The organism is Massilia sp. AB1 (assembly GCF_018119385.1).
GTDB lineage: Bacteria > Pseudomonadota > Gammaproteobacteria > Burkholderiales > Burkholderiaceae_D > Telluria.
On record NZ_JAGKSG010000011.1, the window covers coordinates 1 to 55,373 of the forward strand.

Consider the following 55,373-nt stretch of genomic DNA (forward strand, 5'->3'; position numbering starts at 1 on the left):
CGCCGCCGCCCTGGGGCAGGTCGGGAATCAGGGGAATATCGAGATCGGCCATCTGCGGCGCGCCTTCGCTGCCGAACAGGCCGCGCAGCTGCTGCGCCACCGAAGCGTCGCGGCGCGCGCGCTCGGCCTTGCGGGCGGCGCTGTCGTCGGTCTTGGCGAAGCGCTCGCCGCCGCGTCCGCGCGCGGGCTTGAGGCGCTCGTTCAGGGCTTCGTACATCGGCCCCAGGTCGAACACGAGGCCGGGGCGCAGCAGCGGCACGATCAGCGCATGCGCTTCCTGGTCCGGCTCGAACTCGCGCCAGGCCTGTTCCAGCGCCACCAGCAGGACTTCGGGACGGAAGGGATTGACGGCGGCGCGCACCAGATCGCGGCCGAGCAGCACGCCGAGCCGCACGCCCAGGCTGGCGAGCTGTTCGGAATGCTGGATGTCGAAGGGCCGGCTGACCACGCCGAAGGCGAGTTTCTGGTCCATCTCTTCCAGCGGCACCAGGCTGAGGGCGACCTGCGCGGCCGGGCGCGGCTGGGGCGAGAGCTGGCCGAGTTCCTTGCGCAGGGCCAGTTCGATGCCCGTGCAGGCCAGGTGGAAATAGGCGTAGGCGTTTTCCTTGAGGAGGTTGCCGGACTTGATGCGGCGCGCGGCCAGCTTGGGATCGGGACCTGCGCTGGTCATGTCGAGCAGCGCGGCGACCATGCGGTGGCACATCTCCATTAGCTGGCCATTCGCATGGCGGCTGGCGATACCGACGAGCTCATCCAACGTCGCCTGCCGGTCGGCGGCGGCCTTGCGGGCGGCGGGCGTCTGTGCGGATGGGGTGGCCATGGACGTGGGGAGAAGATCGATCCCTCCATTCTGCCATATTATTTCCAGAAAGCAATAGGCCTTAATGCATATGTCGTAAGAAATACGACACGCCGAAGCATGTGATCGAGCGTTTCATCAGGAAATAGATGCTTTCAGATTGTAGGAGCACCTCCTACAACGCATCAAGGGGTGTTCCGATAGCGATTCATCAACACGATAAGCATGATTGATTCACCGGAAATGCCTCGAATCCATTCGGACACGGCCGGTCGGTAAAGCCGAGCAGGATCTTTTCCCACTATGAAAGGAAGCACCATGGCCTCGAAGCAAGGTAGCAAGCGCAACCAAAGCGGCTCTCAGCAAAGCAGCAAGAGCGAAGGCAACAAACAGTCGGGCTCGGCAGGTTCGGGCTCGCGCTCGGGCGGCGGCACCCGCGGCGGTACTCCGGAACAACACGCCGAAGCTGGCCGTCAGAGCCACAAGAACGACAAACGCTGATCCTGTTTTCTCCGGCCCCGCCGGAAGCAGGCATCACTTGTCCAGCCCGCCGCGCATCGAGCCGGCGGGCTTTTCTATGTGTCGGACAAAGCGCCACGGCTTCCTTGCCTTATCCATAGGCCTGACGAATAAACGGGCCGCGGCCATCGGCCAAGCCGATGTATCGGGCTACCGAGCCTGTTGGGCCGACTCAAATATTGCGCAGGATCGCACCCTTGGGCGGCGCGAAATCGCGGATGTCGTTGACCAGGCCGGCGGCCTTGGCGTCGCGCGAGTTCAGATGCAGGTCCGAATACTGGTGGATGCTCCACTGCTCCGGGGTCAGCTCGACGGTCTTGCGCAGAATCGACTCGGTGCGCGAATCGTCGGCACGCAGGCCCTCGACGATGATGTTGAGCGCATCCGGACGCGAACCGGGCGAGGCGGTCGCATGCGACTTGTGGACCATGAAGCGCGCCGTCTCGCTGCAATAGCGCTCCGTGCCGCACAGGTAGAGGATGACCGCGATCGAGGCCACCGCCCCGCCGTTGTACATCACAAACTTGATCGGCGAGCTGGCCATGAAGTTGTACAGGCACAGGCCGTCGCTGACATAGCCGCCGTTGGACTGCACCAGGACATGGGCCGTCTCGATGCCGTCCTCGGTCATGGCGGCGACCGCGTCGAAGACCCGGTGGACCATGTCACTATTGACGTCGCCAGACAGCGTGAACCAGCCTGTTTTTTCCTGTTGTGCTTTGTCTTCGCTCATAGTTTTTTCCGCCTGCAAAGTGAGTGTGATAAGTGTAGCAAAACCGGCCCGCGAGCCCGGATGCCGTGCGTCAATAGTGCGCGGCAATGCTTTTAGGAATCGAAATGCCCGCGTAACCGCCCTACCTACCAACGTCATCCCGGCGAAGGCCGGGATCCAAGTTTGCTCGCGTTCCCGCCCACGTTTTGGCTGCCGGCTGCCCAACGAACTTGGGTTCCGGCCGAGGGGGACGCCGAGTCCCGGAACGACGTTCTGAGGGTAGGGGCCGCCCCTTCCTTCCCCTGGTTTCCCCCTTAGCTGGTTGACAGCAACCGCCCTCTCGCATATCCTCCACAGTCTTGACAGGGAGAGCGCAGCACGCTGCCGCCGAAGGGGCACTACCCACAAACTCTCAGGCAAAAGGACCGGTCAAGGAGCGGCGGCGCATCGCGCGGCGGCTCAACTCTGGAGAGCGGCCGCGACACAAGCGGCCCACCGAAGGGGCAGGCGGCCAGGCCGCTATCTCTCAGGTACCAAGGACAGAGGGGAAAACAGCGCACGGCGACGTGCCCGCACCCCTATTCAACTGCCCTGAGGATTCCATGACGCTCAAAGCGACTCCGCTCAATTCCGCTCACCGTGCCCTAGGGGCCAAGATGGTCGACTTCGGCGGCTGGGACATGCCGGTCAACTACGGCTCCCAGATCGAAGAGCACAACGCGGTGCGCACCGACGCCGGCATGTTCGACGTGTCCCACATGTGCGTGGTCGACCTCAAGGGCGCCAACGTGCGCAGCTTCCTGCGCGGCCTGCTGGCCAACAACGTCGACAAGCTGCAGGTCCCGGGCAAGGCCCTCTACTCCTGCATGCTGAATCCCGAAGGCGGCGTCATCGACGACCTGATCGTCTACTTCTTCAGCGAAGACTGGTTCCGCATCGTCGTCAACGCCGGCACCGCCGACAAGGACGTGGCCTGGATGAACCAGCAGAACGCCGCCACGAATTCCGGCCTGGTCATCACCCAGCGCCGCGATAGTAGTGATGAAAATCGCGACCCGATCGCCCTGATCGCGGTCCAGGGCCCGAACGCCCGCGCCAAGGCCTGGGAAGTGCTGCCGGAGACCAAGGCCGCTTCCGAAGCGCTCAAGCCCTTCAACGTCGTAATCGTCCCGGACACCGCCTTCGGCGAAGTCATGGTGGCGCGCACCGGCTACACCGGCGAAGACGGCTTCGAAATCGGCGTCCCGGCATCCAAGGCCGAAGCCCTGTGGAACGCCTTCGCCGCCGCCGGCATCAAGCCCGCCGGCCTGGGCGCCCGCGACACCCTGCGCCTGGAAGCCGGCATGAACCTGTACGGCCAGGACATGGACGAGACCGTGAACCCGCTGGACGCCGGCCTGGGCTGGACCATCGACCTGGTCTCCGAGCGCGACTTCATCGGCAAGGCCGCCCTGCAGGCCAAGGGCCAGCAAGCCAACTTCGTCGGCCTGATCCTGCGCGAAAAAGGCGGCATCCTGCGCGCCCACCAGAAGGTCCTCAGCGCCGCCGGCAACGAAGGCGAGATCACCAGCGGCACCTTCAGCCCGAGCATGCAGCAGGCGATCGCCCTGGCGCGCGTGCCGCTGGACGTGGCGGTCGGCGACACCGTGCAAGTCGTGATCCGCGACAAGCAGCTGGCCGCTTCCGTCGTCAAGCTGCCGTTCGTGCGTAACGGCAAAGTCCTCGCCGCCTAAAAGAACAAGCAATATAATCACCGCGTCACCCATACCAGGAGCCTTTAATGAACATCCCTACCGACCTGAAATACACCGAGTCCCACGAGTGGGTCCGCCGCGAGGCTGACGGCACCCTGACCGTCGGCATCACCGAATACGCGCAGGACGCACTGGGCGACATCGTGTTCGTCGAACTGCCGCAGGTCGGCAAGGCCTTCACCGCCGGCGACGACGCCGCCGTGGTCGAGTCGGTCAAGGCCGCCAGCGACATCTACGCTCCGGTGTCGGGCACCGTCACCGCGGTGAACCAGTCCGTGGCCGACGCGCCGGACTCGATCAACCAGGACGCGTACGGCGCCTGGCTGTTCAAGCTCCAGCCGACCGACGCCGGCGCTGTCGACAAGCTGCTGGACGCCGACGCCTACGGCAAGACCACCGACAATTAATGTCGCCGAGGGCGCGCCGCTGAATGCGGCGCGCCCTTTTAGTTTCACGAAGTCCCGAATTCCTCATCTTCGCCAGCCCACAAGGCGCCGGCAATTCATCTGGCCACCATCATGACCCGTTCCAGCCTCACCCAACTTGAAGCCCGCGATTCGTTCATCCCGCGCCATATCGGCCCGTCCGAATCCGAACAGGCAGCCATGCTGTCGACCCTCGGCTACGCTTCGCGCGCCGCCCTGATCGACGCCGTGGTTCCCGCCAACATCCGCCGCAAGGACACCCTGGACCTGGGCCAGTTCGTCGAGCCGCGCACCGAAGAAGACGCGCTGGCCACCCTGCGCGCGCTGGCATCCAAGAACAAGGTCATGAAGTCGATGATCGGCCAGGGCTACTACGGCACCCACACCCCGAAGGTCATCCTGCGCAACATCTTCGAGAACCCGGCCTGGTACACCGCCTACACCCCCTACCAGCCCGAGATCTCGCAGGGCCGCCTGGAAGCGATCCTGAACTTCCAGCAGACCATCACCGACCTGACCGGCATGGGCATCGCCAACTCGTCGATGCTGGACGAAGGTACCGCCGCCGCCGAAGCCATGACCCTGCTGCAGCGCGTCGGCAAGTCCTCGTCGAGAGTGTTCTATGTCGCCGACGACGTGCTGCCGCAGACCCTGGAAGTGATCCAGACCCGCGCCCAGCCGATCGGCGTCGAAGTTCGCGTGATCGCGGCCGGCGACATCGAGAAGCTGGAAGAGACCTGCTTCGGCGTGCTGCTGCAATACCCGGGCGTGAACGGCGAAGTGCGCGACTACCGCGCCGCCGTGGAACACCTGCACGCCATGGGCGCGATGGTGGTCGTGGCCGCCGACCTGCTGGCCCTGACCATGCTCACCCCGCCGGGCGAATGGGGCGCCGACGTGGTCGTCGGTAACAGCCAGCGCTTCGGCGTGCCGCTCGGTTTCGGCGGCCCGCACGCCGGCTACCTCGCCACCCGCGACGAATTCAAGCGCAGCATGGCTGGCCGCCTGGTCGGCGTGACCGTCGATGCGCAGGGCAACCAGGCCTACCGCCTGGCGCTGCAGACCCGCGAACAGCACATCCGCCGCGAAAAGGCGACCTCGAACATCTGTACCGCCCAGGTGCTGCTGGCCGTGATGGCCGGCATGTACGCGGTCTACCACGGCCCGCAAGGCCTGAAGCGCATCGCCCAGCGCGTGCACCGCCAGACCGCCATCCTGGCGCGCGGCCTGCAGCAGCTCGGCGCGGAAGTGACCAACACCACCTACTTCGACACCCTGACCGTCAAGGGCGACGCAGCCGCGCTGCACGCGGCCGCCGTCAACGCCGGCATCAACCTGCGCCGCGTCGACGACCAGCACGTGGGCGTGTCGCTGGACGAGACCACCACCCGTGAAGACCTGGCTGCGCTGTTCGCCATCTTCGGCAACGGCAAGAACGTCGATATCGACGCATTGGACGAAGACGTGGCGGACGCCTTCCCGGCCGCCCTGACCCGCGAAAGCGCCTACCTGACCCACCCGACCTTCAACCGCTACCATGCGGAGCACGAGATGCTGCGCTACCTGCGCTCGCTGGCCGACAAGGACCTGGCGCTGGACCGCACCATGATCCCGCTGGGTTCGTGCACCATGAAGCTGAACGCGACCTCGGAAATGATCCCGGTCACCTGGCCCGAGTTCTCGAACATCCACCCGTTCGCGCCGAACGACCAGACCGTGGGCTACCGCGAGATGATCGACCAGCTCGAAGCCATGCTGTGCGCCGCCACCGGCTACGCCGCGATCTCGCTGCAGCCGAACGCCGGCTCGCAGGGCGAATACGCCGGCCTGCTGGTGATCCAGAAGTACCATGAGTCGCGCGGCGAAGGCCACCGCAACATCTGCCTGATCCCGTCCTCGGCCCACGGCACCAACCCGGCGTCGGCCAGCATGGTCGGCATGAAGGTGGTCGTCACCGCCTGCGACGAGAATGGCAACGTCGATCTGGCCGACCTGAAGGCCAAGGCCGAGCAGTACAGCAAGGACCTGGCCTGCGTCATGGTCACCTACCCGTCGACCCACGGCGTGTTCGAGGAAGGCATCAAGGAACTGTGCGAGATCGTGCACGCCCACGGCGGCCAGGTCTACGTCGACGGCGCCAACATGAACGCGATGGTCGGCGTGGCCGCGCCGGGCGCCTTCGGCGGCGACGTCAGCCACCTGAACCTGCACAAGACCTTCTGCATCCCGCACGGCGGCGGCGGTCCGGGCGTCGGCCCGATCGGCGTCGGCGCGCACCTGGCCAAGTTCCTGCCGAACCAGCTGTCGACCGGCTATGTCCGCGACGAAGCCGGCATCGGCGCGGTCAGCGCGGCGGCCTACGGCTCGGCCTCGATCCTGCCGATCTCGTGGATGTACATCGCGATGATGGGCGCGGAAGGCCTGACCGCGGCGACCGAAGTGGCGATCCTGAACGCCAACTACATCGCGCGCCGCCTGGCGCCGCACTACCCGGTGCTGTACACCGGCCACGACGGCCTGGTCGCGCACGAGTGCATCATCGACCTGCGCCCGCTGCAGGACAAGACCGGCATCAGCAACGAAGACGTGGCCAAGCGCCTGATGGACTTCGGCTTCCATGCCCCGACCATGAGCTTCCCGGTGCCGGGCACCCTCATGATCGAGCCGACCGAGTCCGAGTCGAAGGCCGAGCTGGACCGCTTCATCGAAGCGATGATCACCATCCACGCCGAGATCGTGAAGGTCGAACGCGGCGAGTACGACAAGATGGACAACCCGCTCAAGGGCGCGCCGCACACCGCGGAGGTGGTCACCGCCGACGACTGGAAGCATGGCTACACCCGTGAAGTGGCGGCCTTCCCGGTTGCCTCGCTGCGCAAGAAGAAGTACTGGCCGCCGGTCGGCCGCGCCGACAATGTGTACGGCGACCGTAACCTGTTCTGCGGCTGCGCGCCGATCAGCGACTACGAATAATCGCTGATCGACCAGCTTATTTGCGGCTCGACGCGAGCCGCAAGTGGGAGCTCGGATGACGGCGGCGTTCGCGCGCGAATTCGCGCGGGACGTCGCCGTCTTCTTTTTGGGCCGCCGCTTGTTCGGGCGGCTCGGCCTGCGGCTCTTCCAGCCGGAAACCGGACATGGTGCGCGACAGCGCCAGCGCCTGCATCTGCAGGGTGCGCGCGGCCATGGCCGCCTCTTCGACCAGGCTGGTGTTCTGGCGCGTCACCTGGTCCATGCGCACGATGGCCTGGTTCACGTCCTCCAGGCTGGATTCCTGGCCCTGGCTGGCCGAGCCGATGCGGCTGACGATATCCTCGACCTGGCGCACCGAGCTGGCGATCTGCTGCATGCTGGTCCCGGCCTGCGCCGCCCAGGCGGTGCCGCCGTCGATCTCGGCGACCGACTGAGTGGCCAGCAGCCGGATCTCTCCAGCCGACGCAGTCACCCTGCGCGCCAGATGGCGCACTTCGCTCGTCACCGCCGCCATGCCCGCGGCGTCCGGTCCCGCGCGCGCCGCATCCAGGCCCGCATTGAGCGCCAGCGTGTTCGCCTGCGCCGCCAGGGCGTCCAGCCCGTCCACGATCTCGACCACTCGATGGGCGCTGCGCTTGCCGGAATCCAGCGCCGCCAGCAGGCGGTCCACCACGCTGCCGCCCGCGTCGGCCGCCTCCCCTGCCGACGCCGCCAGCTGGTTGGCCTCCAGCGCGCTGTCGGCCGTGAGGTTGACCCTGGCCGCCAGGTCCTTCATGGAGCTGGCGGTATCCAGCATCGATCCGGCGCGGAACACGGCGCGGCTGCCCAGGCTCAGGCTGCCCAGCTTGATGTCGCGCGAGGCGATGCCGATCACGCGCGCCGATTCCAGGATGCTGCGCAGGGTGCCGTTGAGGTTGCGGATGCTGGCGTCCAGGGCGCGCGAGGTCTCGGCGATCTCGTCGCCGCCATAGGCGCGCTCGCGCACCGTCAGGTCGCCGCTGGCCAGGCCGCTCACGGCCGCGCCGATGCCGCGGATCTCGTCCAGCAGCAGGCGCCGCACGGCGAAGGTGATGGCCAGCGAGATGCCGATCGCCAGCACGATCACGATGGGCATCAGGGTCGACATCACGCGGAAATCCGACTGGGCGCTGTTGGACGCCTGGCGCGACAGGGTTTCCTCGATCACGGCCAGGTCGGCCAGGCGCTGGGCCACCACCGCGAAGGCGCTTTCGGCCTTGAGCATGGCGTTGGCCGAGATCGAGCCGTCGAGCGGCGCCAGCTCGATCACGTCGCGCACCGCCGCGGTATAGGCCTGGTGGGCGCTGATCGCCTGCTCCACGTGGCGGCGCTCGGCCGCGTGCGGACCGGTCATGCGCGCCAGCTGGCTCAGGCCATCGGCGATGCGTTCATGCTCGATCAGGATGTCGCGCCGCAGCGGCTCGGTGCGGGCGATGGGAAAGCTGCCGCCCATCCAGCTCAGCAGGCGGTAGATATCGGCATGGGTTTTCTGCGATTGCGCCGCCAGGCTGCTGGCGGCGCGCATGCTGGCGGCGCGCTGCCCGACGATCTCTTCGAGCGAGGCGTTCTGGCGCACCATCGCGTAGTAGGCGGAACAGGACAGCAGCACCAGCAGGAACAGCACGGCGCCGGGCGCCAGCAGCAGCTTGGGACCGATGCGGAGACGGGCCAGCATGGCCTACCCCATGCGTGCGGGCTGCGGCGAAGGGGAAGCGGCGCGCGCTGCGCAGATTAACAGCGATGGGGTCATGGCGTCCTCCGGTTGAAGCACAAAGTTTCCCAAGTGCATTCAACGAATTTACCCCATGACCGGCGCCTGGTATTTGTGCCAGCGCAAAGACGGACTGCCGGACCCGCTGGCCCGGCGCGGCGCTATGGGTCAGCTATCAGGCCTTCAGGTCGTCCAGGGTCTTGCCGCCGGACAGGGCCTCGGTCACCCAGGCCGGGCGGCGTCCGCGTCCGGTCCAGGTCTGGGACGTATCGCCCGGATTGCGGTATCGGGCCGCGCCACCCGCCGATTGTCCTTTGCCCTTGCCGGACTTGCCCGGCTTGCCGCCCTTGGCGGACAGCAGTTCGTCGACGCTCACGCCCAGGTTCTTGGTCAGCGCCAGGATCTGCTCGCGCGCTTTCTTCACCTCTTCCTGCTGGCGCGACTTGATCTGCTTTTCGACTTCGAATTGCAGGCCTTTCAGTTCAGCCAGGTTGTAGTTCGACAAATCGATGTTGGCCATGCTCATCCTTTGAGAGTGTGGTGGGTAATGCAAGCGTACCATGTCCAAACAAAACTGGTGAGGTACACGGAATAAGATCGCAATTATTTTTGATTGGATTCCAATTGCGGCAAGACTCATGCGAGAGGAATAAATACCAGCCTTGAGGCCGAATATGCCGAAATTTTCCATTTCCGGTATTGATATTATCGCAAGCGCCGCGATATCTCGCGGTGCAAGCATGAATAGCCGAGCTTATTTCGGTGAACGCCAATAAGAAATGGAGACAAAATGGAACACTCCGGCAGGCTGCACGCATTCGATAACCTCCGCGCCGTCATGATGTGGCTCGGCATTCTGCTGCACGTCGCCATCAATCACACCACGGGCGACTCGCCCCTGCCCTGGCGCGATGCGCAGACCTCGCCGATTGCCGACCTGATCCTCCTGTTCATCCACGCTTTCCGCATGCCGGTGTTTTTCATCCTGGCGGGCTATTTCGTCGCGATGCTGATCGCGGGCCGCGGCGCCAGGGGCATGCTGGCGCACCGCATGCGCAGGCTGCTGCTGCCTTTTGTCGTGTTCTGGCCGGTGCTCATCGTCTGCACGACCATCGTGATGCTGGTTTACCTGCACGTCATGGCGCGCGGTACCGCAGGCATCGAACTCTCGCTGCTGGCGAAAAAGAGCGCCGGCGCCTCGCCCTTCAATACGATGCACATGTGGTTCCTCTATTACCTGATCTGGTTCTGCGCGCTGAGTGCCGCCCTGGCGCCGGTGTGGAGCCGCATCTCCGTGCGCGTGCGCGAGGGAATCGATACGGCGTTTCTTGCGTTGGCGGGCAATTGGTGGGGTCCGCTATTGCTGACCATTCCGCTGGCAATCGTGGGATCGTTTTATCGCGCCGGCGTGATGGCATCCAGCGGCTCCTTCATTCCGCAATTGCCGGAAATGGTGCATAACGGCCTGTTCTTCGTCACCGGCCTGCTCTTATATCGTTCGCGCGAGGCCTTGTTCCCGCATTTCACGAAACATTGCTGGAAATACGCGATTGCGGGCCTGGTGGTATTCATCGCCGCGCTCGCTGCATTCGATATCTTCACCAGAAAACCGGGGACCGTTCCCCATATCGAAGCCGTGATTGCCTATGTCTATAACCTGAGTAGCTGGTGCTGGAGTTTCGCCCTGATCGGCCTGTTCCTGCGCTATATGCAGCATCAGAATCGCGTGCTGCGCTATGTATCGGAAAGCTCGTATTGGGTGTTCCTCGTGCACATGCTGGGCACGATCGGATTCGGCGCCATGGTCTACACCTGGCCGCTCGGCGTGGTCCCGAAGATGATGCTGAATGTCGCGGCGACCACGGTGGCATCCCTGCTCAGCTACCAGCTGCTGGTCCGCCATACCTTCATCGGCGTGCTGCTCAACGGGCGGCAGCGGCCCAGGGACGGCCGCCTGCCGGCCCAGGCAAGCGCGGGGCCGGCGTGAGCGGTCTCAGGACCTCGAGTGCAACACCCGCGCGGACGCCCGGCAAGCAGCCGGTACAGGATGGCGCTTACTCTTTCAGCGTCTTGATCTGGGCGCTTGCGTCGGCGCTCAGCTTCTTCGACAGGCCGGGCACCGCGCCCAGCGCCTTCTCGTAGGCGCCCACCGCGCGCGCCTTGTTGCCGCCGGCCTGCAGCGACTGCCCCAGCCGGTAGTACACCGCGCCCTGCGGATAGATCCTGGCGGCCTGCTCCAGCAGTGGCACCGCTTCCGCATGCTTGCCCTGCTCCTGGCGGACGCGCGCCAGGCCGTACAGGCCCAGTTCGCTGTCCGGATAGGCGGCCTGCAGTTCGCGGAACACGCGCTCGCTGTCGGCGTAGCGCTTTTCCATCATCAGGCTGCCGCCCAGGCTCCACAGCGCATCGCGGCGCTGGTCGGCCAGGTCGCTGCCAGGAGCGACGTTCACCGCTCGCAGCAGGCGCTCGGCGAGGGCGAAGTCTTCTTCCCTGGTGGCGATGCGCGCCTGCATCAGCTGGCTGGTCTCCTGGCTCAATCTGGCGGTGTCCGCCGCGAGCGCGCGGCCCTTGTCCACGCCGCCGCCCACGATGCCGGGGGCCATCAGGTAGTACTGCAGCAGCGAGAAGCGCGCGCCGACGTTGTTCGGGTCGAGCTCGACCGCCTTGCGGAAGGCGTCGCGGATCTTGCCCGCATAACCCATGGCGGAGAAGATCCCGGCGCCGATCGCCTTCGACCCCAGCGCCGTGCCCAGGGCGTCATGGCAGACGGACTCGCGCGGGTTGGCGGCGACGCAGGCCTCGCCCAGCGACACGGCTTCGTCGACCCGTGCTTCCGCCGCGGTGGCCACGATCACGTCGACCTTGGCGGCCAGGGCCTGCGGATCGCGCGGCGCGCCGGCCAGGGCCGCGTTGGCCAGGCGCTCGGCGTCCAGGTAGTTGCGCGACTTCAGCGCGGCGGTATAGGGGGTGGCCATGGCCGGCGCGGCCAGCAGGCAGAGCGCGGCCAGGGCCAGGCGCGGGAACGATTCGTGGCGAACGGGGTGTGGCATGCTTCCTCTTGTCGGCGTGGACGGGCAGCGACGATTCTACGCGCCAGGCATCGCCGCGCTACCTGTTCGATCGAATAGGTCGGCAGCGCGCGGCTCAAATGAAAACAGCCCGCCGGCGCGAACGCGGGCGGGCTGCCACATGAAACCGGCGGCGCCTTAGTCCAGCTTGGCCGCGTGCTCGCGGGTCGCGTGGAAGGTCAGCTTCGGCCAGCGCTCCTGGGTCAGGCGCAGGTTGACGCCCGAGGTGGCCAGGAAGGCCATGTTGCCGGCCGCGTCGTAGGCCACCTGGTGGCCCAGCTGGTTCTCGAAGTCCGACAGCGATTTCTTGTCCTCGCTCGACACCCAGCGCGCGCTGCTGATGCTGCTGCTCTCGAACACCGCGTCCACGCCATATTCGTTGAGCAGGCGGCTGGCCACGACTTCGAACTGCAGCACGCCGACCGCGCCCAGGATCAGGTCCGAACCCAGCACCGGCTTGAACACCTGCACCGCACCCTCCTCGCCCAGCTGCTGCAGGCCCTTGTGGAGCTGCTTCATCTTGAGCGGGTTACGGATGCGCACCGTGCGGAACAGTTCCGGCGCGAAGTACGGAATGCCGGTGAAGGACAGCAGCTCGCCTTCGCTGAAGCTGTCGCCGATCTGCATGTTGCCGTGGTTCGGCAGGCCGATGATGTCGCCCGCGTAGGCTTCCTCGACCTGTTCGCGGCTCGAGGCCATGAAGGTCACCACCGAGGACAGCTTGACGTCGCGGCCCAGGCGCAGGTGCTTGACCTTCATGCCCTTCTCGAAACGGCCCGAGCACACGCGCAGGAAGGCGATGCGGTCGCGGTGGGCCGGGTCCATGTTGGCCTGGATCTTGAAGACGAAGCCCGAGAACGGCAGCTCTTCCGGCTTGACCGCGCGCACGGTGGCGTCGCGCTCGCGCGGGGCCGGGGCCCAGTCCACCAGCGCCGACAGGATCTCGCGCACGCCGAAGTTGTTGATCGCCGAACCGAAGAACACCGGGGTCTGCACGCCCGACAGGAAGCGTTCCAGGTCGAACACGTGCGAGGCGCCGTGCACCAGCTCCACTTCCATCTTGAGCTGCTCGATCTCGAGCGGGAACATCTCGGCCAGCTTCGGGTTGTCGATGCCCTTGACGATCTCGAAAGCGCCGTCGGCCTTCTCCTCGCCCGCCTTGAACAGCATGATTTCGTCCTTCAGCAGGTGATACACGCCGCGGAAGTTCTTGCCCATGCCGATCGGCCAGGTCACCGGCGCGCACTCGATCTTGAGCACCGATTCCACTTCATCCAGCAGTTCGAGCGGATCGCGGGTCTCGCGGTCCAGCTTGTTCATGAAGGTGACGATCGGGGTGTCGCGCATGCGGCACACGTCCAGCAGCTTGATGGTCTGCTCTTCCACGCCCTTGGCGGCGTCGATCACCATCAGGGCCGAGTCAACCGCGGTCAGCACGCGGTAGGTGTCTTCCGAGAAGTCCTGGTGGCCCGGGGTGTCCAGCAGGTTGATCACGTGCTCGCGGAACTCGAACTGCATCACCGAGGACGCCACCGAAATGCCGCGCTGCTTCTCGATGTCCATCCAGTCCGAGGTCGCATGGCGGCCGCTCTTGCGGCCCTTGACAGTGCCGGCCAGCTGGATCGCGCCCGAGAACAGCAGGAGCTTTTCGGTCAGCGTCGTTTTACCGGCGTCGGGGTGGGAAATGATGCCGAAGGTGCGGCGGCGGTTCACCTCGCGCGCGATCACGGCGGCGGGTTTGCCGGCCGGCGCGGGATCGAGGGAGTCATTCAGGGGTGCTGCGGTGTCGGTTGCCATAGTCGCGGCCAATTCGGGTTCGTGCAAAACCGGCGATTTTACCGTTCTTGGGGCGGCTTGTGTGAACCGCGCCACATCCTTCTCCTACGGTTTCGTCTCATTGTCAGCATTTTGTCAGCCTGGATTCAGCAATTTGACAGCTTCAGTGTTTATACTGGGCAACATTCCATGCATATTGCTTCAGCGAGGCCGACCATGATCCCAGCCACTGCCCCCCGCCAGCGCGGTTTCACCCTGATCGAGCTGATGGTGACGATCGCCATCATCGGCATCCTGGCGGCCTTCGCCTATCCGTCCTACACCGCGTACATGGTGCGCAACCAGCGCAGCGCGGCCCAGACCTACCTGATGGAACTGGCCCAGGCCCAGGCCCAGTTCCTGGCCGACACCCGCGGCTACGCCTCCAGCGTGGAAGACCTGGCGCCGGTGCCCGACAACGTCGACAGCCGGTACGAGATCACGATCGACCTCGAGGACGGTCCGCCGCAGAGCTACATCATCACCGCCACCCCGAAGCCGGGCGCCAGCCAAGCCGGCGACGTCACCCTGACCATCAACCAGGCCGGGACCCGCACCCCGGGCGACAAATGGTAATCCGCGCGCGCCATGCGGCGCCGGCCCGCGGCTTCACCTTGCCCGAGCTGATCACGGTCCTGGCCGTGATGGCGATCCTGGCCGCCGTCGCCGCGCCCGCCTACGGCAGCCTGGTCGCCGCGATGCGCGGCCGCAGCGCCGGCACCGACTTGTATACCGCCCTCAACCGGGCCCGCAGCGAAGCGATCAAGCGCAACGCCGAAGTGACGCTGGCGCCCAAGGACGCCGGCTGGCAGGCCGGCTGGGACATCGCCGACCCGGGCGACGCCGACCGCCTGCTCGACGACCATCCCGCCGTGCCCGGCGCCGCCATCGACGGCCCGGCCAGCGTGGTCTACCTGCCCAACGGCCGCGTCAAGGGCGCCAGCCTGCCCTCCTTCGACATCAGCGTGAGCGGCAGCGACGCCCGCCGCTGCGTCGCGGTCGATCTCTCCGGCCGCCCCAGCCAGACTTCCAGCGAGTGCTGACGCCATGAATACCATGCCCTCCCTTTCGTCCCAGCGCGGCGTCAGCCTGATCGAAGTCCTGATCACCATGGTGGTGGTCGCCTTCGGCCTGCTGGGCCTGGCGGCCTTCCAGGCCAAGGCCCAGGTCGGTTCCATCGAGTCCTACCAGCGCGCCCAGGCCGCGGTGCTGCTGCAGGACATGCAGTCCCGGCTGAGCGGCAACAGCGCCAATGCCGCCGACTACAAGACCGCCAACCCGCTCGGCACCGGCAGCACCGTGGGCGACGACTGCGCGACGGTCGCCGCCGGCGCCGCGCGCGACCTGTGCGAATGGAGCGCCGCCCTCAAGGGCGCGGCCGAGGAGCGCGCGGACGGCAACAAGGCCGGCGCCATGGAAGGCGCACGCGGCTGCGTCGAGCTGGTGCGTGCGGCGGACGCCAGCCCCGGCGTCTGCGTTCCGGCCGTCTACCTGGTCACCGTGGCCTGGCAAGGCATGCATGAGACCCGCGCCCCCTCGCAGTCCTGCGGCCGCGACGCCTACGGTCCCGACACCAACCGCCGCGCCGTGTCGGCGCGCGTGGCCATCGGCCTGCCCGGCTGTATCTAAGTCGTCGACAAGGAGCCGCGATGCGTCCCTACTCCCCTAGTCTGCGCCGCGCGCGCGGCTTTTCGCTGGCCGAACTGCTGGTGGCCGTGGCCATTGGCCTGGCCATCCTCGGCGGCCTTTCCGCCATGTTCGTCAAGAACATCCGCACCCAGGGCGAGATCGACAAGGCCCACCGCCAGGTCGAGAACGGCCGCTATGCGATCGACCTGCTGGCGATCGACCTGCGCAACGCCGGCTATTACGCCGAGTTCGATCCCGGCGCGCTGAGCGACCCGGCCGCCCTGCCGGCGCCTTGCGCCGCCAGCCTGGCGGACCTGAAGGCCGGCCTGCCCCTGGCCGTCCAGGGCGTGGACGACGACGCCAGCGGACTGGATTGCCTGGACGACGTGCGCGACGGCACCGACGTGCTGGTGGTGCGCCGCACCGCCACCTGTGTCGCCGGCGTCGGCAGCTGCGCCCCGACCACCGAAGGCGGGCCTTTCTTCCAGGCCTCGCTGTGCAACAACCCGACCGAGCTCGATTCGTCCAGTGTCGACGACTTCTACGCGCTCAGCCTGAGCACCGCCAACCTGAACCGCCACCAGCGCAACTGCACCCAGACGCCCAACAGCGGCACCCTGGCCGCGATCCGCCGCTACCACACCCACATCTATTACATCGCCAACAACAACCAGGACGGGGACGGCATCCCCACCCTCAAGCGCGCCGAGCTGGGCAGCGACGGCAGCGCGCCCACCTGGAGCGTCGTGCCGCTGGCCGAGGGCATCGAGAACCTGCAGCTCGAATACGGCATGGACCTGGCGAAGGACGGCGTGCCCGACGCCACCTCGGCCAACCCGGCCGGCGCCAACAGCTGCGCCGACGCCGCCTGCGCGGTGGCCAACTGGCGCAGCGTGGTGGCCGTGCGCGTGAACTTGCTGGCCCGCAACAGCCAGGAGACCGCCGGCTACGAGGACAGCAAGACCTATACGCTGGGCCTGAACGCGGACGGCAGCGAGAACACCGTCGATGCCGCCAACGACGCCTACAAGCGCCACGTGTTCCAGGCGCAGGTGGCCCTGCCCAATCCTGCTGGAAGGAGAATGCCATGACGGAGACCGCCATGAAACTGCGCCGCCGCGAACGTGGCATCACCCTGGTCACGGCCCTGGTCATGCTGGTGCTGCTGACCCTGATCGCCCTGACCACCTTCAACGTCGGCAAGTCCAACCTGCAAATCGTCAGCAACATGCAGCAGCGCGACGAGGCCACGGCGGCCGCGCGCGAAGTGCTGGAGGAAGTGATCAGCACGCCCCGTTTTTCCGAGACCCCCGGCCATGTGCTGAACAAGCCCTGCGGCGAGGCCAACGAGCGCTGCGTCGACACCAACGGCGACGGCACCGACGACGTGCGCGTCAAGCTCGCGCCGCGGCCCAAGTGCGTCAAGGCGCCGGCGATCCGCAATACCCAGCTCGACCTGGCTCGGGAAGAAGACCTGGTGTGCAGCATGGGCAGCACCCAGAGCTTCGGCGTGAGCGGCGCGGTCGACGGCAACTCGGCCTGCGCCGACAGCGTCTGGGAAATCAATGCCGTCGCCACCGACATGGAGACCGAGGCCGAAGTCCAGGTCACCCAGGGCGTGGCCGTGCGCGTTGCGCGCGACGACGTCACCAACAACTGCCCCACCACCTGAAGGAGCCCGCATGTTCCGCCATCCACTTCCGCGCGCCCTCGCCTTCAGCGCTTCGCTCGCCCTGCTGGCCGCCAGCCTGCCGGCCGGCGCCGACGACATCGACATCTTCACCGGCGCCTCGGCCGGCAACAACATCAACCCGCGCATCCTGATCGTGCTCGACAACACCTCGAACTGGGCGCGCCAGAACCAGAAATGGCCGGGCGGCGCCACCCAGGGCCAGTCGGAAGTCAATGCGATCAAGCGCGTGGTCGCCGGGCTGGACGACACGGTGAACCTGGGCATGATGGAATTCGTCACTGTCGGCAATGCCAACCTGAACGGCGGCTTCATCCGCTACGCGGTCCAGCCGATGGACCTGACTAACCGGACTGCCTTCAGCAGCCAGCTCACCACGATCTACAACAGCATCAACAGCCCGGACGAGAAGCGCAATTCCAACACGCCCTACGGCAACCTGATGTACGACGTGTATAACTACCTGGCCGGCGGCAAGTCGGTCTCGCCGGGCGGCGTGCTTTCCACCATCGCCGACCGCGCCGGGTACACCACGGCCTTCACGCAATTCAAGTCGCCGCTGAGCACCGACAACGCCTGCGGCAAGACCTACGTCATCTTCATCGGCAATCCGAACGCCAGCGGGCCGACCGCCGACGATGCGACGAATACCGCCGAGCTCAACAAGCTCAACGGCAACACCACGCCGGTGACCCAGCTCGGCCTGCCCAACTTCAGCAGCAAGAGCATCAGCACCACCACCACCATCGGCACCACGGCGGCCTGCTATGCCAACCCCACCGCGGCGGCGGCCGGCCTTGCGGCCTTCGCCAGCACCTGCAGTGGCTATACCGACGGCTGCAAGGTCGGCACGGTGGCGGCCAGCCCGGCCGGCACCTGCGCCGCCAACACCAGCCGCTACAACGTGGACGCCACCGACACCATCATCACCAACGTCGAGACCGGGACCTACAGCACCGACACCGGCCCGCGCAACGCCGACGAATGGGCGCGCCTGATGCACGACCGCGGCGTCCCGATCGGCGACGGCACCCTGCGCCCGAGCGTCACCACCTACACGATCGACGTCTACAACGCCCAGCCCAACTCGGAGCACACCTCGCTGATGCTGAGCATGGCGCGCGCCGGAGGCGGCAAGTATTTTGCGGCCCGCAACGAGGACGCGATCGTCGACGCGATCAAGGAAATCCTGATCGAGATCCAGGCCGTCAACACCACCTTCGCCTCGACCAGCCTCCCGGTCAACGCCACCAACCGCTCGCAGAACGAGAACCAGGTGTTCATCGGCATGTTCCGCCCGGACCCGGACGCAAAACCGCGCTGGTTCGGCAACCTCAAGCGCTACCAGCTGATCACCAGCGGCAGCGGCATCGACCTGGGCGACGTCAACAAGAAGCCGGCGGTCAACGCCAACACCGGCTTCGTGACGCCTTGCGCCACCAGCTTCTGGACCAGCGACAGCGGCGCCTACTGGAGCGGCCTGGGCCTGAAGCCGGACCCGGCCGGCACCTGCAGCGTGAGCAGCTACAACAAGTATTCGGATGCGCCCGACGGCGCCTTCGTGGAAAAAGGCGCGGCCGCCCAGATCCTGCGTCAGGGCAATGTCCCGGCCGGCACGGGCACCTCGAGCGCGGTCAACCGCAACGTGCTGACCCAGTTCGGCAGCATCCTGACCCCGCTGACCACCACCAACAGCCTCATGGACACCAACCTGGTCAAGTTCATCCGCGGCGAGGACACCAACAATGAAAAAGGTGGCGGCCCCAGCAACACCACGCGGCCCTCGATCCACGGCGACGTGATTCACTCGCGTCCGCTGCCGGTCAACTATGGCGGCACGACCGGCGTCACCGTTTACTACGGCGCCAACGACGGCACCCTGCGCGCGCTGAACGCGGCCACCGGGGTCGAGCGCTGGGCTTTCATCGCGCCGGAGTTCTTCCCGCGCCTGTCGCGCCTGAAGAGCAACCTGCCGCTGGTCGCCTACCCGAACCAGCCGGCCGGCATTACCCCGGCGCCGACGGCCAAGGACTATTTCTTCGACGGCTCGACCGGCGTCTACCAGAACGCGGACAGCTCGCGCGTCTGGATCTACCCGACCATGCGCCGCGGCGGTCGCATGATCTACGCGCTGGACGTCAGCAACCCCGACAATCCACAGTACAAGTGGAAGGCCGGCTGCCCCAACCTGGGCGACCAGGTCGGATGCACGGCCGGCATGGAAGCCATCGGCCAGACCTGGTCGACCCCGAGCGTGGCCTTCCTCAAGGGCTACAACAACGGCGCCAGCCCGGTGGTGGTGGTGGGCGGCGGCTACGACGCCTGCGAGGACGGCAATGCGAAGGTGCCTTCCTGCGGCGCCACCAAGGGCAACGCCATCTACGTGCTGGACGCCGACACCGGCGCCGTGCTGCGCAGCTTCTCCACCGAGCGCGCGGTGGCGGCCGACATCGCCATGGTCGACATCAACAACGACGCCATGCCCGACTACGCCTACGCGGCCGATACCGGCGGCAACCTGTACCGCATCGATTTCACCGGCACCGACAAGCTGCCGCTGGCCAGCGGTTCCTGGACCAAGCGCATGGTGGCGCGCACCAGCGGCGGCGGACGCAAGTTCCTGTTCGCGCCGGCGCTGCTGGCCACCCAGGGCTATGTCTACGTGGCCATCGGCAGCGGCGACCGCGAGCATCCGCTAGCCACCCACTATCCCTTCGAGCAGGTGACCAACCGCTTCTACGTCTACAAGGACGACCTGTCGGTCGCCCTGGGCGCGGCCACCGTCGACCTGGACGGCCTGCAGGACGTGACCGCCACCAACAGCGCGTCCGCGCCCGCGGTGCTGCCGGCCGGCAGCTTGAAAGGCTGGTACATGGACCTGAACCAGAACGGCCAGGGCGAGCAAGTGGTGACCTCGGCCCTGATTGCGGGCGGCATGGTGACCTTCAGCTCGAACCGCCCGATCAAGGCCTCGGCCGGCACCTGCGCCACCACCCTGGGCGAAGCGCGCGGCTACTGGGTCAACCTGCTGAACGGCTGCGGCGCGATCGGCGTGGCCGGCACCTGCGGCGGCGAGCGTTCCTCGCCCTTCGTGGGCGGCGGCTTGCCGCCCTCGCCGGTGCTGGCGAGCGGCGTGCCGATCGACGGCAAGGCCACCACGGTGGTCATCGGCGCGGTGCAGAAAGGCTCGGATGGCGCGCCCGGCGCCAGCGTCCCGATCGCGCCGCAGAAGATCCGCCCGGCCATCACCTCCAAGCGCAAGCGCACCTACAGCTATACCTCGGGCGCCGACTGATTCGGCGCCGTGGTCCGGGGAAACCGGACCGTGACCCGGGTGCCGCGTGCGCCCGGGCCATCCTCCAGCGCGACCCGGGCCCCGTGCGCGAGCGCGATGTCGCGCACGATGGCCAGGCCCAGGCCGCTGCCGGAAGTCTTGTCGTCCAGGCGCACGTAGCGCTCGAAGACCTGGGCGCGCCGCGCCGGCGCGATGCCCGGCCCCGTGTCTTCCACGGCGAACACCACCCCCTCCCCTTCTTGCTTCGCGATCACCGTCACGCTGCCGCCGCGCGGCGTATAGCGCAGCGCGTTGTCGACCAGGTTGTCGACCAGGTCGCGCAGCTGGAAGGCGTCGCCGCGCAGCGGCGCCGGCGCCAGCTCGAAGCCGATATCGATGCCGCGCCGCGCGGCTTCCTCGACGAAGTACTGGATCGCATCCTGCACCAGGCTGGCCAGGTCGAGCGCCTCGTGGGCCGCGCCGGGCTGGCCCTGGCGCGCCCGCGCCAGGGCCAGCAGCTGGTTCACCTGGCGGATCATGCGCTCGTTGGCCAGGCGCATCAGGCCGAGCGAGCGCAGGGTCTCGGCATCGCCGGCGTGGCGCGCGGCCAGCCACTCGAGCTGGAGCTGCAGGCCGGCCAGCGGCGTGCGCAGCTGGTGCGCCATGTCGGCCATGAAGTCGCGCTGGGCGCGCGCGCCCGCCTCGACCTTGTCGAGCAATTCGTTGAAGCCGCTCACCACCGGCGCGATCTCGTAAGGCACCTCGTCGGCCGCAATGGGCGCGAGGTCGCCGGCCCCGCGTCCCGTGAGGTCGGCGCGGATGCGCGCCAGCGGTCTCAAGCCGTTGCTCACCGATAGCCAGACCAATCCTACAAGGGTGAGCGTGGCCAGCGTGACGAGCACGAACAGCGAGCGCAGGATGGCCGAACGCACTTCCAGGCGCTGGCGCAGGGTGCGCGCGACGCCGACCTGGCGCGGACCGTCCGGCGTGGACACCAGCAGCGCCGCGACGCGCACCGGCTCGCCGCCGATCGCGGCGTCATAGGCCGGCGCGCCCGGCCGCAACGCGGGGAATCCTACGCTGCCCTCCAGGTGGGCGCCTGCGGCGTCGCGCACCACGTACCACAGGCGGTCCTGGCCGGCCAGCGTGGCCGGCACGAACGCGGGCGCGCCGTCGCGGATGCGGCCGGCCAGCGTGGCGGCGGTGTCGGCCAGGCCCTGGTCGAAGGCCACCTGGGCCGGGGTCCAGGCCAGGGCGTAAACCAGGCCCGCCAGCACCAGGTTGAGCAGCAGGATGGGGCCGAGCAGCCACTTCAGGAGGCGCAGCCGGATGCTGGTCATGCGCCCGGCGCTTCCGCTTCCAGCAGATAGCCGAAGCCGCGGATGGTGCGGATCGCCACGCCGGCGCCGTCGAGCTTGAGGCGCAGGCGCGAGACATAGACCTCGACCGCGTTCTGGGTCAGGTCTTCGCCCCAGGGCAGGATGGCGTCGATGATTTGCTGCTTGGACACGACGCGCCCGGCGTGCTGGAGCAGGTATTCGAGCACGCCCCACTCGCGCACCGACAGTTCGAGGCTGCGCTCGCCTACCCGCGCGCGCCGGGTGGCGCTGTCGAGCGCGAGGCGGCCGAGGGCCAGGACGGCGGGCTTGGGAGCGTGACGGCGGACCAGGGCGCGGATGCGGGCGACCAGTTCAGGGGTGGCGAAGGGTTTGACCAGGTAGTCGTCGGCGCCGGTCTCCAGGCCGCGCACCCGGTCCTCGACGGCGTCGCGGGCGGTCAGCAGCAAGACCGGGATGGCGCCGCCGCGGGCGCGCAGGCGGCGTACGACCTCGAAGCCGTCGATGCCGGGCAGGCCGATGTCGAGGACGACGACGTCGGGCGGCGGAGCGTCGGCGGAGGTGGACGCGCCGGCCGATGCTGCGCCCTGCAAGAGCTGGTCGGCGCTCGAGCCGTCGCGGGCAAGCGCCACCTGCATGCCCTGGGCCTGCAGTGCGCGCATCAGGCCGTCGGCCAGGACAGCGTCGTCTTCCACCAGCAATACTTGCGGCCCCATCTTTGCCTTGTCGCTCCGCCACCAGGAAAGCGCCCATTATGGGCTATTTTCGTTGCCTAAACCAAACAAAAGGCGTGAATTTCGCCATCCTGTCTAGTAGGACTGGACTGACAAAACATCATGCATACAGCCTACATGGGTGCGACTGCTAATCTTATGTTCGGCACCGGACTATAGCTTTAATGTACACACATCGCGATGAGGCAACGAAAGCCCCGGCCTCCACAAGTCGCTCATGAAGCATGTTAGAGATCAAAGAGGACAACAAATGAACAACACTCAACTTGGTGGTGCCACGCAAAAAGCGAAGAACCAGCTCCCTGCCAGTGAGGAGTCGAAAGCGTCCCGCCCCGTTGTCAGCTACAGCGGCACCCAGCAAAACGAATTGCTGGCCGCCCTCCCGCGCCAAGACCTGGAAACCCTGTTCGAGCACCTGGAACTCGTCCCTCTGCCATTCGGCAAGGAGTTGTTCGAGTATGGCAGCAAACTGGAATACGTGTATTTTCCGACCACGGCAATCGTGTCGCTGCTCTACGTGATGGAAGACGGCGCCACCACCGAGATCGCCGTGGTAGGCCACGAAGGCGTGGTCGGCGTGTCGCTCTTCATGGGTGAACGTGCGATGTGCAGCGCCGTTGTCCAGAGCGCCGGCTACGGCTACCGCCTCAAGACCCAGTACCTGCGTGACGCCTTCAACCGCGGCGGCGCCCTGCCGCAGCTCCTGATGCGCTACACCAACGCCCTGTTCGCCCAGATGGCCCAGAACGCCGTCGGCGGCCGCCACAGCTCGATCGAGCAAAAGCTCTGCCGCTGGCTCCTGGACCGCCTGGACCGTTCGCCGACCAACGAGCTGAAAGTGACCCAGGAACTGATTTCGATCATGCTGGGCGTGCGCCGCGAAAGCATCACCGCCGCCGCCGGCAAGCTGCAGGATGAAGGCCTCATCCAGTATCGCCGCGGCAATATCACCGTCCTGGACCGTGCCGGCCTGGAAGAATATGCCGGCGAGTGCTACAAGGTCGCCAAGTCGGAATACGACCGCCTGCTCATGGATGTGGCGCGTTGAGTTTGAGGGGATCCGTCTCCGGCAAGGCCGGCGGCGGATCCTCGGTTTGACCGGGCACGGCCTTTGATGCGGCCGTCCCTTCCCCACCTGGGGCTTGCGCCGGAATCCAGGCGCGCACACAAGTCCCGATGCCGTTCACTCCCCGCTCCACCTCCAGCGTCCCACCCAGCAGCAAGGCGCGTTCGCGCATGCCCAGCAAGCCATGCGATTTCGACTTGGCCATGGCGCCTTCCGCGATGCCGATGCCGTCGTCGGTGATTTCCAGGTCCCAGCCATCTTCTTCGCGGGACAGGTTGACGATCACCGAATGCGCCTTCGCGTACTTGGCGATATTGTTCAGCGCTTCCTGGGTGATACGGAACAGCGCGATGGCCTGCATCGGGCCGGCCGCATCGGCCTGGCGGTCGATCAGGGCGTCGCAGTCGAGGGCCGTGATGCGCGCATAATCGGCGCAATAGCTCTGCAGTGCGGCCGACAAGCCCATGTTGTCGAGCAGGCTCGGGCGCAGGTTTTCGATGATGCGGCGCTTGAGCTGCACCGTGTCGACCAGGGTGCGGCGCGCGCGGCCGAGCTTGGCCGCCAGCTCCGGATGGCTGAGGCGCAATTGTTCGCCCACCGTGGTCAGGTCCATGCCGATCGCGGTCAGGTTGGCGCCCATCTCGTCGTGCAGTTCGCGCGCCAGGCGCGACTTTTCTTCTTCCGAGACCTTGATCAGGTGGCGGGACAGCACCGACAGCTGCTCGGTACGCTCGACAACCATCTGCTCGAGGTGCTCGTTCGACTGCTGCAGCGCCTGCTCTGCCCGCAGGCGCAGCTTGAAGGCGCGGCGAATCAGCTTATAGAAGAGCAGCAAGACGATGATGGCGGCCGCATTGATGCCCACGCCGAACAGCGCGGCGTGGCGGTACTGCTGGTAGAAGGCGGCGGTGCGCGCCGCCAGCAATTCGGTCTGCTCATGGGTCATGATCACCACCTGCAGGCGGATCTCATCCATGTCGGCACGCTCGTCGGGCGCCGCCGCGATAGCGACGATGTCGACCAGGCCGCCCTGGCGGTAGACCTCGAGCGCCTGGTGCATCAGGCCCAGTTTCTTCTGGACAAGAGTGCGCAGCTGGTTGAGGTTCCTGGTTTGCGAGGGGCTGTCGGCGAGCAGCACGCCGAGGGCGCGCAGCTGGTTGTCGATCTGCTGGGGCGCGGCGTGCAGCGGGCCGAGGTAGACATCGGAACCCGACAGGAAGTAACCGCGCAGTCCGCTTTCGGCGTCGGTCACGAGCAGGTTCAGGTATTGGAGTTCGTCCGACACGCGGGCGGTCTGGGTCTGCAGCGCATTGGCGGCGCGCAGGTCGTCCAGGTTACGGACCAGGAAGACGCCATTCACGATCAGCAGAATGACGCATGCCAGGCACAGCAGGGTCTTGTTGAGCGGCAGGGTGCGGACAGGCTTGCCGGCCCGAGCGGTTGAAGTGGTCATCCTGAGGCTTCCTTTCGCGCAACGTTGCCGTCGCCTGATTATAGACGGATTGAAGGAAATGTTGCACTGCGAAATGCCTTCCTGTAACTCAATGTTTCAAATTGGTTGCAGGAGAAATACACAAATTGCGTACCAGAAAAGATTTGCGAGACCGATGCCTGCCCCCTCTCTCGGCTGCGGGATGCGCTTCATCTTACGCGCAATTGATGAAGGTTGAGCGGACTCGGCCGCATAGAAATGCGGGGCATGGCCGGGACGATCAAGTCGGAAGGGTGTGGGCGGCCGGGCGGCCGCACGCATGCAGCGGGGACGGCTGCCCGTAGGAACTACTTGGGAGGAAGAAGATGCGCGCGCCGAAGCGCGCGCAGCGGGAATCAATCGAGGAGATTGTTCTTCATGGCGTAATAGGTCAGGTCGCTGTTGGACTGCAGACCCATCTTTTCCATGATGCGGGTACGGTAAGTCGACACGGTCTTGATCGACAGCGACAGGGCATTGCCGATATCGGACACGGTCGCGCCCTTGGCCAGGCGCAGGAAGACCTGGAATTCCCGGTCCGAGAGCTCGGTGTGCAAGGCCGTGTTCGGATCGCGGTCGAAGCTCTGGGCCAGCAGTTCGCCGACGGTCGAGCTCACGTAACGGCGGCCCTGGTAGACGGTGCGCACGGCGGTCTTGAGCTCGTCCGCCTCGCATTCCTTGTTCAGGTAGCCGTTCGCGCCCATCTTGAACAGGTTGAGCGCGTATTGCTGCGCCGGATAGCCCGACAGGATCAGCACCGGTAGATTGGGCTGCCCCTGGCGGATCGTGCGCAGGATGTCGATGCCGCTCTGGTCCGGCATCGCGATATCGAGCAACAGCACATCGCAGATCTCGCGACGGGCGATATCGAGGGCCTCACGGCCGGTAGCGCCCTCGGCAACGACTTCGAATTCGCCCGACGACGAGAAAATCTGTTTGAAACCTGCTCGAACTATTTGGTGATCGTCACAAATGGCAACGCGTATCATTGTCTTCCCTTAAATTTTCCTTGCGCAGGAAAGTACCGGGTTCTCATCCGCCCAGCTTGCATGCGTTGATTCAGCCTAACCGCGAGTGACATTTTAACACTCCGGCGCTGGGCTTCAACAGCAGCGCACGAATGCCTGAGCTCTGGACGTGCCTGGGTAGCGTCCTGCTACACAATCCCGTCGAATTCAATAGAGGTTTTCAGCTCAGGCCGGCTGCGGACCGTTCTTGAGAAGGTCGAGGATCCCCAGCAGTTCGGCGCGCATGTGTTCGACATCGACGGCCGGCGCCATGTCCGGCAGCTCCGGCTCTTCGGCCCCGGCCAGCGCGCTGGCGCGGCTGTCGAGGCGGTTGCGGGCGCCGCTGATGGTGAAGCCCTGCTCGTACAGCAGCTCGCGGATGCGGCGGATCAGGAGGACTTCATGGTGCTGGTAATAGCGCCGGTTTCCACGGCGCTTGACCGGCTTGAGCTGGGTGAACTCCTGCTCCCAATAGCGCAGGACATGGGGCTTGACCCCGCACAGATCGCTGACCTCGCCGATGGTGAAGTAGCGCTTCGCCGGGATCGGCGGCAGCACGGTCGGCTCGGTCTTGTTCGGACGGTCGTTCATCGGCGCATTCACCAGCTATTCAAGCGGCACGTGCCAGCGAGCCCGAAGGCGTGCCCGACGGATTGGTCTCTTCAACCATTCCCTTGAGCTTCTGGCTGGCGTGGAAAGTCACGACGCGGCGCGCCGTGATGGGAATTTCTTCCCCGGTTTTGGGATTGCGGCCCGGCCGCTGCGGCTTGTCGCGCAACTGGAAGTTGCCGAAGCCGGACAGCTTGACCGCTTCGCCCCGTTCGAGCGCATTGCGGATCTCGTCGAAAAAGGTTTCGACCATGTCCTTGGCCTCGCGCTTGTTCAGGCCGACCTGCTCGAAGAGCAGCTCGGCCAGCTCGGCCTTGGTCAAGGTCGGTAATGCCTTTTCCTGTTCCTTTCGCACCCGCGCCACATGCATTGCGCGATCCAGGTCGGCCGCGAGGGCCTCCTGGAGTACGGCCGAATCAACGTCGTTGTTATTAATTTTGAAGCCCTGCCTTCAAGTCAAACGAGTTCTGGAGAGATGTCTTATGCACGCAGCTTCGCGTTGAGCTTGTTCTTCGCGGCCTCGGCCAATGCACCCATGATGGCGTCCACGGCGTCGTCCTGCAGCGTCGATTGAGTATCTTGCAAGCTAAAGCGGAAAGCAAGACTTTTTTCATCCGTCTCCAGGCCCTTGCCGCGATATTCATCAAACAAAACAATGCCTTGCACGATCTTGCCAGCGGCGTTGGCGGCCAGCTCGGCCTGGAAGGCGTCGAGCACGGCCTGGGCCGCCACGTCCTGCTTGACCACCAGCGCCAGGTCGCGCGTGGCGCCCGGGAACTTGGAGATCTCGGCATAGCTCGGCACCTTGCGCTGGCGCAGGGCTTCGGCATCCACCTCGAACAGCACCGGGGCCTGCGGCAGGTCGTACTTCTGCAGCCAGCGCGGATGCAATTCGCCGATGAAGCCGACGGCCTTGCCGTCCAGCTCGACGACGGCGCTGCGGCCCGGGTGCAGGGCCGGATGCTCGCCTTTCACGAAGCGCGGGACGCGCGGCGCGAACAGGGCTTCCAGGTCGGCCTTGACGTCGAAGTAGTCGACCGCACGGGTCTTTTCGCCCCACTGCTCGTCCACGGCCGGGCCATAGGCGATGGCGGCGACGCGCTTGGGCTGGTCGAAACCGGCCACCGCCAGCGGGCCGTCCACGGCTTGCGGGTTGCGGTGGAACACGGCGCCGACTTCGAACACGCGCACGCGGCCGGCCTTGCGGTTGACGTTGTAGCGCACGTTGGCGACCAGGCTGCCGATCAGGTTCGAGCGCATCACGCTCATCTGGCTGGCGATCGGGTTCTGCAGGCGGATCGGCTCGGCGTTCGCGGCGAAGTCCTGCTCCCACTGGGCTTCCACGAAGCTCATGTTGACCACTTCCTGGTAACCCAGGTCGGCCAGCTCATGGCGGATCGCGAACAGCGAGCGGGTGTTTTCCGGCTCGATCAGCATCGCGCTCGGCGCCACCGGCGGCAGGGTCGGGATGTTCTCGAAGCCGTAGACGCGCGCCACTTCCTCGATCAGGTCTTCCTCGATCTCGATATCGAAGCGGTAGGTCGGCGAGGTCACGCTGAACACCCCCGGTCCGTCGCCACGGGCTTCATGCGTGAACGGCAGCTGCAGGCGGGTGAAGATGTCGGCCACGACTTCATCGGTCAGGGGCACGCCGATCACCTTGGCGGCGCGCGCGGTGCGCATGGTCACGGGCTGGCGCTGCGGCAGGTTGACGATCTGGTCGTCCAGCGGGCCGACCTTGGTATCGCCGGTGCCGCAGATTTCCACGATCAAGGAGGTGATGCGCTCGATGTGCTCGGGGATGGTCGCGTAGTCGACGCCGCGCTCGAAGCGGTGCGCGGCATCGGTCGAGAAGTTGTAGCGGCGCGCACGGCCCTGGATGGCGTTCGGCCACCAGAATGCGGCTTCCAGGTAGATGTCGGTGGTGTCGAGAGACACGGCCGTGGAGTCGCCGCCCATGATGCCGGCCAGCGATTCGATTTCCTTGTCGTCGGCGATCACGCCGACCCACTCGTCGATCTCGATGGTGTTGCCGTTCAGGAGCTTGAGCTGTTCGCCCTTCTTGCCCCAGCGGACATCGAGGCCGCCATGGATCTTGGCCAGGTCGAACACGTGCGAGGGACGGCCGACTTCCAGCATGACATAGTTCGAGATGTCGACCAGGGCCGACACCGAACGCTGGCCGCTGCGCTCCAGGCGGCGCTTCATCCACTCCGGGGTGGCGGCGCGCGCGTTCAGGCCGCGGATGATGCGGCCGGCGAAACGGCCGCACAGGTCCGGGGCCGACACCTTCACCGGCAGCCTGTCGTCGCTGGTCACCGGAACCAGGCGCGTGGTCGGCACGTGCAGCGGCGAGCCGGTCAGGGCCGCGACTTCGCGCGCCACGCCCAGCACCGACAGGCAGTCCGCCTTGTTCGGGGTCAGCTTGATGGTGAACTTCAGGTCGTTCAGGCCGAGGTAGTCGCGGATGTTGGTGCCCACCGGCGCGTCGGCCGGCAGTTCCATCAGGCCGCTGCTCTCTTCCGAGATCTTCAGTTCCTTGGCCGAGCACATCATGCCCTGCGACTCGACGCCGCGCAGCTTACCGACCTTGATTTCGAAGGGCTTGCCGTCGGCGCCCGGCGGCAGCACGGCGCCGGCCTTGGCGCAGATCGCCTTCATGCCGGCGCGCACATTGGGCGCACCGCACACGATGTTCAGCAGGGTGCCGGTGCCCACGTCCACCTGGCAGACGTTGAGGCGGTCGGCGTCCGGGTGCTTCGCCACTTCCTTGACTTCGGCCACCACCACGTTCGAGAACGGCGGCGCGACCGGTTCCACTTCTTCCACTTCCAGGCCGGACATGGTGAGCAGGTGCGACAGTTCGTCCGAATTCATCTTCGGATCGACCATGGAACGGAGCCAGTTTTCGGAGAATTGCATAGTCTTCTTCTTCGAGGGTATTAGTTGAATTGCTTGAGGAAGCGCAAGTCGCCTTCATAGAAGAGGCGCAGGTCGTTGATCCCGTAGCGCAGCATCGTCAGGCGCTCGAGGCCGGAGCCGAACGCGAAGCCGATAAACTTTTCCGGGTCCAGGCCGAAGTTGCGCACCACGGTCGGGTGCACCTGGCCGGCGCCCGAGACTTCCAGCCAGCGGCCCTTCAGCGGACCGCTGCCGAAGGCGATGTCGATTTCGGCCGAGGGTTCGGTGAACGGGAAGTAGGACGGACGGAAGCGGACCTGCAGGTCGTCGGTCTCGAAGAAGGCCTTGACGAAGTTCAGGTACACGCCCTTGAGGTCGGCAAAGCTGATGTCCTCGCCGATCCACAGGCCTTCGACCTGGTGGAACATCGGCGAGTGGGTGGCGTCGCTGTCGACGCGGTAGGTGCGGCCCGGCGCGATCACCTTGATCGGCGGGGTGTGGGTGCGCGCATAGCGCACCTGCATCGGGCTGGTGTGGGTACGCAGCAGCAGCGGCTTGCCCTGGCTGTCGTTGCCCTCGATGTAGAAGGTGTCCTGCATCGAACGCGCCGGGTGGTTTTCCGGGCTGTTCAGTGCGGTGAAGTTGGTCCAGTCGGTTTCGATCTCGGGGCCGTCGGCCACGTCGAAGCCGATGGAGCGGAAGATCTGCTCGACCCGTTCCCAGGTGCGCATCACCGGGTGGATGCCGCCCTTGGCGCGGCCGCGGCCCGGCAGGGTCACGTCGATGGCCTCGAGGTTGAGGCGGGCTTCGAGGATGGCGTTGGCGAGCGCGTCGCGGCGGCCGGTCAGTGCCTGTTCGATTTTTTCTTTGGCGGCATTGATCAGGGCGCCCTGCGCCTTGCGCTGCTCGGGATCCAGCTTGCCCAGACCCTTCATCAGGTCGGTGACCTGGCCGGTCTTGCCCAGGTACTTGGCTTTTGCATTTTCGAGCGCGGCGGCGTCCGCTGCGGCGGCAAAGTCAGCCTGGGCCGCGACGACGAGTTCTTCCAGCGAGTTCATGCTTATTCTTTTCCTGTTTAGAGTGGCAGGAGCCACAATCAAAAAACGGGGCACAGGTTTGACCCTTGCCCCGCTCTTTTTCGCACGGCGTTGCCGCCGTGCTGGTCTTGCTAGCTAACTGCCTGAATTAGGCAGCCAGCTTGGCCTTGACTGCGTTGACAATCGCGGCGAATGCCGGCTTGTCGTGCACAGCCATGTCGGCCAGGACTTTACGGTCCAGTTCAATCGCGGACTTCTTCAGGCCGTTCATGAATGCGCTGTAGGTCATGCCGTGCGAACGCGAAGCCGCGTTGATACGGGTGATCCACAGAGCGCGGAAGACGCGCTTCTTGTTGCGGCGGTCGCGGTATGCGTACTGGCCAGCGCGCATGACTGCTTGCTTGGCAATACGGAATACTTTGCTGCGACGGCCACGGTAGCCTTTAGCAAGTTCAAGAACCTTCTTGTGACGGGCACGTGCAGTAACCCCACGTTTAACTCGAGGCATGGTAGCTCCTTTTGTGTGAGATTAAGCAGATGGCATCATGCGGTAGACGCTTTGGACGTCCGACGCATTGATGTTACGGGTGCCGCGCAGCTGGCGCTTGTTCTTGGTGGTCTTCTTGGTCAGGATGTGACGCTTGAACGCCATGCCCGACTTGACGGTACCGCCCGGACGCACGCGAAAACGTTTTTTCGCGGAGCTCTTGGTTTTCATTTTTGGCATAGTCATCTGTCCTTTTATGGACAGCCTCATATGTACGACAGGATTGCAGGTGGCAGCGACGCTGCTCTTAGATGCCTACTTTCACTTGTCCTGCAGCGAGAGCGAGCTCGCTACAACCTGCTTCTAAAAACAGGAACCGTCGATTCTAGCACAATTTGCGCGCAAGGGAAGGCGGCGTCTGCAACACCGCCCTCCCCGCTCAGGCCGTCATCGCGTCGATCAGGGTATCCGTGATCGGATAGCCGGACTGGCGCTCGAAGCCGATGAACATCGGGCTGGGATTCGCCTCCAGGAAGAAATACTCGCCCTCCGGGCTGCGGCGCCAGTCGATCGCGGTCCAGCGCAGGCCCAGGACGCGCATGATGGATGCGGCGGCGGCGGCCACCTCGGGCGGCGTCGCGATGGGCGCCGCCCTGGTCTCGCGGTCGGCGCGGAAATCGATTTGCTCGCTATGCAACTCGGCCGTGAAGCACTGGTCGCCGATGACATAGGTCCGGACGTTGGTCCCGGGGATGAATTCCTGCAGGGTGATCGGCGCCTGCTTCAGGGCCTTGGCCAGGTGCTCGCCGGCCAGGTGGTGCGCGGTGATGCGCTGGGTATGCGAACCGCCGTAGACCGGCTTGAAGATCAGTTCCGGCACCATCTTGGCGAAGGCCAGGATGTGCTGCGCATCGTTGCCGACATAGGTGCGCGGAATCCGCACCCCTTCCCTGGCAACCAGGCCCAGCTGATGGGGCTTTTCCTGGTGCGACTGGTAGGCCTCCCAGCTGTTGAACCAGCGGGTCTGGTTGTTCATCTGGAACCAGGAGCGCATGCAAGCCATGCTGTCGTAATAGGCGATGTCCGCCGGGGTGCCGCGCGTCGCCCTGGTCGACTCCGCCTGGACGCCGCCGAAGTTGCGCCAGTAGACCGAGCCAATGTCTTCCAGGTCGATGCTGCTCCCGTCCTCCAGGCGCAGGGAACCGAGGGAACGGCCCGGAAACAGGCTCATGGCAAATGCGGATGGGAAGACATGGGTTTGAATCAAGGCGGCGTGGTGTCCGCGAGCGGCGAGGCGGGCCATCATGTGTTGCGCATGCGGATCACGCGCATGGCCGAGTACCAAGTGTTTCATAGAATTTTGAGACGGAACAAATAGCGCCTGCGCTTTGTTGCAGTGGCGTTAGCAAGGGGGGGGAAGCCGATGGGCTGCGCGCTGCAAGGCCGGCTGGCGCGCTCCCCCGGTTCGCAAATCGGCGCCGCCGCCGGTACTGGGCGGCGGCGCACGGACGCAGGCTGACGATCAGAAAGTCAGGCCTTCGAGCGGAATACCCGGTTCCGGGAACGGCATCTCGGGGAAGCAGCTGCCGCTCTCACCGTCTTCGGCGGTGACCATGCCGGCCGAAAACGTGCCGGGAACGAATTCGACATTACCGCCAGAAACTGCTTCGATTTGCTGCTCAGTCAGGGAAAACGGATGCATTTTTAACTCCTTATGTTTTTATTCGTGGGCGCAGATATGCCGGACACATTATCCGTTTCCGGTAATACCAAGGAAAAACAGCACCGAACATGTGTACGGTGCCGAAAACGGATCCTACATGGCCAGCAAGGCGAATTACATAATGTAATTGGCCGGATCGAATGGTCCGCCAGCTTCGCCGATAGCGTAGGTGATAACAGGATTCGGCCAGCCGTAGCCACCCATGCCGTCATTGGTGAAATCGTCGTAATAGTGAATATCCAGGCGGCCGCCGGAAACGGCATCAACCTGTTCTTCAGTCAGCGAAAAAGGATGCATTTATGTCTCTCTCTTATCGATCGCGAGGCGGATTGACCGCCCCTAATGCGCGCCGATAAGGCAGCTCCGCCCCGCATTCGGCGCATGCCCTGAGGAATGTCGGCGGGATCGGACCGGCCATACCGGCAGCGCAGAATTACATCATGTCGTAGACCGGGTAGGAGCCGCCGGTTTCACCAATACCCCAAGTCAGGATGCAGGGCGAGCCGATGGTGCCGTAGCCGCCGTTGAGATGACGGGCGATTTCGTCTTCGATATACGAACCTGCGCCGGACACGGCGTTGATTTGTTCTTCAGTCAGCGAAAAAGGATGCATTGTTCTCTCTCTTGATTTAATGATGCGTACCAGGTCGGAGCGTATGCTCAGGCAATGTCGTCCACGTACGGGTTGTACGGAAGCGGGCCGCCCGGGATGATGATCGGCATTGGGGTGCCGGCGCCGGCGATCAGTTCGATCTCTTGGGTATTCAGGGTTTGCATGGCGATCCTTGCAGGAATGGTGCACACGATTGTCTAAAAAATGGAACGTCCGACGATGGGACGAACCGGACGCCGGCTGGCACGCTCCTCACCCACGTCATGTGGGCAGCACAGCGCGCGGCCGGCGCGCTGCCGATCAGGCCAGCGAAGGCTCCGGGTAGCCGCCGCCTTCTTCGCCGATCGCCATGGTGGTCTCTTCCCCCGGAGTTTTCGGGAACGGTGCGATCGGGGTCAGCGGGTTTTCGATGATGACGTCCTCGAAGCGGAAGCCGCCGCCGATCTGGGCCAGAACTTCGTCATTTAAAGCAAATGGGTGCATAACTTTCCTTGTCTCATTCAATTGATTATATTTCGCCCAATTCGCCATTCAGCTTGAAAGGGCGAGCTGAATATAACAAGCAGCCAATTGACCCACAACAGAAAATAATGCAATTACTCGCCATGCGTTAATTTTATTGATTGCGAATATCCTTCAAGCATTCCGCGATAGAATTCGATAGAATGCGCCTGGAAAATCAAAGCTCCTTTTAGCGCCAGAATGCCATATTCACGTCCCTGATCCGTGAAACATCATGCGGCATACATATTTCGAAGAGAAAATAAGCAAGCCAGCCGGAGAAATCCGGCATGAGAAAAATTCAGGGGTGAGATTTGAAAACCGCGCGCGCGGCCGCCGCGTGAACGCTGCATCAGGTTCGCGACAAGAGAAACGAGGAAAGACGCCACACCGCAGGAGGGAGGCCGGGGCGCAGCGAGAACAGCCGGCGGCACGTACCGCTGGAAAGGAATCGAAAGGAGGAGTGAAAACGAAATCGATGCAGAAAACGCAAAAACCGGCGCGGACCGCGGCAAACGCCACGGTCCGACTCCGGTCCTGACTTCTACACTGAAGGAAGAATTACTTCTTCTTCTTCGGCGCGACCACCATGATCATCTGGCGACCTTCGAGCTTCGGGAACTGCTCGACCTGGCCATAAGGCTCCAGATCACCGCGCAGACGCTCGAGCATGCGCATACCGATGTCCTGGTGCGCCATCTCGCGGCCGCGGAAACGCAGGGTGATCTTGGTCTTGTCGCCCTCTTCCAGGAACTTGATGAGGTTGCGCAGCTTGATGCTGTAGTCGCCTTCATCGGTACCCGGACGGAACTTGATTTCCTTGACCTGGATGACCTTCTGCTTCAGCTTGGCTTCGTGCGCCTTCTTCTGTTCCGAATACTTGAACTTGCCGTAGTCCATCAGGCGGCAGACCGGAGGAACCGCGTTCGGCGCGATCTCCACCAGGTCCACGTTCGCTTCTTCAGCCAGGCGAAACGCTTCTGCCAGGCTCACAATGCCCAGCGGCTCGTTGTTGACCCCGTTCAGACGCATTTCGGGGTGGGTGATCTCGCCATTGATGCGATTCTGCTTGTCAGTAGCTATGTTGTTTCCTTTGAGAATATGAAGTTCGGCCGGGATTATTTCGTCTTGGCGGCGACTTCGCCTGCCAGACGCTCCACGATCGCATCGACGGACATCACGCCCAGGTCGACATTGCCGCGGGCACGCACGGCCACAGTGTTGGCATCCCGCTCCTTGTCCCCGACAACGAGGATATAAGGCAGTTTTTGGACGGAATGCTCGCGTATTTTATAGGTGATCTTCTCGTTCCGCAAATCAGCGTGGACGCGCAGGCCGGCTTTGCGCAGCTGGGCTTCGACTTGTTTGACGTAATCGGCCTGGGCATCCGAGATATTCAGGATGGCCACTTGCACCGGCGCCAGCCACAGCGGCAGCGCGCCCGCGTAGTTCTCGATCAGGATGCCGATGAAGCGCTCCATCGAGCCGACGATCGCACGGTGCAGCATGACCGGGACCTTGCGGGTGTTGTCTTCGGCGACGTATTCCGACCCCAGGCGGCCCGGCATCGAGAAGTCGACCTGCATGGTGCCGACCTGCCACGGACGGCCGAGGCTATCCTTCAGGTGGTACTCGATCTTCGGGCCATAGAAGGCGCCCTCGCCCGGCAGTTCGGTCCAGCTCACGCCGCAGGCGCGCAGCGCCGAGCGCAGCGCTTCCTCGGCCTGGTCCCACACCTCGTCCGAGCCGATGCGGCTGTCCGGGCGCAGGGCGATCTTGACGTCGATGTTCTCGAAGCCGAAATCGTCATAGACTTCCATCGCCTGGGCGTGGAAGGCGGTCACTTCGGCCTCGATCTGCTCTTCGGTGCAGAAGATGTGGCCATCGTCCTGGGTGAAGCCGCGCACGCGCATCAGGCCGTGCAGCGCGCCCGAGGACTCGTTGCGGTGGCACTGGCCGAATTCGCCGTAGCGCAGCGGCAGGTCGCGGTAGGAACGCAGGCCGGCGTTATAGATCTGCACGTGGCCCGGGCAGTTCATGGGCTTGAGCGCGTACGAACGGTTCTCCGACTCGGTGGTGAACATGTTGTCGCGGTAGTTTTCCCAGTGGCCGGTCTTTTCCCACAGGCTGCGGTCCAGGATCTGCGGCGCCTTGACTTCGCTGTAGCCGTTGACCTGGTACTTGGTGCGCATGTACTGCTCCACCTGCTGCCAGACGGTCCAGCCCTTCGGGTGCCAGAAGATCAGGCCCGGGGCTTCTTCCTGGAAGTGGAACAGGTCCAGCGCCTTGCCCAGTTTACGGTGATCGCGTTTTTCCGCCTCTTCCAGCATGTGCAGGTACTGCTCCTGCTCTTCCTTCTTGGCCCAGGCGGTGCCGTAGACACGCTGCAGCATCTCGTTCTTGGAGTCGCCGCGCCAGTAGGCGCCGGCCAGCTTCATCAGCTTGAAGACCTTCAGCTTGCCGGTCGAGGGCACGTGCGGGCCGCGGCACAGGTCGGTGAACTGGCCTTCGCTATACAGCGACACGTCCTCGTTGGCCGGGATCGAGGCGATGATCTCGGCCTTGTAGTCTTCGCCGATCGACTTGAAATAGGCCACGGCTTCGTCGCGCGGCAGCACCTTGCGGGTGACCGGCTCGTCCTTCTTGGCCAGCTCGAGCATCTTCTTTTCGATCGCCTGGAGGTCTTCCGGGGTGAACGGACGCTTGTACGAGAAGTCGTAGTAGAAGCCGTTCTCGATGACCGGGCCGATGGTGACCTGGGCTTCCGGGAACAGTTCCTTGACCGCATAGGCCAGCAGGTGGGCGGTCGAGTGGCGGATGACGTCCAGGCCTTCCGGATCCTTGTCGGTGACGATCGCCAGGTCGGCGTCGTCCTCGATCAGGAAGGAAGTGTCGACCACCTTGCCATTGACCTTGCCCGCGAGCGCGGCCTTGGCCAGGCTCGGGGCGATGTTCTGGGCCACCTGGGCGACCGTGACGGGACCGTCAAATTGACGGTTGGAACCATCGGGAAGTCGAACGTTCAGCATGCTGTTCTCCATTCGTGGCGCAGGCGCCGGTGAGATTTGATGAATTGGAACTTGGAAAATTGTACAGACGAAAAAAAACGCGGACTAGCCGCGTTTTTCCGTTGTGTTGAGCAAAAGCACACCCCTTCGCGTCTAGCGATTCCCCCACAACCAGGTTGTAGTTCGCGGTGTCATAACCGTGATGCCTTTCTCGCTCTTACAGAGTATTTTGGTGGGCGGTGCAGAATTCGAATCTGCGACCCCTTGGATGTCGACCAAGTATTCTAACCAGCTGAACTAACCGCCCGATGCCGCCATTATAAGGATCGGCCTCCCGATAAGCAACCCTCGCACGGAAATACTTGCCTGCGGGCCCCATCTGCCCTCAGAGGACGGCTATGCCTTACACTAGCGGATTGTCCAAACCACCACGCTCCACATGACTTCCCGGCCCGTCGATCCTTCCCACCTGCACGCCCACCTCGATGGCGATGCCAGCCACTCGCACACCATCGAAGGCCGCAGCCAGAAGGCGCTCGGCGTGGCGCTCGGCCTGACCCTGCTGTTCGCCGTGATCGAGGTCGTCACCGGCTTCATCTCGAACTCGCTCGCCCTGATCTCGGACGCCGGCCACATGGTCACCGACGCCGCCGCCCTGGGCCTGGCCCTGCTGGCCCAGCTGATCGCCAAGCGCCCCCCTTCGGCGCGTCATTCCTTCGGCTTCGTGCGCGCGGAAGCCCTGGCCGCTTTCGTCAACAGCCTGGCGATGCTGGCCCTGGTGGGCTGGATCGGCTGGGAAGCGGCGCAGCGCCTGATGCATCCGGAACCGGTGCAGGGCGGCGTGGTGCTGGTGGTCGCCACCATCGGCGCCGCCATCAACCTGGTGGTCGCCTGGGTGCTGTCGCGCGACACCCAGAGCATCAATACCCGCGCCGCACTGGTCAACGTCATGGGCGACCTGCTGGGCTCGGTCGCCGCCATCGCCGCCGGCGTCGTCATCTATTACACAAACTGGTACCGGATCGACCCCATCCTGTCGATCTTCGTTTGCCTGCTGATCCTCAAGTCCACGGTCGGCATCCTGCGCGAGTCCTATCACTTCCTGATGGAAGGCGTACCGCACCAGATCGACTACCTGGAGGTCGGCAACGACATCGCCGGCATCGAAGGCGTGCTGTCGGTGCATGACCTGCACGTCTGGGACATGTCGCCCGGCGAGCCGGCCCTGATCGGCCACCTCGAGATCCGTTCGCTGGAGGAATGGCCGGCCGTGCTGGACGCGGTGCGCGCCATGCTGCGCGCGCGCCACGGCATCGACCACGTCACCCTGCAGCCGGAAGCCGCGGGCGGCAAATCCTTGTAAGCTCGTTCTTACCAGCCGCTGGGGAGCACGCCGATAGGCGGACCGGCCGCGGTCCGGATAATCGGCGCATGGACTTCGACCAGACCGTATTCGACACCCTCATCATCGGCGGCGGCCCCGGCGGGCTCACGGCCGGCATCTACCTGCGCCGCTTCACCCGCAATGTCGCCCTGATCGACAAGGGACACAGCCGGCTGAGCTGGATTCCTGTGTCGCACAACTACCCCGGCTTTCCCGAAGGGATCAATGGCCAGGAATTGCTGGAGAACCTGCGCGCCCAGCTGGGCAATTACGGCGGGCATGTGATTCCGGGTGAGATCACCGGGCTGCGCATCGAGGACGGCCTGTTCGTCGGCGACTACCTGGGCCCGGAGGGCGACACCAATCCCTTGCGCGCCCACACCGTGCTGCTGGCCACCGGCGTGGCCGACGCCGGCATGCCGGTCGAGCGCTGGGACGAGGCGGTGGCCAGCGGCGCGGTGCGCCTCTGTCCTGTGTGCGACGGCTACGACGTGATCGACAAGCGCATCGGCGTGGTCACCTCGGAAATCAATCCGGTCGGCCATGCGCTGTTCATGCGCACCTTCAGCCAGGACGTGCTGCTGTTCGAGCGCAGCGCGGAATCCAGCATCAACGGCGAGGAGAGGCGCCAGCTCGACGCGGCCAAAGTGCGCCTGGTCGGCTCGCCGCTGGTGGGCGTCACCATGAGCGAGGACCTCAAGCCGGTGCTGCACACGGCCGACGGCGAGGATTATCCCTGCGACGTCTTCTATCCCATGCTCGGCGAGACCGCCCGCTCCGACCTGGCCGCCGCGCTCGGCGCGCTGACCGTCGAGTGCAGCAAGCTGCTGGTCGACGACCACCTGCGCACCTCGGTGCCCGGCCTGTACGCGATCGGCGACGTCACGCGCGGCCTGAACCAGATCGCAGTCGCGACCGGGCAGGCGGCGATCGCCGCCACCAACATCCACAACACCCTGCCCTGGGCCCTGCGCTGATCCGCGCCCGGACGGAAGCAGTGGCTCAGCCCGGCGGCAACAGGCGCTCGAGCCGCGCCGGCGCATCCGCGCCAGCCTGTCTGGCGCCGCTGCGCAGGCATTCGACGACCTCGGCCCGCTCGGCGGGCCGCCGCACCACCTGGCAGTTCAGCGAGAGCTGGATCAGGAACATCCGCTCCGGCTCCGGCATGGCGGCGAAATCCGGCCACACCGTTTCCATGCGCGCCAGAGTCGCCTGCTCGGCGCGGCTGCCGGCGAACTTCGCGCCGACGACGCCGAACACGGCCAGCGCGAGGACGATCGCGGCGATTTGCAGCGCCGATGATTTGAAAATGCGCATATGCCCGTCTTCCTAGCGCTGCCCGGACGCCAGCGCGATGCGCTTGCGGATCTGTTCCAGCGAGGCCGCGTCGCCCGCTGCCTCGGCGCGCCGCGCCTGGACGCCGAGCCAGGCCAGCAGCGGACGGCGCCACCCTTGGTTCGAGGCGGTGTCCACCGCCTGCGCGATGCCTTCCGGCGTGATGCGCCCGGCCTTGAACAGCGCGCCCGCCGCCACCATCCGCGCCAGCGGATCGGCGACGGCGGCCAGCTGGCCGCCGCCGAGCACCGGGCGGTGCTGTTCGGGCAGCAGCGCCGCGTTCAAGCCCTGCCAGCGGCCGGCCAGGTAGTCGGCATAGGCGCGCTGCTCCGCCGTGACGTCCGCCGCCAGCGCCGCGTAGCCGGGACAAAGGTCGAACACCAGACTGGCCGCGTGGGCGGCGCAGCGCACCAGCTCGACCTGGGCCACGTGGTCCGGTCGGCCGGTGGCCGTGGTCTCCAGGCGAGCACGGCGGAATTCGGCCTCGGCCGCGGCGCTGTTGCCCTTCAGGTAGTCGTCGGTGAAGGCGTCGAGCGAGCCCTTGGCGTTGGCCTGCCAGTCGGGCGGCAAGGGCTTGCTGCCGCAGCCCGCCAGCAATGCCAGGATCAATACGGGAACGAATCTCATGGCAGCTTGATCTCCTGGTTGCTGCGGGCGAAAGGCCATTTGCGGTTGATCTCGTCGACCAGGCGGTTTACCTTGCGCAGGCTGGCGTCGACCTCGCCGCGCAGCGCGCCCAGGTCCTGGGTGGCGACGCGCGCATTGGCGCCCACGGCCTGGGCCTCGACCAGCACGGCGTCCACCTTCTTCAAGGTGTCGCTGGCATCCTTCAGCACCACGTTGAGCTGCTGGATGGCGGCCTGGCTGTCGTCCATCACGCCGTTCTTGCCGAACACCCGCGTGTCGGCCTTGGCCAGGATGGCGTTCACGCGGTCGAGCGCCTCGCCCAGCTTGCGCGCTTCCTCGTCCCCGCCCAGCACCCCGCCCAGCACGCCGTACTTGCCGGACATGCGGCCGGTCACCGCCTGGATGTTGGCCAGGCTGGCGTTGATGTCGGATTCCGACGCGGTCATGGTCTCGAGGTTTTCCAGCAGCTGGCGCGCGGTGGCGACGATGCGCGGGATCTCGGCGGTGGCGTCGCCGCGCAGCACGGTGCGGGTGGCGTCGGGCGGCAGCGGCGGATCATTGAGCAGGCCGGTGTAGGCGCGCAGCCGGGTTTCGCCCACGATGCTCGACTCCAGGGTGAACACGCTCGAGGTGCGCAGCCACTTGGCGTCCTTGCTCTGGACGTCGACCAGGATCTGCACCTTGCCGTCCGGGGCCAGGTCGACCTGGCGCACGCGCCCGATCGGGAAGCCGGCGAAGGTCATGTCCATGCCCGGGATCACGCCCGAGGAATCGTCGGTGACCAGGGTCAGGCGCTGGGTCGGCTCGAACACGCCGCGCGCGTACATCACGTACAGCACGAAGCCGGCGATCAGGGCGCCGACCAGCACCAGCAGGATGATGGCCTTGGCTTCGACATGGGCGGGTTCGTCGGGTTGGGCTTCCGTCATGGACTTCCTTCGTTCAGATATATTTGAGTGCGAGCGAGGCCGCCTCGATCACCAATAGCACGAACAGCAGGCGCAGCGCGCCCGGCTGGACGGTGGAGACGACGCGGCGCGGATAACGCTGCAGCTCCAGGATGGCGGCGGTCGGGATCAGGGCCACGGCCAAGCCGAACAGCACGGTCTTGAGCACGAAGCCGGCCGTCACCACCGGCTCGAACACGCGCCCGACAGTGCGGGTGTAGTCGAAGATGCCCCAGGGCGACAGGCCGTAGACGTTCAGGTAGGCCAGCACCAGCATGACGGTGGAGGTGACCATCGCCAGGCTGAGAACCGCGACCGCGTTGGCGATCAGCTGGGGCACCAGGTCGCGCCGCACCCGGCGCAGGGCTTCGTCGCTGGCGGCCTGCGGCGACAACCCGGCGCGCGCCAGGCCCAGGGCCGAGGCGTCGAAGGCCATGCCGGCGCGCAGGGCGACGAACATGGCGGCGGACAGGGGGATGAGTTCGAGCACCAGCACCCGCACCACCATCTCCAGGGCGTAGTGCGACAGGCCATAGCTCTTGGCGGTGACCAGCACGATGCGGATGATCACCAGGCCGACCAGGGCCGAGGCGAGCGTAAACCAGGGCAGCACCTGCCAGGTGCTGGCATAGATGTAGCGCGAGGCCGCGAGCCGGTTGGCGCGGTGGTAGGTCGAGGGCGACAGCGCCATCACGACCGCGACCGCGCCCAGGTGGACCATGTACCACCAGCTGCGCAGGTAGCGCGCGACGGCGAGTCCCCAGAGGCTGGGGCGGGCTGCGAGGTTGAGGGTTCGGCGCATGGAACGAATGATACTGGTTTGGCAACGGTTTGCGGGAGCTTACAGCAACAGGATGGGCTATCGGCATGCTTCGAACCTGGGTCCCGGCGAAGGCCGGAACAATGCCACTGGCATTGTTCCGCCTAAGTTTGCGTGAAGACCCCTACTGCCTCCTCGCCTCCACCACCCCCGACACCTCTCCTATCGCCCCCAGCGCCTTCTGCAACTGCGCCGTCGCGCCGATCTCCACCGTGAACACCATGCGCGCCTGTCCCTTGGCGCTCTGGGTATTCACCCCGGTCACATTGATCTTCTCGCGCGAGAACACCTCGGAGATATCGCGCAGCAGTCCCTGCCGGTCCTGGGCCAGGATGAACAGGTCGACCGGGTATACGGTGTCGTTCCCGGCCAGCCCCCATTCGGTCTCGATCACCCGCTCCGGCGCCTTGGCCTGCATTTCGGCGAAGTTCTTGCAGGTCAGCCGGTGGATCGACACGCCCTTGCCGCGCGTGACGAAGCCGACGATCGGGTCCGGCGGCGCGGGCTTGCAGCATTTGGCCAGCATGGTCATCAGGCCTTCGGTGCCCACCACCAGCACGCCCGACTTGGCGCCCTGCTCCACGCTCGAGGCGCGGCTCTTGCTGATGACGGCGGCGTCTTCCTGCGGCGCCGGTTCGCCGCCTTCGTGCAGGGCGGCTTCCACGTGGCGCAGGCTGAACTTCTCCTTGCCCACCTGGATGAACAGGTCGTCCACCTTGGCAAAGCCCAGCTTGTGCGCCAGCGCTTCCAGGTTGACCGCGGTCTTGCCCTCGCGCTGGAGCGACTTCTCGACCAGCGCCCGGCCCTGGGCCAGGGTCTCGGCCAGCTCCTGGGCGTGGAACCAGGCCCGGATCTTGGTGCGGGTGCGGCTCGACACCGTGTAGCCGGGGCTGAGCCAGTCGCGCGACGGGCCCTGGCTGCCGCTGCCGCCCTTGGCCGTGATGATCTCGCAGGTCTGGCCGTTCTTCAGCGGGGTGTTGAGCGGCACCATGACGCCGTCGATCTTGGCGCCGCGGCAGCGGTGCCCGACCTCGCTGTGCAGGTGGTAGGCGAAGTCGATCGGCGTGGCGCCCACCGGCAGCTCCAGCACCCGCGCCTGCGGCGTGAGCACGAAGATGCGGTCGTCCAGGGTCGCAGCCTTGAGCTTTTCCACCCATTCGCGCTGCAGGTCCTCCTGGCCGGCCACCACGTCGGCGACGTCGCTTTTCCAGGCCAGCAGCTGGCGCAGCCAGGCGATCTTCTCGTCGTACTTCTGGCTCTTGAAGTTCGACCCGCCCTCTTCCTTGTAGCGCCAGTGGGCGGCGATGCCGTATTCGGCGAAGTTGTGCATCTCCTGGGTGCGGATCTGCACTTCCAGCGGACGCCCGTCCTCGGCCGTCACCACCGTGTGCAGCGACTGGTAGCCGTTGGGCTTGGGGCGCGAGATGTAGTCGTCGAATTCCTTCGGGATCGGGGTCCAGATGTTGTGGACCACGCCCAGCACGGTATAGCAGGTCTTCACGTCCGCCACGATCACGCGGAAGGCGCGCACGTCATACAGGTCGGTGAAGTCGAGTTCCTTGCCGCGCATCTTGTTGAAGATGCTGTAGATGTGCTTGGGACGCCCCGACACCTCGGCCTTGACGCCGGCTGCGGCCAACTCCTCCTGCAGCCTGGCGATCGAGGACGCCACGAAGCCTTCGCGCTGCATGCGCTTTTCTTCGAGCATCTTGGCGATGCGCTTGTAGGTCTCGGGTTCGATGAAGCGGAAGGACAGGTCTTCCAGCTCCCACTTGAGCTGCCAGACGCCGAGGCGGTTCGCCAGCGGCGCATAGAAGTCCAGCACCTCGCGCCCGTAGGCGTGGGTGACCTCGTCGAAGCGTTTCTGCTCGGCGAAATAGCGCAGGGTGGCCGCGCAGGAGGCCAGGCGCATCAGCACCACGCGCATGTCCGAGGCCATCGCGAGCAGCATCTTGCGCAGGGTTTCCACCTGCTGGGCCGCCTGCTGGGCGGCGTTCTTGCCGCTGCCCACCGGCGCCTGGACCGCGGTCAGGTCGCGCAGGCGGATCAGCTGGAACAGCCCGCGCACCAGGTCGGCGACTTCCTGGCCGAAGCGCTCCTCGAGTTTCGCGGCGGCGGCCGGGTCGAAGGTCGCCAGCTCGAACAGCAGGCCGGCGATGCGGGTCTCGGTGTCGGTGCGCAGGTAGGCCAGCGTGCCCGCCACGCCCAGCGAAAACTCGAACGCGTTCTGCCCGGACGTGGCCAGGCGTTCGCCATAGGCGTCGCTGGCGTAGTCGAGCGCGGCGTTCACGCGCGCGCAGTCATCAAGGCTCAATCCCTGGACCAGCTGGGCCCGGGCGTCGCCGAGTGCGGCGGTCGATACCATCCCGGCTTAGCGCAGCGCGGCGGTGATGCAGACCTCCACCAGGCATGCGGGGTTGGCCAGCTTGGCTTCCACGGTGGCGCGCGGCGGGGTATGGCCCTGGGCGACCCATTCGTCCCACACGGCGTTCATGCCGGCGAAGTTGGCCATGTCGGAGATGAAGATCTGGCACATCAGGATGCAGGACTTGTCGCTGCCCGCCTCGCCCAGCAGGCGGTCGACGTGGCCCAGCACCTCGCGCATCTGGCCCTCGATGCCCTGGGCGGTGTCTTCGGCGATCTGGCCGGCCAGGTAGATGGTGCCGTTGTGGATGGCGATTTCGGAGAGGCGCTTGCCGACGTGGATACGTTTGATTTCCATGATTGCTTTCGTAAAGTTGGCTGCTCGGGTCAGCCGGTGAAAAATTCTCGCGCGATGGCGATCTGGGATGCCTGGATGAAGGTGGGAGCGTGGCCCACGCCCGGGATCTCGACCAGGCGCGGCTTGGGTCCGCGCGCCGTCATCTCGGCCGCGGTCTCGCGCGACAGCAGGTCGGAGTGCTCGCCGCGCACCAGCAGGGTCGGGCAGCGGATCGCATCCCAGGCCGCCCACAGCTGGGCTTCGTCGCTGGCGGCGCGCTCGGGCGTGATAGCCTTGAACGGCTGGGCCAGGCCCAGGTCGTAGTGGCGCACCCACTGGCCGTCGGGCTCCTGGCGCAGCACGTCGCTGGACAGCTTGAACCATTCTTCCTCGGTATGCGGGCCGAAGGACATCGACACCGCCTTCACGTATTCCGCCCCGGCCTCGAAGCTGGGGAAACGAATGTCCTGGCCGATGTATTCGCCGATGCGCTGCATGGCGCCCTGGTCGAGCACGGGCCCGATATCGTTGACCAGCATGCGGCTCACGGGCGTGCCCTCCAGCGAGGCCAGCATCATGCCGATGAGTCCGCCCATCGAGGTGCCGAACCAGTGCACCTCGCGCGCGTCGCCCGGCGCGGTGACGCGTGCGATCAGGGTCACCATGTCGGCCACGTACTGCGGGATCACGTAATGGGACGGGTCGCGCAGCCGCTCGGAGCGTCCGCGCCCGGCGATGTCCGGGCAGACCACGCGGTAGCGGTCGCACAGCGCGCGCGCCAGATGGTCGAAGTCGTCGCCGACCCGGGTGACGCCGTGCACGCACACGAGGACCTTGGGGTTGTGCGGGTCGCCCCATTCCTTGTACGCGACCCGGTGCAGGCCCGCAGGCGAACTGCACTGCACGCTCTTCAAGCTGGGTTCAGACATGGGGCTGCTCCATATGACAAGATTGTTCGCTTCTCTACACTGCAATGCAACATTTTACCGTTCAATGCGATTAGAATTCTACCAATTCTGAGGAAGCTTCCCGATCACCCTTCACATTCGCCATAGAGGACACAATGGATTCCAAGATGTTAGTGGGCAAGACAGCTCTCGTTACCGGTTCGACCTCGGGCATCGGCCTGGGTATCGCACGCTCGCTGGCCGAGCAAGGCGCGAATATCGTCTTCAACGGATTCGGCGACGCCCAGCAGATCGAGAAGCTCTACACCGACATCGGCGCGGAATTCGGCGTCCAGACCGCCTACCACAATGCCGACATGTCGAAGCCGGACCAGATCGAGGCCATGATGAAGTTCGCGGCGGACAAGTTCGGCGGCGTCGATATCCTGGTCAACAACGCCGGCATCCAGCACGTGGCGCCGGTCGAGGAATTCCCGGTCGAGAAGTGGGACGCCATCCTCGCCATCAACCTTACCTCGGCCTTCCATACCACCCGCCTGGCGCTGCCCGGCATGAAGCAGAAGAACTGGGGCCGCATCATCAACCTGGCCTCGGTGCACGGCCTGGTGGGCTCGGCCCAGAAGTCGGCCTATGTGGCCGCCAAGCACGGCCTGGTGGGCTTCACCAAGGTCACCGCGCTGGAACTCGCCACGACCGGCGTGACCTGCAACGCGATCTGCCCGGGCTGGGTGCTGACCCCGCTGGTCCAGAAGCAGGTCGACGACCGCGCCGCGCGCGACAAGCTGAGCAACGACGATGCGCGCCGCGCCCTGCTGGCGGAAAAGCAGCCGTCGGGCGAGTTCGTCACGCCCGAGGAACTGGGCGCGCTGGCCGTGTTCTTCTGCAGCCCGGCCGGCAGCCAGGTGCGCGGCGTGGCCTGGAACATGGACGGCGGCTGGGCGGCGCAGTAAGTTAGCGCGCCCCGGCTGAGTTCGCTATGATGCGGTCTCGATAACAACAACGAGACCACCACCATGCGGACCTGGGCACAGTCGCTGCTTCTAGTTTCCTCCCTCTTCTGCGCCGGACTGGCCCACGCGGCAGACCGGCGCCCCATCCTGATCACCCCCGAACGCGTCTGGACCGGCGACGGCGCGCCCCAGCGCGGCTGGGCCGTGCTGGTCGCGAACGGCCGCATCGCGGCCGCCGGCCCGGCCGACAAGCTCCAGGCGCCGCAGGACGCCGAACGCATCGACCTGCCCGGCAAGACCCTGATCCCGGGCATGATCGACCTGCACTCGCACGTACTGCTGCACCCGTATAACGAGACCACCTGGGACGACCAGGTGATCAAGGAACCGGTCGCCTACCGCATCATGCTGGCCGCGAAGCATGCCGCCGACACGCTGCAGGCCGGCTTCACCACCCTGCGCGACCTCGGCACCGAAGGCGCCGACTACGCCGACGCCGGCATCAAGCGCGCCATCGAGGAAGGCGTGGCGCCGGGCCCGCGCCTGCTGATCGCCACCAAGGCCATCGTCGCCAGCTACAGCTACGGCCCGGCCGAAAAGAACTACCGTCCCGACATGGAGCTGCCCTACGGCGCCCAGCCTGCCACCGGCATCGACGAAGTGACCAGGGCGGTGCGCGAACAGTCCGCGCGCGGCGCCGACTGGATCAAGTTCTATGCCGACTACCGCACCGGCGTCGACGGCAGCGCGCGTCCGACCTTCACGATGGACGAGATGAAGGCCATGGTCGCCGCCGCCCATGTCACCGGCCGCAAGGTGGCCGCCCACGCCAGCAGCGACGACGCGATCCGGATGGCGGTGCTGGCCGGCGTCGACACCATCGAGCACGGCTACGGCGCATCGGAAGCCACCTTCAAGCTGATGAAGGAGCGCGGCGTCGCCTATATCCCGACCTTGACGGCGCCGGAAGCGATCGGCGAATACTTCCAGAAGCACGTGCGCGGCGGCACACCGACGCCGTCGATGCAGCAGGCCCACGACGCCTTCCGCCTGGCGCGGCGCCTGGGCGTGACCATCGGCCACGGCAGCGACGTCGGCGTGTTCGCGCACGGCACCAATGCGCGCGAGCTGGCCTGGATGGTCAAACTCGGCATGACGCCGCTCGAGGCGATGCGCTCGGCCACCAGCGTGGCGGCGGGCATCCTCGGCAAGTCGAAGGAGCTCGGCCAGATGAAGCCAGGCATGCTGGCCGACGTGGTGGCGGTCGACGGCGATCCGACCGCGGACATCGGCGCCTCGGCCAAGGTGAGCTTCGTGATGAAGGGCGGCGCGGTCTACCGCCGTCAATAGCTGTGTGCGCCAGTAGAACACCTCTACTCCAGAACTGCCCAAACCGACATGAAGACTCCAGCATCACTCCTGCTGTTACTGGCACTCGCGTCGACCGACGCGTCCGCATGCAGCTGCGTCGCCCGGACCCTGGATGATTTTATCGCCAACTCCGACTCGATTCATGTCGCCCACCTCCAGCAGGCCAAGCTGGTGAAGGGCGGAAGCGGTCGAGAGTGGCCAAGTGTCGAAGCCAGCTTCGAGGTCCGCAACACCTTGAAAGGCAAAGCACGCACACGGAAGCTGACCCTCAAGACGGGTATGGGAGGCGGCGATTGCGGCATACCGATGACGGTCGCGGAGACCTACATCCTGTTCCTGGAGAAGGGCCAGACCGACATAGGCATCTGCGATGGTTCGGGTCCCATGTACGGCTTGGAGGAGGACGAGGTCAGCGCGAAAGTGAAAGCGGCCATGGCGAAACGTCCTGCGAGTTCACGCAAGCAGTAGCTCATCCAAAGGCAGCGCCGGCTGCCCGCGCAAGGACGCGCTGGATGCGGAATACGGCGGATGTGGACGCGTCGAGACTCGCGTAGCGCCTACGTAGTTCCCCTTATCGGCGCTGGCGTTTGGCCGGATCCGGGTCGCTTCCCGCTTGCGGATTTCCACAATAGCTATGCATGCGAAATTCAACGAAGATGGCACGACCACCAACCTCGTTGAAGAGTTGTCATGAAAAAGCCTTTTTACAAAATCCTGTATGTCCAGGTGCTGTTCGCCATCTTCGTCGGCGTACTGCTCGGGGTGTTCCACCCTGAACTGGGCACCAAGATGAAGCCATTGGGAGACGGCTTCATCAAACTGATCAAGATGATCATCGCTCCGGTGATTTTCTGTACCGTCGTCGCCGGTATCGCCGGCATGCAGGACATGAAGAAGATCGGCCGCGTCGGCGGCAAGGCGCTGCTCTACTTCGAGGTCGTATCGACCTTCGCGCTCGCCATCGGCCTGGTCGTGGCCAACGTCGTCAAGCCGGGCGCCGGCTTCAACGTCGATCCGGCCCACCTGGATACCAAGTCGATCGCGCAGTACACCGAGAAGGCGCACAGCCAGAGCACGGTGGACTTCATCATGAACATCATCCCGAACACCTTCGTCGATGCCTTCGCCAAGGGCGACATCCTGCAGGTGCTCCTGATCGCCATCCTGTTCGGCTTCTCGCTGTCGATGATGGGCGAACGCGGCCGTCCGGTCACCAAGCTGATCGAAGACTTCTCGCACGTGATCTTCGGCGTCGTGAACATCGTCATGAAAGTCGCCCCGATCGGCGCCTTCGGCGCGATGGCCTTCACCATCGGCAAGTACGGCCTCGATTCGCTGCTGCCGCTGGCCAAGCTGATGGGTTCCTTCTACCTCACCTGCTTCCTGTTCGTGGCCGTGGTGCTGGGCGCCATCGCCAAGATGACCGGCTTCTCGATCTTCAAGTTCATCTCCTACATCAAGGAAGAACTGCTGATCGTGCTGGGCACCAGCTCGTCCGAAAGCGCCCTGCCAGCCCTGATGCGCAAGCTGGAAAAGCTGGGCTGCTCCAAGCCCGTGGTGGGCCTGGTCGTGCCGACCGGCTACTCGTTCAACCTGGACGGCACCAACATCTATATGACGATGGCGGCCCTGTTCGTGGCCCAGGCGACCAACACCGACCTGACCCTGACCCAGGAACTGACCATCCTGTTCGTCGCCATGCTGACCTCGAAGGGCGCGTCCGGCATCACCGGCGCCGGCTTCATCACCCTGGCTGCGACCCTGGCCGTGGTGCCGACCATCCCGGTGGCGGGCATGGCCCTGATCCTCGGCATCGACCGCTTCATGAGCGAATGCCGCGCCCTGACCAACTTCGTCGGCAACGGCGTGGCGACGGTGGTGGTGTCGAAGTGGGAGAAGGAACTCGATGTCAGCCGCATGGACGAAGTCCTGAACGGCCGCCTCGCCATCGAGGACGACAAGAGCCTGAAGGAAGTGCGCGAAGCGGCCTGATCGCCTGCGCCCTCCCCGAAAAGACCGCACCCGAGGGTGCGGTCTTTTTTTATGGCGCTGTCCGCGTTAAGTGTAGAAATTGAACTGCCGAGTTCCGTCCTTGTCCAAGTGTCGTTAATCGATGTCGACGGCGGAGGGCGGAAATGGAAGGCAGGCGATTCACGAAGTGGTTGCGGCAACTCCCGTTGCTTTCCAAAAATCAGCGCGGCAGACTCCTGGAGATGCTGACGCCGGCGCTCGGACTGGACCGGCTCTGCGAAGCGATCGAAGGAATGGACGGGCCGGCGCCCTGCTGCCCGGCGTGCAAGGCCGAGCGGCCTTATCGGCATGGCCGGAACCGCGGCCTGCAGCGCTATCGCTGTCGCGCATGCGGCAAGACCTTTACTGCCCTGAGCGGCACGCCGCTGTCGCGCCTGCGCCATCGCGCCAAATGGCTCGATTACCTCGACAAGATGCTCGACGCCAACAGCGTACGCGCCGCGGCCAAGGCGGTCGGCATGCACCGGAGCACGAGCTTTCGCTGGCGTCACCGCTTCCTGGAGCTTGCCAAACACGACAGGCCGCAGCGCCTGAACGGCATCACCGAAGCCGACGAGCTGTTCCTGCTCGAATCGCAAAAGGGCTCGCGCGAGCTGAACCGCCCGGCGCGCCGGCGCGGTGGGGTGGCCTCCACGCGCGGCATCTCGCACGAGCATGTTTGCGTGCTGGTTGCCCGCGACCGCACCGGGCAAACACACGATTTCGTCACCGGCCGGGGCGCGGTGACGAAGAAGCAGTTGTTCCGGGATCTACTGCCCGTGCTCGATCCGGACGTGCTGCTGGTGACCGATGCGCATGCCGCCTACCGGGCTTTCGCGCGCGAAGCCGGCATTTCTCACGAATGCGTCAACCTGCGCGCCGGCGAGCGCGTACGCGGAGCGGTCCATGTACAGAACGTGAACGCCTACGACCGGCGCTTCCGGCAATGGCTGGCGCGCTTTCACGGCGTCGCCTCGCGTTACCTGCCGAACTACCTGGGCTGGCAATGGGCGCTGGACGGCGCGCGCATCGCTTCGCCTGAGCGATTCCTACGAGCGGCGATGGGCCTCTTCCACACGTAACAGCGACAGCGCCTTTTTTATGCGTTCCGCTTGAAGAAAGTTGTAGACACATCGGTCTAGACCAACTAATCTAGACCCCGTGCACACATTTCAAGAGGATCCCATGCCCCGCCCCGCCGACGCCCCCAAGCCCACGCCCGCCGAACTCGACCTGCTGCAAGTGCTGTGGCCTCTGGGCTCCGCCACCGCCAAGCAGGTGCACGAGGACATGCTCAAGACGCGGCCCGACGTGACCTACGCCACCGTGCTGCGCCTCATGCAAGTCATGCACGGCAAGGGCCTGCTGATCCGCGACGAAAGCGAGCGTTCCCACGTCTACGCTCCCGCCCATGCGCGCGATGCGCTGCAGACCAACCTACTGCAAGACCTGATGCAGCGCGCCTTCGCCGGCTCGGCCAAGGCCCTGGTGCTGGCGGCGCTCAAGAGCGGCATCTCCAGGAAGGAGCGCGACGAGATCGAGCGGCTCCTGCGCGAAGACAAGCCGGAGAGCAAGGAATGAACGCCGCCGTCGTGGTGAGCGCGATCGGCTGGACCCTGGTCGATTTCCTGTGGCAAGGTGCGCTGGTGGCCTGCCTCACCGCCGCTGCGCTGGGCATGTTGCGCCACGCGCGTCCGGAGCAGCGTTACCTGGCGGCCTGCATCGGCCTGCTCGCCTGCGTGCTGTGGCCGTCGGCGACGCTGGTGCAGCGCCTGCAGGAGGTGGGCGCCGAGCATGCGGACGCCTTCCTGCGGACCGGCCGCGCCGGCGGTGGATCGGCCAGCGGCATCGGCTGGGAGCCCCTGGTGCAAGACCACCTGGCGTGGATCGTGCTCGGCTGGGCCGCCTGCGCCGCCCTGCTCTCCCTGCGCATGGTGGCGGGCCTGCTGTGGATCCGCCGCGCCGCCGCGCGCGAACCGGTCGACGCCCTCTGGCAGGCGCGCCTGCAGCGCCTGGCCGAACAGCTCGGCATCACGCGCAGCGTGCGCTTGCGCGTTGTCGCCCATCTGGCCAGCCCGATCACGGCCGGCTGGTGGCGTCCGGTCGTGCTGGTGCCCGCCGCGCTGGTGTCGGGCATGGCGCCCAATCTGCTGGAAGCATTGCTGGCGCACGAACTGGCCCATGTCAAACGCCACGACTACCTGGTCAACCTGGTCCAGAACGTCGTGGAGACCCTGCTGTTCTATCACCCTGCCGTGTGGTGGCTGTCGCACCGCATCCGCACCGAGCGTGAGCAGATCGCAGATGATATCGCAGCAAGGACGCTCGGCGAACCGCGGCGCCTGGCCCTTGCGCTTTCCGAACTGGAGAAACTCCAGTTTTCAACCCACCACCTGGCCCAAGCGGCCAACGGAGGAGATCTTATGTCACGCATCACACGCTTGCTACGTCCCGAAACGCGGGTGTCGAACTGGAAGGCGGCCATTCCCGCACTGGCGCTGGCGGCCATGAGCATCGGTGCATTCGCCCATGCCGCACCGCCCACGCCGAAGAAGCCGGATACCCATGCCCTGCTCGATTTCGCTTCCTGCGCCAAGCCGGTCTACCCGAAGGACTCGCTCGCGCAAAAGCAGGTAGGCACGGTCGAGCTGGACTTCCTGGTCGCGGCCGACGGCAAGGCGAAGGAAGCCAAGGTCGCCGTAAGCTCGGGCCATCCCGCCCTGGATGAGGCAGCCCGCAGCGCCATCTCGCTGTGCCGCTTCTACCCGGCGCGGACCGCCGGACATCCGGTCGAATCATGGGCCAAGGTCAAGTACGTGTGGTCCCTGGACTAAGCTGACTTTGCCGGCGAGGACGCTCGCCGGACAGGTCTGGGCGGCGCATGCCGCCCTTTTTGTTTTCCCCTCCTGCTCGCAGGCCCGCAAGCAAGCGCCGCCGCAGGCGAGCAAGGCGGCAAGCGCTCTCGCATGGCCATCGTCAAGCCCGAAAAGCAAACAGCCCGCGCGATCGCTCGGCGGGCTGTCGGTCCGGGCGGCCGCTGCCGCCCCCTTTCACAGGATCAGACCGCCGATACGTCCAGCTCGCAGCCGGTCGCCGCCAGGACATCGTCCTTGCTGACGCCAGGCGCCAGTTCGACCAGCTTGAGGCCGGTGTCGGTCACGTCCATCACGCCCAGGTCGGTGATGATGCGGTCCACCACGCCCACGCCGGTCAGCGGCAGGTCGCACTTCTTGAGGATCTTGTGCGAGGTCGAGCCATCCTTGGCGGTGGCGACATGTTCCATCACCACGACCACGCGCTTGACGCCGGCCACCAGGTCCATCGCGCCGCCCATGCCTTTGACCATCTTGCCCGGAATCATCCAGTTGGCCAGGTCGCCGCGCTCGGACACCTGCATCGCACCCAGGATCGCCAGGTTGATCTTGCCGCCGCGGATCATGCCGAAGGAATCGGCCGAGCTGAAGTAGGCTGCGCCCGGCAGCGCCGTCACGGTCTGCTTGCCGGCGTTGATCAGGTCGGCGTCGACTTCCGCTTCCGTCGGGAAGGGGCCGATGCCGAGCAGGCCGTTCTCCGACTGCAGGAAGACCTCGATATCCTTCGGTACGTAGTTGGCGACCAGGGTCGGCAGGCCGATCCCCAGGTTCACGTAGAAGCCGTCCTGCAGCTCTTGCGCCGCGCGGGCGGCCATTTCATCACGAGTCCATGCCATGTTCTTGTCTCCGAAGTGATTCTCTAGTTCGCGCGCACGGTGCGCTGTTCGATGCGCTTTTCCGGCGTCGGGTTGTGGACGATGCGGTGCACGAAGATGCTCGGGGTGTGCACCTGGTCCGGATCGATCTCGCCGATCTCGACCAGCTTCTCGACTTCCACGATGCAGATCTTGCCCGCGGTGGCCACGTTGGGGTTGAAGTTGCGCGCGGTCTTGCGGAACACCAGGTTGCCCGCCTTGTCGGCCATGTAGGCCTTGACCAGGGACACGTCCGGCACCAGCGCACGCTCCATCACGTAGTGCTCGCCGTCGAACTCGCGGGTTTCCTTGCCGTCGGCCACGATGGTGCCGTAGCCGGTCTTGGTGTAGAAGGCCGGGATGCCTGCGCCGCCGGCGCGCAGCTTCTCGGCCAGCGTGCCTTGCGGGGTGAATTCGAGTTCCAGTTCGCCGGCCAGGAACTGGCGCGCGAACTCCTTGTTTTCGCCCACGTAGGAGGCGATCATCTTCTTGATCTGACGCGTTTCCAGCAGCTGGCCAAGGCCGAAACCGTCCACGCCGGCATTGTTGGAAATGGCAGTGAGGTTCTTCACGCCGGAGTCGCGCAGCGCTTCGATCAGCGCTTCCGGAATGCCGCACAGGCCGAAGCCGCCGACGGCGATGGTCTGGCCGTCTTGAACGATACCGGCCAGGGCCGACTTCGCATCAGGATACACTTTGTTCATACCCGTCCCTTTTATAAATTAAGCCGAACAGCTCTTCTATACTGCAAGAGTAGATTCTCAGCATAAAATAGCCGACACCGAAGTTCAATACCGTAGAAATACGGGCCACCGCCGATGAACACAGCAGTCGACCCAGCTCAGACCACCCCATCTTACGCGATCGATTACGAAATGATTTTCCAGCACGCGCCGGTCGGCATGTGCGTTTCGGTCGACCGCGTGGTCCAGTCCTGCAACGAAGCCCTGGCCTCGATGTTCGGCTATGCGTGCGGGCAACTCGACGGGCAATCGTTCAGCGTGCTCTATCCGACGATGGACGAATTCCTGCGCACCGGCGACCGCATCATCCCGATCATGAACGCCAGGGGGCGCTATTCGGACGAGCGCATCATGCGCCGCGCCAGCGGCGAGCTGTTCTGGTGCCACGTGACCGGACGCGCCCTCGATCCGGCCCAACCGCTGGGCGCGGGGGTCTGGACCTTCGAGGATGTGAGCGAAAAGCGGCCGGTGACCGCGGAACTCACGCCGCGCGAGCGCGAGATCGCGGCTTTGCTGGTTGAAGGGAAGACCAGCAAGATGATCGCGCGGGACACGGATTTGTCGCCTCGGACGGTGGAGATGCACCGGGCCAGCCTGATGAGGAAGTTCGCGGCGTCGACCTCGTCGGAGCTCGTACACAAGCTGGTAGGAGTGACGCGGTAGCGGCCGCAGCGGGGATCCAAGTTTGTCTGATCAGCTGTATAAAAAATTCATTCAGCAACAGGCAACTGGGCCTTCAACACCTCCGGCAGCGGCGCCGACTTCTGCTTCGCGAAGTCGACCCACACCATTTTGGCCAGCCCTTCGGCATGCAGCTCGCCCGCCTGGCCGTCCGCGCCCACCAGGCGAATCTCGTGCGACATCTCGACGCTCGAGCGCCCCGGCGGCGCCACGAAGGTACGCACCTCGATCTCGCCCGGATAGGTCAGCTGCTTCAGGAAATTCATCGAAGCATTAACGACCACCGGC

At 65.3% G+C, this 55,373-nt stretch carries 55 protein-coding genes, 1 tRNA gene and 2 riboswitches (1 of these 58 running past the window's edge); of the genes, 22 read left to right on the forward strand and 34 right to left on the reverse strand.

Annotated elements, in window-relative coordinates:
• The coding region (locus J8847_RS08655) for a DUF1631 family protein (RefSeq protein ID WP_211524294.1) at window positions 1-820 on the reverse strand (820 nt) is incomplete at its 3' end.
• Window positions 821-1,117: 297 nt separating this feature from the next.
• On the opposite strand from J8847_RS08655, the gene J8847_RS08660 reads away from it, so the two are divergent.
• On the forward strand, window positions 1,118-1,300 hold the full coding sequence (locus tag J8847_RS08660) for a hypothetical protein (RefSeq protein WP_229429633.1): 183 nt from the start codon (window positions 1,118-1,120) through the stop codon (window positions 1,298-1,300).
• 190 nt (window positions 1,301-1,490) lie between these two features.
• Here J8847_RS08660 and J8847_RS08665 read toward each other — a convergent pair whose 3' ends face one another.
• On the reverse strand, window positions 1,491-2,051 hold the full coding sequence (locus tag J8847_RS08665; protein WP_211524296.1) for an ATP-dependent Clp protease proteolytic subunit: 561 nt from the start codon (window positions 2,049-2,051) through the stop codon (window positions 1,491-1,493).
• A gap of 333 nt (window positions 2,052-2,384) precedes the next feature.
• Window positions 2,385-2,468: riboswitch (glycine riboswitch) on the forward strand.
• A 17-nt stretch (window positions 2,469-2,485) separates the two neighbouring features.
• Window positions 2,486-2,583: riboswitch (glycine riboswitch) on the forward strand.
• Window positions 2,584-2,632: 49 nt separating this feature from the next.
• Between J8847_RS08665 and gcvT the strand changes: the two genes are divergently transcribed.
• The 3 genes from gcvT (at window position 2,633) to gcvP (ending at window position 7,182) form a co-directional block, all read left to right on the forward strand.
• Entirely contained in the window at window positions 2,633-3,763 is a 1,131-nt protein-coding gene (gene gcvT / locus J8847_RS08670) for a glycine cleavage system aminomethyltransferase GcvT (RefSeq protein ID WP_211524297.1), read from the forward strand.
• Window positions 3,764-3,810: 47 nt separating this feature from the next.
• Window positions 3,811-4,191 (forward strand): glycine cleavage system protein GcvH, encoded by a 381-nt coding sequence (gene gcvH / locus J8847_RS08675; RefSeq protein ID WP_211524298.1) that lies wholly within the window; start codon window positions 3,811-3,813, stop codon window positions 4,189-4,191.
• Between the two features lie 111 nt (window positions 4,192-4,302).
• A complete protein-coding gene (gcvP, locus tag J8847_RS08680; RefSeq protein ID WP_211524299.1) occupies window positions 4,303-7,182 on the forward strand; it encodes an aminomethyl-transferring glycine dehydrogenase in 2,880 nt (959 codons plus the stop codon).
• 16 nt (window positions 7,183-7,198) lie between these two features.
• Here gcvP and J8847_RS08685 read toward each other — a convergent pair whose 3' ends face one another.
• Window positions 7,199-8,875, reverse strand: a complete 1,677-nt coding sequence (locus J8847_RS08685) for a methyl-accepting chemotaxis protein (RefSeq protein ID WP_211524300.1) — start codon at window positions 8,873-8,875, stop codon at window positions 7,199-7,201.
• A gap of 211 nt (window positions 8,876-9,086) precedes the next feature.
• Window positions 9,087-9,431 carry an H-NS family nucleoid-associated regulatory protein gene (locus tag J8847_RS08690; RefSeq protein ID WP_211524301.1) on the reverse strand — a complete coding sequence of 115 codons (345 nt, stop codon included), beginning with the start codon at window positions 9,429-9,431 and terminating at the stop codon, window positions 9,087-9,089.
• A gap of 270 nt (window positions 9,432-9,701) precedes the next feature.
• Here J8847_RS08690 and J8847_RS08695 point away from each other — a divergent pair, with 270 nt between their 5' ends.
• Entirely contained in the window at window positions 9,702-10,898 is a 1,197-nt protein-coding gene (locus J8847_RS08695; protein WP_211524302.1) for an acyltransferase family protein, read from the forward strand.
• A gap of 67 nt (window positions 10,899-10,965) precedes the next feature.
• On the opposite strand, the gene J8847_RS08700 is transcribed toward J8847_RS08695, so the two are convergent.
• On the reverse strand, window positions 10,966-11,961 hold the full coding sequence (locus J8847_RS08700) for a tetratricopeptide repeat protein (RefSeq protein WP_211524303.1): 996 nt from the start codon (window positions 11,959-11,961) through the stop codon (window positions 10,966-10,968).
• Between the two features lie 156 nt (window positions 11,962-12,117).
• Window positions 12,118-13,776 carry a peptide chain release factor 3 gene (locus J8847_RS08705; RefSeq protein ID WP_211524304.1) on the reverse strand — a complete coding sequence of 553 codons (1,659 nt, stop codon included), beginning with the start codon at window positions 13,774-13,776 and terminating at the stop codon, window positions 12,118-12,120.
• 195 nt (window positions 13,777-13,971) lie between these two features.
• On the opposite strand from J8847_RS08705, the gene J8847_RS24125 reads away from it, so the two are divergent.
• From J8847_RS24125 to J8847_RS08735, 6 genes are read left to right on the forward strand one after another with little or no spacing between them, the layout of a single operon-like run.
• Window positions 13,972-14,370 carry a type IV pilin protein gene (locus J8847_RS24125; RefSeq protein WP_211524305.1) on the forward strand — a complete coding sequence of 133 codons (399 nt, stop codon included), beginning with the start codon at window positions 13,972-13,974 and terminating at the stop codon, window positions 14,368-14,370.
• Window positions 14,364-14,837: a GspH/FimT family protein gene (locus tag J8847_RS08715; protein ID WP_211524306.1), complete on the forward strand. Its 474-nt coding sequence runs from the start codon at window positions 14,364-14,366 to the stop codon at window positions 14,835-14,837. Before J8847_RS24125 ends, J8847_RS08715 begins: the two co-directional genes overlap by 7 nt.
• 4 nt (window positions 14,838-14,841) lie before the next feature.
• Entirely contained in the window at window positions 14,842-15,423 is a 582-nt protein-coding gene (gene pilV / locus J8847_RS08720) for a type IV pilus modification protein PilV (protein ID WP_229429632.1), read from the forward strand.
• Between the two features lie 20 nt (window positions 15,424-15,443).
• Window positions 15,444-16,514: a PilW family protein gene (locus J8847_RS08725; RefSeq protein WP_211524307.1), complete on the forward strand. Its 1,071-nt coding sequence runs from the start codon at window positions 15,444-15,446 to the stop codon at window positions 16,512-16,514.
• A complete protein-coding gene (locus J8847_RS08730) occupies window positions 16,511-17,095 on the forward strand; it encodes a hypothetical protein (protein WP_229429631.1) in 585 nt (194 codons plus the stop codon). The genes J8847_RS08725 and J8847_RS08730 overlap by 4 nt, the downstream gene beginning before the upstream one ends.
• A 10-nt stretch (window positions 17,096-17,105) precedes the next feature.
• Window positions 17,106-20,408: a pilus assembly protein gene (locus tag J8847_RS08735; protein WP_211524308.1), complete on the forward strand. Its 3,303-nt coding sequence runs from the start codon at window positions 17,106-17,108 to the stop codon at window positions 20,406-20,408.
• Here J8847_RS08735 and J8847_RS08740 read toward each other — a convergent pair.
• The gene (locus J8847_RS08740) at window positions 20,387-21,727 is read right to left on the reverse strand and encodes a sensor histidine kinase (RefSeq protein WP_211524309.1); all 1,341 of its coding nucleotides are present in this window, start codon (window positions 21,725-21,727) and stop codon (window positions 20,387-20,389) included. The two genes, J8847_RS08735 and J8847_RS08740, sit on opposite strands and share 22 nt — an antisense overlap.
• Window positions 21,724-22,440, reverse strand: coding sequence for a response regulator transcription factor (locus tag J8847_RS08745; RefSeq protein WP_211524310.1), 717 nt, complete (start codon window positions 22,438-22,440; stop codon window positions 21,724-21,726). The genes J8847_RS08740 and J8847_RS08745 overlap by 4 nt, the downstream gene beginning before the upstream one ends.
• A 268-nt stretch (window positions 22,441-22,708) precedes the next feature.
• On the opposite strand from J8847_RS08745, the gene J8847_RS08750 reads away from it, so the two are divergent.
• Window positions 22,709-23,506, forward strand: a complete 798-nt coding sequence (locus J8847_RS08750; protein WP_211524311.1) for a Crp/Fnr family transcriptional regulator — start codon at window positions 22,709-22,711, stop codon at window positions 23,504-23,506.
• Here the strand turns inward: J8847_RS08750 and J8847_RS08755 are convergent.
• The 16 genes from J8847_RS08755 to J8847_RS08830 all read right to left on the reverse strand — a co-directional run bounded on the left by J8847_RS08755 (window position 23,487) and on the right by J8847_RS08830 (window position 37,188).
• Window positions 23,487-24,977: a CHASE3 domain-containing protein gene (locus J8847_RS08755; protein ID WP_211524312.1), complete on the reverse strand. Its 1,491-nt coding sequence runs from the start codon at window positions 24,975-24,977 to the stop codon at window positions 23,487-23,489. The two genes, J8847_RS08750 and J8847_RS08755, sit on opposite strands and share 20 nt — an antisense overlap.
• A 374-nt stretch (window positions 24,978-25,351) precedes the next feature.
• Window positions 25,352-25,984 (reverse strand): response regulator transcription factor, encoded by a 633-nt coding sequence (locus J8847_RS08760; RefSeq protein ID WP_027865355.1) that lies wholly within the window; start codon window positions 25,982-25,984, stop codon window positions 25,352-25,354.
• 204 nt (window positions 25,985-26,188) lie between these two features.
• On the reverse strand, window positions 26,189-26,593 hold the full coding sequence (locus J8847_RS08765) for a MerR family transcriptional regulator (RefSeq protein WP_211524313.1): 405 nt from the start codon (window positions 26,591-26,593) through the stop codon (window positions 26,189-26,191).
• A 19-nt stretch (window positions 26,594-26,612) separates the two neighbouring features.
• Complete coding sequence (locus J8847_RS08770) at window positions 26,613-26,981, reverse strand: integration host factor subunit alpha (protein ID WP_211524314.1); 369 nt, start codon at window positions 26,979-26,981, stop codon at window positions 26,613-26,615.
• A 110-nt stretch (window positions 26,982-27,091) separates the two neighbouring features.
• Window positions 27,092-29,533, reverse strand: coding sequence for a phenylalanine--tRNA ligase subunit beta (gene pheT, locus J8847_RS08775; RefSeq protein ID WP_211524315.1), 2,442 nt, complete (start codon window positions 29,531-29,533; stop codon window positions 27,092-27,094).
• Window positions 29,534-29,553: 20 nt separating this feature from the next.
• A complete protein-coding gene (gene pheS, locus J8847_RS08780; protein WP_211524316.1) occupies window positions 29,554-30,570 on the reverse strand; it encodes a phenylalanine--tRNA ligase subunit alpha in 1,017 nt (338 codons plus the stop codon).
• Window positions 30,571-30,697: 127 nt separating this feature from the next.
• Window positions 30,698-31,057, reverse strand: a complete 360-nt coding sequence (rplT, locus tag J8847_RS08785; protein WP_211519450.1) for a 50S ribosomal protein L20 — start codon at window positions 31,055-31,057, stop codon at window positions 30,698-30,700.
• 21 nt (window positions 31,058-31,078) lie between these two features.
• On the reverse strand, window positions 31,079-31,276 hold the full coding sequence (gene rpmI, locus J8847_RS08790) for a 50S ribosomal protein L35 (RefSeq protein WP_056135342.1): 198 nt from the start codon (window positions 31,274-31,276) through the stop codon (window positions 31,079-31,081).
• Window positions 31,277-31,475: 199 nt separating this feature from the next.
• A complete protein-coding gene (locus J8847_RS08795; protein WP_211524317.1) occupies window positions 31,476-32,267 on the reverse strand; it encodes a RimK family alpha-L-glutamate ligase in 792 nt (263 codons plus the stop codon).
• Window positions 32,268-32,558: 291 nt separating this feature from the next.
• Window positions 32,559-32,738 carry a hypothetical protein gene (locus tag J8847_RS08800; protein WP_211524318.1) on the reverse strand — a complete coding sequence of 60 codons (180 nt, stop codon included), beginning with the start codon at window positions 32,736-32,738 and terminating at the stop codon, window positions 32,559-32,561.
• 135 nt (window positions 32,739-32,873) lie between these two features.
• A complete protein-coding gene (locus tag J8847_RS08805; RefSeq protein ID WP_211524319.1) occupies window positions 32,874-33,056 on the reverse strand; it encodes a hypothetical protein in 183 nt (60 codons plus the stop codon).
• Window positions 33,057-33,192: 136 nt separating this feature from the next.
• Window positions 33,193-33,372 carry a hypothetical protein gene (locus J8847_RS08810; protein WP_211524320.1) on the reverse strand — a complete coding sequence of 60 codons (180 nt, stop codon included), beginning with the start codon at window positions 33,370-33,372 and terminating at the stop codon, window positions 33,193-33,195.
• A 300-nt stretch (window positions 33,373-33,672) separates the two neighbouring features.
• The gene (locus J8847_RS08815; protein WP_211524321.1) at window positions 33,673-33,855 is read right to left on the reverse strand and encodes a hypothetical protein; all 183 of its coding nucleotides are present in this window, start codon (window positions 33,853-33,855) and stop codon (window positions 33,673-33,675) included.
• 579 nt (window positions 33,856-34,434) lie between these two features.
• A complete protein-coding gene (infC, locus tag J8847_RS08820) occupies window positions 34,435-34,974 on the reverse strand; it encodes a translation initiation factor IF-3 (RefSeq protein WP_373888775.1) in 540 nt (179 codons plus the stop codon).
• Between the two features lie 17 nt (window positions 34,975-34,991).
• Window positions 34,992-36,902, reverse strand: coding sequence for a threonine--tRNA ligase (gene thrS, locus J8847_RS08825; RefSeq protein ID WP_211524322.1), 1,911 nt, complete (start codon window positions 36,900-36,902; stop codon window positions 34,992-34,994).
• A 209-nt stretch (window positions 36,903-37,111) separates the two neighbouring features.
• Window positions 37,112-37,188: transfer RNA gene (locus J8847_RS08830), tRNA-Val, on the reverse strand.
• A 132-nt stretch (window positions 37,189-37,320) separates the two neighbouring features.
• On the opposite strand from J8847_RS08830, the gene J8847_RS08835 reads away from it, so the two are divergent.
• Window positions 37,321-38,244, forward strand: coding sequence for a cation diffusion facilitator family transporter (locus J8847_RS08835; RefSeq protein ID WP_211524323.1), 924 nt, complete (start codon window positions 37,321-37,323; stop codon window positions 38,242-38,244).
• Between the two features lie 68 nt (window positions 38,245-38,312).
• Window positions 38,313-39,242, forward strand: coding sequence for an NAD(P)/FAD-dependent oxidoreductase (locus tag J8847_RS08840; protein WP_211524324.1), 930 nt, complete (start codon window positions 38,313-38,315; stop codon window positions 39,240-39,242).
• Between the two features lie 25 nt (window positions 39,243-39,267).
• On the opposite strand, the gene J8847_RS08845 is transcribed toward J8847_RS08840, so the two are convergent.
• From J8847_RS08845 to J8847_RS08875, 7 genes are all read right to left on the reverse strand, one after another.
• Window positions 39,268-39,582: a hypothetical protein gene (locus tag J8847_RS08845; RefSeq protein ID WP_211524325.1), complete on the reverse strand. Its 315-nt coding sequence runs from the start codon at window positions 39,580-39,582 to the stop codon at window positions 39,268-39,270.
• A gap of 12 nt (window positions 39,583-39,594) precedes the next feature.
• The gene (locus tag J8847_RS08850) at window positions 39,595-40,227 is read right to left on the reverse strand and encodes a hypothetical protein (protein ID WP_211524326.1); all 633 of its coding nucleotides are present in this window, start codon (window positions 40,225-40,227) and stop codon (window positions 39,595-39,597) included.
• Window positions 40,224-41,156 carry an MlaD family protein gene (locus J8847_RS08855; protein WP_211524327.1) on the reverse strand — a complete coding sequence of 311 codons (933 nt, stop codon included), beginning with the start codon at window positions 41,154-41,156 and terminating at the stop codon, window positions 40,224-40,226. The genes J8847_RS08850 and J8847_RS08855 overlap by 4 nt, the downstream gene beginning before the upstream one ends.
• A gap of 13 nt (window positions 41,157-41,169) precedes the next feature.
• A complete protein-coding gene (locus J8847_RS08860) occupies window positions 41,170-41,976 on the reverse strand; it encodes an ABC transporter permease (RefSeq protein WP_211524328.1) in 807 nt (268 codons plus the stop codon).
• Window positions 41,977-42,118: 142 nt separating this feature from the next.
• Window positions 42,119-44,359: a bifunctional (p)ppGpp synthetase/guanosine-3',5'-bis(diphosphate) 3'-pyrophosphohydrolase gene (locus tag J8847_RS08865; RefSeq protein ID WP_211524329.1), complete on the reverse strand. Its 2,241-nt coding sequence runs from the start codon at window positions 44,357-44,359 to the stop codon at window positions 42,119-42,121.
• Between the two features lie 6 nt (window positions 44,360-44,365).
• Window positions 44,366-44,716, reverse strand: coding sequence for a RidA family protein (locus J8847_RS08870; protein ID WP_211524330.1), 351 nt, complete (start codon window positions 44,714-44,716; stop codon window positions 44,366-44,368).
• A 29-nt stretch (window positions 44,717-44,745) separates the two neighbouring features.
• Entirely contained in the window at window positions 44,746-45,624 is an 879-nt protein-coding gene (locus J8847_RS08875; RefSeq protein WP_211524331.1) for an alpha/beta fold hydrolase, read from the reverse strand.
• 134 nt (window positions 45,625-45,758) lie between these two features.
• On the opposite strand from J8847_RS08875, the gene J8847_RS08880 reads away from it, so the two are divergent.
• The 7 genes from J8847_RS08880 to J8847_RS08910 all read left to right on the forward strand — a co-directional run bounded on the left by J8847_RS08880 (window position 45,759) and on the right by J8847_RS08910 (window position 52,768).
• A complete protein-coding gene (locus J8847_RS08880) occupies window positions 45,759-46,553 on the forward strand; it encodes a 3-hydroxybutyrate dehydrogenase (RefSeq protein WP_229512643.1) in 795 nt (264 codons plus the stop codon).
• Window positions 46,554-46,616: 63 nt separating this feature from the next.
• A complete protein-coding gene (locus J8847_RS08885) occupies window positions 46,617-47,903 on the forward strand; it encodes an amidohydrolase family protein (RefSeq protein WP_211524332.1) in 1,287 nt (428 codons plus the stop codon).
• Between the two features lie 48 nt (window positions 47,904-47,951).
• Complete coding sequence (locus tag J8847_RS08890) at window positions 47,952-48,392, forward strand: hypothetical protein (protein ID WP_211524333.1); 441 nt, start codon at window positions 47,952-47,954, stop codon at window positions 48,390-48,392.
• A 222-nt stretch (window positions 48,393-48,614) separates the two neighbouring features.
• Window positions 48,615-49,916, forward strand: coding sequence for a dicarboxylate/amino acid:cation symporter (locus tag J8847_RS08895; protein WP_211524334.1), 1,302 nt, complete (start codon window positions 48,615-48,617; stop codon window positions 49,914-49,916).
• A gap of 143 nt (window positions 49,917-50,059) precedes the next feature.
• The gene (locus tag J8847_RS08900) at window positions 50,060-51,016 is read left to right on the forward strand and encodes an IS1595 family transposase (RefSeq protein WP_211524335.1); all 957 of its coding nucleotides are present in this window, start codon (window positions 50,060-50,062) and stop codon (window positions 51,014-51,016) included.
• Window positions 51,017-51,119: 103 nt separating this feature from the next.
• The gene (locus J8847_RS08905) at window positions 51,120-51,515 is read left to right on the forward strand and encodes a BlaI/MecI/CopY family transcriptional regulator (protein ID WP_211524336.1); all 396 of its coding nucleotides are present in this window, start codon (window positions 51,120-51,122) and stop codon (window positions 51,513-51,515) included.
• A complete protein-coding gene (locus J8847_RS08910; protein WP_211524337.1) occupies window positions 51,512-52,768 on the forward strand; it encodes a M56 family metallopeptidase in 1,257 nt (418 codons plus the stop codon). The genes J8847_RS08905 and J8847_RS08910 overlap by 4 nt, the downstream gene beginning before the upstream one ends.
• Before the next feature lie 224 nt (window positions 52,769-52,992).
• Here the strand turns inward: J8847_RS08910 and J8847_RS08915 are convergent, their stop codons facing one another.
• Both J8847_RS08915 and J8847_RS08920 read right to left on the reverse strand, forming a co-directional pair.
• Window positions 52,993-53,643 (reverse strand): 3-oxoacid CoA-transferase subunit B, encoded by a 651-nt coding sequence (locus tag J8847_RS08915; protein ID WP_211524338.1) that lies wholly within the window; start codon window positions 53,641-53,643, stop codon window positions 52,993-52,995.
• A gap of 23 nt (window positions 53,644-53,666) precedes the next feature.
• Window positions 53,667-54,365 (reverse strand): CoA transferase subunit A, encoded by a 699-nt coding sequence (locus J8847_RS08920; protein ID WP_211524339.1) that lies wholly within the window; start codon window positions 54,363-54,365, stop codon window positions 53,667-53,669.
• A gap of 171 nt (window positions 54,366-54,536) precedes the next feature.
• Here J8847_RS08920 and J8847_RS08925 point away from each other — a divergent pair, with 171 nt between their 5' ends.
• Window positions 54,537-55,067 (forward strand): PAS and helix-turn-helix domain-containing protein, encoded by a 531-nt coding sequence (locus J8847_RS08925; RefSeq protein WP_229512645.1) that lies wholly within the window; start codon window positions 54,537-54,539, stop codon window positions 55,065-55,067.
• Window positions 55,068-55,114: 47 nt separating this feature from the next.
• Here the strand turns inward: J8847_RS08925 and J8847_RS08930 are convergent, their stop codons facing one another.
• A protein-coding gene (locus tag J8847_RS08930; protein ID WP_211524341.1) for an acyl-CoA thioesterase crosses the window boundary here: on the reverse strand, window positions 55,115-55,373 show its 3' portion. Its footprint extends 164 nt past the window's final position; only the last 259 of its 423 coding nucleotides appear in the window; its start codon lies off the right edge, out of view; the stop codon is at window positions 55,115-55,117.

Bases quoted from the DNA above. Each gene is read 5' to 3' on its own strand.
- J8847_RS08660 (WP_229429633.1), top strand. From the start codon at position 1,118: ATGGCCTCGAAGCAAGGTAGCAAGCGCAACCAAAGCGGCTCTCAGCAA.
- J8847_RS08665 (WP_211524296.1), bottom strand. From the start codon at position 2,051: ATGAGCGAAGACAAAGCACAACAGGAAAAAACAGGCTGGTTCACGCTG.
- gcvT (WP_211524297.1), top strand. From the start codon at position 2,633: ATGACGCTCAAAGCGACTCCGCTCAATTCCGCTCACCGTGCCCTAGGG.
- gcvH (WP_211524298.1), top strand. From the start codon at position 3,811: ATGAACATCCCTACCGACCTGAAATACACCGAGTCCCACGAGTGGGTC.
- gcvP (WP_211524299.1), top strand. From the start codon at position 4,303: ATGACCCGTTCCAGCCTCACCCAACTTGAAGCCCGCGATTCGTTCATC.
- J8847_RS08685 (WP_211524300.1), bottom strand. From the start codon at position 8,875: ATGCTGGCCCGTCTCCGCATCGGTCCCAAGCTGCTGCTGGCGCCCGGC.
- J8847_RS08690 (WP_211524301.1), bottom strand. From the start codon at position 9,431: ATGGCCAACATCGATTTGTCGAACTACAACCTGGCTGAACTGAAAGGC.
- J8847_RS08695 (WP_211524302.1), top strand. From the start codon at position 9,702: ATGGAACACTCCGGCAGGCTGCACGCATTCGATAACCTCCGCGCCGTC.
- J8847_RS08700 (WP_211524303.1), bottom strand. From the start codon at position 11,961: ATGCCACACCCCGTTCGCCACGAATCGTTCCCGCGCCTGGCCCTGGCC.
- J8847_RS08705 (WP_211524304.1), bottom strand. From the start codon at position 13,776: ATGGCAACCGACACCGCAGCACCCCTGAATGACTCCCTCGATCCCGCG.
- J8847_RS24125 (WP_211524305.1), top strand. From the start codon at position 13,972: ATGATCCCAGCCACTGCCCCCCGCCAGCGCGGTTTCACCCTGATCGAG.
- J8847_RS08715 (WP_211524306.1), top strand. From the start codon at position 14,364: ATGGTAATCCGCGCGCGCCATGCGGCGCCGGCCCGCGGCTTCACCTTG.
- pilV (WP_229429632.1), top strand. From the start codon at position 14,842: ATGAATACCATGCCCTCCCTTTCGTCCCAGCGCGGCGTCAGCCTGATC.
- J8847_RS08725 (WP_211524307.1), top strand. From the start codon at position 15,444: ATGCGTCCCTACTCCCCTAGTCTGCGCCGCGCGCGCGGCTTTTCGCTG.
- J8847_RS08730 (WP_229429631.1), top strand. From the start codon at position 16,511: ATGACGGAGACCGCCATGAAACTGCGCCGCCGCGAACGTGGCATCACC.
- J8847_RS08735 (WP_211524308.1), top strand. From the start codon at position 17,106: ATGTTCCGCCATCCACTTCCGCGCGCCCTCGCCTTCAGCGCTTCGCTC.
- J8847_RS08740 (WP_211524309.1), bottom strand. From the start codon at position 21,727: ATGACCAGCATCCGGCTGCGCCTCCTGAAGTGGCTGCTCGGCCCCATC.
- J8847_RS08745 (WP_211524310.1), bottom strand. From the start codon at position 22,440: ATGGGGCCGCAAGTATTGCTGGTGGAAGACGACGCTGTCCTGGCCGAC.
- J8847_RS08750 (WP_211524311.1), top strand. From the start codon at position 22,709: ATGAACAACACTCAACTTGGTGGTGCCACGCAAAAAGCGAAGAACCAG.
- J8847_RS08755 (WP_211524312.1), bottom strand. From the start codon at position 24,977: ATGACCACTTCAACCGCTCGGGCCGGCAAGCCTGTCCGCACCCTGCCG.
- J8847_RS08760 (WP_027865355.1), bottom strand. From the start codon at position 25,984: ATGATACGCGTTGCCATTTGTGACGATCACCAAATAGTTCGAGCAGGT.
- J8847_RS08765 (WP_211524313.1), bottom strand. From the start codon at position 26,593: ATGAACGACCGTCCGAACAAGACCGAGCCGACCGTGCTGCCGCCGATC.
- J8847_RS08770 (WP_211524314.1), bottom strand. From the start codon at position 26,981: ATGCATGTGGCGCGGGTGCGAAAGGAACAGGAAAAGGCATTACCGACC.
- pheT (WP_211524315.1), bottom strand. From the start codon at position 29,533: ATGCAATTCTCCGAAAACTGGCTCCGTTCCATGGTCGATCCGAAGATG.
- pheS (WP_211524316.1), bottom strand. From the start codon at position 30,570: ATGAACTCGCTGGAAGAACTCGTCGTCGCGGCCCAGGCTGACTTTGCC.
- rplT (WP_211519450.1), bottom strand. From the start codon at position 31,057: ATGCCTCGAGTTAAACGTGGGGTTACTGCACGTGCCCGTCACAAGAAG.
- rpmI (WP_056135342.1), bottom strand. From the start codon at position 31,276: ATGCCAAAAATGAAAACCAAGAGCTCCGCGAAAAAACGTTTTCGCGTG.
- J8847_RS08795 (WP_211524317.1), bottom strand. From the start codon at position 32,267: ATGAGCCTGTTTCCGGGCCGTTCCCTCGGTTCCCTGCGCCTGGAGGAC.
- J8847_RS08800 (WP_211524318.1), bottom strand. From the start codon at position 32,738: ATGCATCCGTTTTCCCTGACTGAGCAGCAAATCGAAGCAGTTTCTGGC.
- J8847_RS08805 (WP_211524319.1), bottom strand. From the start codon at position 33,056: ATGCATCCTTTTTCGCTGACTGAAGAACAGGTTGATGCCGTTTCCGGC.
- J8847_RS08810 (WP_211524320.1), bottom strand. From the start codon at position 33,372: ATGCATCCTTTTTCGCTGACTGAAGAACAAATCAACGCCGTGTCCGGC.
- J8847_RS08815 (WP_211524321.1), bottom strand. From the start codon at position 33,855: ATGCACCCATTTGCTTTAAATGACGAAGTTCTGGCCCAGATCGGCGGC.
- thrS (WP_211524322.1), bottom strand. From the start codon at position 36,902: ATGCTGAACGTTCGACTTCCCGATGGTTCCAACCGTCAATTTGACGGT.
- J8847_RS08835 (WP_211524323.1), top strand. From the start codon at position 37,321: ATGACTTCCCGGCCCGTCGATCCTTCCCACCTGCACGCCCACCTCGAT.
- J8847_RS08840 (WP_211524324.1), top strand. From the start codon at position 38,313: ATGGACTTCGACCAGACCGTATTCGACACCCTCATCATCGGCGGCGGC.
- J8847_RS08845 (WP_211524325.1), bottom strand. From the start codon at position 39,582: ATGCGCATTTTCAAATCATCGGCGCTGCAAATCGCCGCGATCGTCCTC.
- J8847_RS08850 (WP_211524326.1), bottom strand. From the start codon at position 40,227: ATGAGATTCGTTCCCGTATTGATCCTGGCATTGCTGGCGGGCTGCGGC.
- J8847_RS08855 (WP_211524327.1), bottom strand. From the start codon at position 41,156: ATGACGGAAGCCCAACCCGACGAACCCGCCCATGTCGAAGCCAAGGCC.
- J8847_RS08860 (WP_211524328.1), bottom strand. From the start codon at position 41,976: ATGCGCCGAACCCTCAACCTCGCAGCCCGCCCCAGCCTCTGGGGACTC.
- J8847_RS08865 (WP_211524329.1), bottom strand. From the start codon at position 44,359: ATGGTATCGACCGCCGCACTCGGCGACGCCCGGGCCCAGCTGGTCCAG.
- J8847_RS08870 (WP_211524330.1), bottom strand. From the start codon at position 44,716: ATGGAAATCAAACGTATCCACGTCGGCAAGCGCCTCTCCGAAATCGCC.
- J8847_RS08875 (WP_211524331.1), bottom strand. From the start codon at position 45,624: ATGTCTGAACCCAGCTTGAAGAGCGTGCAGTGCAGTTCGCCTGCGGGC.
- J8847_RS08880 (WP_229512643.1), top strand. From the start codon at position 45,759: ATGGATTCCAAGATGTTAGTGGGCAAGACAGCTCTCGTTACCGGTTCG.
- J8847_RS08885 (WP_211524332.1), top strand. From the start codon at position 46,617: ATGCGGACCTGGGCACAGTCGCTGCTTCTAGTTTCCTCCCTCTTCTGC.
- J8847_RS08890 (WP_211524333.1), top strand. From the start codon at position 47,952: ATGAAGACTCCAGCATCACTCCTGCTGTTACTGGCACTCGCGTCGACC.
- J8847_RS08895 (WP_211524334.1), top strand. From the start codon at position 48,615: ATGAAAAAGCCTTTTTACAAAATCCTGTATGTCCAGGTGCTGTTCGCC.
- J8847_RS08900 (WP_211524335.1), top strand. From the start codon at position 50,060: ATGGAAGGCAGGCGATTCACGAAGTGGTTGCGGCAACTCCCGTTGCTT.
- J8847_RS08905 (WP_211524336.1), top strand. From the start codon at position 51,120: ATGCCCCGCCCCGCCGACGCCCCCAAGCCCACGCCCGCCGAACTCGAC.
- J8847_RS08910 (WP_211524337.1), top strand. From the start codon at position 51,512: ATGAACGCCGCCGTCGTGGTGAGCGCGATCGGCTGGACCCTGGTCGAT.
- J8847_RS08915 (WP_211524338.1), bottom strand. From the start codon at position 53,643: ATGGCATGGACTCGTGATGAAATGGCCGCCCGCGCGGCGCAAGAGCTG.
- J8847_RS08920 (WP_211524339.1), bottom strand. From the start codon at position 54,365: ATGAACAAAGTGTATCCTGATGCGAAGTCGGCCCTGGCCGGTATCGTT.
- J8847_RS08925 (WP_229512645.1), top strand. From the start codon at position 54,537: ATGATTTTCCAGCACGCGCCGGTCGGCATGTGCGTTTCGGTCGACCGC.